This is a genomic window from Candidatus Melainabacteria bacterium (assembly GCA_003963305.1).
In the GTDB taxonomy this organism is placed as follows: domain Bacteria; phylum Cyanobacteriota; class Vampirovibrionia; order Obscuribacterales; family Obscuribacteraceae; genus PALSA-1081.
On sequence record RXJR01000010.1, the window covers coordinates 147,832 to 205,502 of the forward strand.

Annotated in this window: 48 protein-coding genes; 17 read left to right on the forward strand and 31 right to left on the reverse strand. The window is 56.9% G+C overall.

Annotated features, from left to right (window positions below):
- Nucleotides 1-171: 171 nt before the first annotated feature.
- The 3 genes from EKK48_13080 to EKK48_13090 all read right to left on the reverse strand — a co-directional run bounded on the left by EKK48_13080 (nt 172) and on the right by EKK48_13090 (nt 2,373).
- Nucleotides 172-534: a hypothetical protein gene (locus tag EKK48_13080; protein RTL41844.1), complete on the reverse strand. Its 363-nt coding sequence runs from the start codon at nt 532-534 to the stop codon at nt 172-174.
- A gap of 14 nt (nt 535-548) precedes the next feature.
- On the reverse strand, nt 549-1,319 hold the full coding sequence (locus tag EKK48_13085) for an adenylate kinase (GenBank protein RTL41845.1): 771 nt from the start codon (nt 1,317-1,319) through the stop codon (nt 549-551).
- A gap of 403 nt (nt 1,320-1,722) precedes the next feature.
- A complete protein-coding gene (locus tag EKK48_13090; protein RTL41846.1) occupies nt 1,723-2,373 on the reverse strand; it encodes a tetratricopeptide repeat protein in 651 nt (216 codons plus the stop codon).
- A gap of 395 nt (nt 2,374-2,768) precedes the next feature.
- Here EKK48_13090 and EKK48_13095 point away from each other — a divergent pair, with 395 nt between their 5' ends.
- A complete protein-coding gene (locus EKK48_13095) occupies nt 2,769-3,692 on the forward strand; it encodes a hypothetical protein (protein RTL41847.1) in 924 nt (307 codons plus the stop codon).
- Nucleotides 3,693-4,442 carry a tetratricopeptide repeat protein gene (locus EKK48_13100; GenBank protein ID RTL41848.1) on the forward strand — a complete coding sequence of 250 codons (750 nt, stop codon included), beginning with the start codon at nt 3,693-3,695 and terminating at the stop codon, nt 4,440-4,442.
- Nucleotides 4,443-4,572: 130 nt separating this feature from the next.
- Here the strand turns inward: EKK48_13100 and EKK48_13105 are convergent, their stop codons facing one another.
- The 4 genes from EKK48_13105 to EKK48_13120 all read right to left on the reverse strand — a co-directional run bounded on the left by EKK48_13105 (nt 4,573) and on the right by EKK48_13120 (nt 7,332).
- Nucleotides 4,573-5,646: a hypothetical protein gene (locus EKK48_13105; protein ID RTL41849.1), complete on the reverse strand. Its 1,074-nt coding sequence runs from the start codon at nt 5,644-5,646 to the stop codon at nt 4,573-4,575.
- A 108-nt stretch (nt 5,647-5,754) separates the two neighbouring features.
- Nucleotides 5,755-6,159 (reverse strand): hypothetical protein, encoded by a 405-nt coding sequence (locus tag EKK48_13110; GenBank protein ID RTL41850.1) that lies wholly within the window; start codon nt 6,157-6,159, stop codon nt 5,755-5,757.
- Between the two features lie 97 nt (nt 6,160-6,256).
- Complete coding sequence (locus tag EKK48_13115) at nt 6,257-6,520, reverse strand: hypothetical protein (GenBank protein ID RTL41851.1); 264 nt, start codon at nt 6,518-6,520, stop codon at nt 6,257-6,259.
- Nucleotides 6,521-6,858: 338 nt separating this feature from the next.
- Nucleotides 6,859-7,332 (reverse strand): hypothetical protein, encoded by a 474-nt coding sequence (locus EKK48_13120; protein RTL41852.1) that lies wholly within the window; start codon nt 7,330-7,332, stop codon nt 6,859-6,861.
- A gap of 192 nt (nt 7,333-7,524) precedes the next feature.
- On the opposite strand from EKK48_13120, the gene EKK48_13125 reads away from it, so the two are divergent.
- Nucleotides 7,525-8,892 carry a bifunctional folylpolyglutamate synthase/dihydrofolate synthase gene (locus tag EKK48_13125; GenBank protein RTL41853.1) on the forward strand — a complete coding sequence of 456 codons (1,368 nt, stop codon included), beginning with the start codon at nt 7,525-7,527 and terminating at the stop codon, nt 8,890-8,892.
- A 21-nt stretch (nt 8,893-8,913) separates the two neighbouring features.
- On the opposite strand, the gene EKK48_13130 is transcribed toward EKK48_13125, so the two are convergent.
- Together EKK48_13130 and EKK48_13135 are read right to left on the reverse strand one after the other, a co-directional pair.
- Complete coding sequence (locus tag EKK48_13130; protein RTL41854.1) at nt 8,914-10,689, reverse strand: serine/threonine protein kinase; 1,776 nt, start codon at nt 10,687-10,689, stop codon at nt 8,914-8,916.
- A 191-nt stretch (nt 10,690-10,880) separates the two neighbouring features.
- Nucleotides 10,881-11,534 carry a cytidine deaminase gene (locus EKK48_13135; protein ID RTL41855.1) on the reverse strand — a complete coding sequence of 218 codons (654 nt, stop codon included), beginning with the start codon at nt 11,532-11,534 and terminating at the stop codon, nt 10,881-10,883.
- Nucleotides 11,535-12,117: 583 nt separating this feature from the next.
- Between EKK48_13135 and EKK48_13140 the strand changes: the two genes are divergently transcribed.
- The 7 genes from EKK48_13140 to EKK48_13170 all read left to right on the forward strand — a co-directional run bounded on the left by EKK48_13140 (nt 12,118) and on the right by EKK48_13170 (nt 22,658).
- The gene (locus EKK48_13140) at nt 12,118-14,814 is read left to right on the forward strand and encodes an insulinase family protein (GenBank protein RTL41856.1); all 2,697 of its coding nucleotides are present in this window, start codon (nt 12,118-12,120) and stop codon (nt 14,812-14,814) included.
- 91 nt (nt 14,815-14,905) lie between these two features.
- Entirely contained in the window at nt 14,906-17,551 is a 2,646-nt protein-coding gene (locus EKK48_13145) for an insulinase family protein (protein ID RTL41857.1), read from the forward strand.
- Between the two features lie 169 nt (nt 17,552-17,720).
- Complete coding sequence (locus EKK48_13150) at nt 17,721-18,122, forward strand: hypothetical protein (protein ID RTL41858.1); 402 nt, start codon at nt 17,721-17,723, stop codon at nt 18,120-18,122.
- Between the two features lie 137 nt (nt 18,123-18,259).
- Nucleotides 18,260-19,654, forward strand: coding sequence for a M24 family metallopeptidase (locus tag EKK48_13155; GenBank protein ID RTL41859.1), 1,395 nt, complete (start codon nt 18,260-18,262; stop codon nt 19,652-19,654).
- Nucleotides 19,655-19,815: 161 nt separating this feature from the next.
- Entirely contained in the window at nt 19,816-20,274 is a 459-nt protein-coding gene (locus EKK48_13160) for a hypothetical protein (protein RTL41860.1), read from the forward strand.
- Nucleotides 20,275-20,394: 120 nt separating this feature from the next.
- Entirely contained in the window at nt 20,395-20,847 is a 453-nt protein-coding gene (locus tag EKK48_13165; GenBank protein ID RTL41861.1) for a hypothetical protein, read from the forward strand.
- 242 nt (nt 20,848-21,089) lie between these two features.
- Entirely contained in the window at nt 21,090-22,658 is a 1,569-nt protein-coding gene (locus EKK48_13170; GenBank protein ID RTL41862.1) for a DUF4388 domain-containing protein, read from the forward strand.
- Between the two features lie 30 nt (nt 22,659-22,688).
- Here EKK48_13170 and EKK48_13175 read toward each other — a convergent pair whose 3' ends face one another.
- Both EKK48_13175 and EKK48_13180 read right to left on the reverse strand, forming a co-directional pair.
- Complete coding sequence (locus tag EKK48_13175; GenBank protein ID RTL41863.1) at nt 22,689-24,188, reverse strand: N-acetylmuramoyl-L-alanine amidase; 1,500 nt, start codon at nt 24,186-24,188, stop codon at nt 22,689-22,691.
- 247 nt (nt 24,189-24,435) lie between these two features.
- The gene (locus EKK48_13180) at nt 24,436-25,188 is read right to left on the reverse strand and encodes a hypothetical protein (GenBank protein RTL41864.1); all 753 of its coding nucleotides are present in this window, start codon (nt 25,186-25,188) and stop codon (nt 24,436-24,438) included.
- A 31-nt stretch (nt 25,189-25,219) separates the two neighbouring features.
- Between EKK48_13180 and EKK48_13185 the strand changes: the two genes are divergently transcribed.
- On the forward strand, nt 25,220-25,957 hold the full coding sequence (locus EKK48_13185; protein RTL41865.1) for a hypothetical protein: 738 nt from the start codon (nt 25,220-25,222) through the stop codon (nt 25,955-25,957).
- Between the two features lie 495 nt (nt 25,958-26,452).
- Here the strand turns inward: EKK48_13185 and EKK48_13190 are convergent, their stop codons facing one another.
- Nucleotides 26,453-27,307: an RNA polymerase sigma factor RpoD/SigA gene (locus EKK48_13190; protein RTL41866.1), complete on the reverse strand. Its 855-nt coding sequence runs from the start codon at nt 27,305-27,307 to the stop codon at nt 26,453-26,455.
- A 1,109-nt stretch (nt 27,308-28,416) separates the two neighbouring features.
- Between EKK48_13190 and EKK48_13195 the strand changes: the two genes are divergently transcribed.
- Entirely contained in the window at nt 28,417-29,475 is a 1,059-nt protein-coding gene (locus EKK48_13195; protein RTL41867.1) for a hypothetical protein, read from the forward strand.
- Nucleotides 29,476-29,636: 161 nt separating this feature from the next.
- Nucleotides 29,637-30,035, forward strand: a complete 399-nt coding sequence (locus EKK48_13200) for a hypothetical protein (GenBank protein ID RTL41868.1) — start codon at nt 29,637-29,639, stop codon at nt 30,033-30,035.
- A gap of 320 nt (nt 30,036-30,355) precedes the next feature.
- Here EKK48_13200 and EKK48_13205 read toward each other — a convergent pair whose 3' ends face one another.
- The 11 genes from EKK48_13205 to EKK48_13255 form a co-directional block, all read right to left on the reverse strand.
- On the reverse strand, nt 30,356-30,658 hold the full coding sequence (locus EKK48_13205; GenBank protein RTL41869.1) for a hypothetical protein: 303 nt from the start codon (nt 30,656-30,658) through the stop codon (nt 30,356-30,358).
- Between the two features lie 69 nt (nt 30,659-30,727).
- Entirely contained in the window at nt 30,728-31,138 is a 411-nt protein-coding gene (locus EKK48_13210; protein RTL41870.1) for a hypothetical protein, read from the reverse strand.
- Nucleotides 31,089-32,345, reverse strand: a complete 1,257-nt coding sequence (locus tag EKK48_13215) for a hypothetical protein (protein RTL41871.1) — start codon at nt 32,343-32,345, stop codon at nt 31,089-31,091. The genes EKK48_13210 and EKK48_13215 overlap by 50 nt, the downstream gene beginning before the upstream one ends.
- Before the next feature lie 62 nt (nt 32,346-32,407).
- A complete protein-coding gene (locus EKK48_13220) occupies nt 32,408-33,655 on the reverse strand; it encodes a hypothetical protein (GenBank protein RTL41872.1) in 1,248 nt (415 codons plus the stop codon).
- A 70-nt stretch (nt 33,656-33,725) separates the two neighbouring features.
- Nucleotides 33,726-35,384, reverse strand: a complete 1,659-nt coding sequence (locus EKK48_13225) for a hypothetical protein (protein ID RTL41873.1) — start codon at nt 35,382-35,384, stop codon at nt 33,726-33,728.
- 130 nt (nt 35,385-35,514) lie between these two features.
- On the reverse strand, nt 35,515-36,606 hold the full coding sequence (locus tag EKK48_13230) for a hypothetical protein (GenBank protein RTL41874.1): 1,092 nt from the start codon (nt 36,604-36,606) through the stop codon (nt 35,515-35,517).
- A gap of 11 nt (nt 36,607-36,617) precedes the next feature.
- Nucleotides 36,618-37,694 (reverse strand): DUF58 domain-containing protein, encoded by a 1,077-nt coding sequence (locus EKK48_13235; protein ID RTL41875.1) that lies wholly within the window; start codon nt 37,692-37,694, stop codon nt 36,618-36,620.
- 107 nt (nt 37,695-37,801) lie between these two features.
- The gene (locus tag EKK48_13240) at nt 37,802-39,040 is read right to left on the reverse strand and encodes a MoxR family ATPase (GenBank protein ID RTL41876.1); all 1,239 of its coding nucleotides are present in this window, start codon (nt 39,038-39,040) and stop codon (nt 37,802-37,804) included.
- Nucleotides 39,041-39,045: 5 nt separating this feature from the next.
- A complete protein-coding gene (locus tag EKK48_13245) occupies nt 39,046-40,257 on the reverse strand; it encodes a VWA domain-containing protein (protein RTL41877.1) in 1,212 nt (403 codons plus the stop codon).
- A 14-nt stretch (nt 40,258-40,271) separates the two neighbouring features.
- The gene (locus EKK48_13250) at nt 40,272-40,847 is read right to left on the reverse strand and encodes a hypothetical protein (protein RTL41878.1); all 576 of its coding nucleotides are present in this window, start codon (nt 40,845-40,847) and stop codon (nt 40,272-40,274) included.
- A gap of 11 nt (nt 40,848-40,858) precedes the next feature.
- Nucleotides 40,859-42,013, reverse strand: coding sequence for a VWA domain-containing protein (locus tag EKK48_13255; GenBank protein RTL41879.1), 1,155 nt, complete (start codon nt 42,011-42,013; stop codon nt 40,859-40,861).
- Between the two features lie 1,326 nt (nt 42,014-43,339).
- On the opposite strand from EKK48_13255, the gene EKK48_13260 reads away from it, so the two are divergent.
- From EKK48_13260 to EKK48_13275, 4 genes are all read left to right on the forward strand, one after another.
- Entirely contained in the window at nt 43,340-43,690 is a 351-nt protein-coding gene (locus tag EKK48_13260) for a hypothetical protein (GenBank protein ID RTL41880.1), read from the forward strand.
- A gap of 124 nt (nt 43,691-43,814) precedes the next feature.
- Nucleotides 43,815-45,068 carry an acyl-CoA dehydrogenase gene (locus EKK48_13265; protein RTL41881.1) on the forward strand — a complete coding sequence of 418 codons (1,254 nt, stop codon included), beginning with the start codon at nt 43,815-43,817 and terminating at the stop codon, nt 45,066-45,068.
- Nucleotides 45,069-45,218: 150 nt separating this feature from the next.
- Nucleotides 45,219-45,539 (forward strand): hypothetical protein, encoded by a 321-nt coding sequence (locus EKK48_13270; protein RTL41882.1) that lies wholly within the window; start codon nt 45,219-45,221, stop codon nt 45,537-45,539.
- 131 nt (nt 45,540-45,670) lie between these two features.
- Complete coding sequence (locus tag EKK48_13275; GenBank protein RTL41883.1) at nt 45,671-46,291, forward strand: hypothetical protein; 621 nt, start codon at nt 45,671-45,673, stop codon at nt 46,289-46,291.
- A gap of 156 nt (nt 46,292-46,447) precedes the next feature.
- Here EKK48_13275 and EKK48_13280 read toward each other — a convergent pair whose 3' ends face one another.
- The 8 genes from EKK48_13280 to EKK48_13315 form a co-directional block, all read right to left on the reverse strand.
- Nucleotides 46,448-47,134 (reverse strand): response regulator transcription factor, encoded by a 687-nt coding sequence (locus EKK48_13280; GenBank protein RTL41884.1) that lies wholly within the window; start codon nt 47,132-47,134, stop codon nt 46,448-46,450.
- Nucleotides 47,135-47,376: 242 nt separating this feature from the next.
- Nucleotides 47,377-49,260 (reverse strand): PAS domain S-box protein, encoded by a 1,884-nt coding sequence (locus EKK48_13285; protein RTL41885.1) that lies wholly within the window; start codon nt 49,258-49,260, stop codon nt 47,377-47,379.
- Nucleotides 49,261-49,369: 109 nt separating this feature from the next.
- Nucleotides 49,370-49,864, reverse strand: coding sequence for a hypothetical protein (locus EKK48_13290; GenBank protein ID RTL41886.1), 495 nt, complete (start codon nt 49,862-49,864; stop codon nt 49,370-49,372).
- A 378-nt stretch (nt 49,865-50,242) separates the two neighbouring features.
- Nucleotides 50,243-53,086: a hypothetical protein gene (locus EKK48_13295; protein RTL41887.1), complete on the reverse strand. Its 2,844-nt coding sequence runs from the start codon at nt 53,084-53,086 to the stop codon at nt 50,243-50,245.
- Nucleotides 53,087-53,145: 59 nt separating this feature from the next.
- Nucleotides 53,146-54,123 (reverse strand): hypothetical protein, encoded by a 978-nt coding sequence (locus EKK48_13300; GenBank protein RTL41888.1) that lies wholly within the window; start codon nt 54,121-54,123, stop codon nt 53,146-53,148.
- Nucleotides 54,124-54,405: 282 nt separating this feature from the next.
- A complete protein-coding gene (locus EKK48_13305; GenBank protein ID RTL41889.1) occupies nt 54,406-55,101 on the reverse strand; it encodes a hypothetical protein in 696 nt (231 codons plus the stop codon).
- A 299-nt stretch (nt 55,102-55,400) separates the two neighbouring features.
- A complete protein-coding gene (locus EKK48_13310; protein RTL41890.1) occupies nt 55,401-57,047 on the reverse strand; it encodes a hypothetical protein in 1,647 nt (548 codons plus the stop codon).
- Nucleotides 57,048-57,167: 120 nt separating this feature from the next.
- On the reverse strand, nt 57,168-57,605 hold the full coding sequence (locus tag EKK48_13315) for a hypothetical protein (GenBank protein ID RTL41891.1): 438 nt from the start codon (nt 57,603-57,605) through the stop codon (nt 57,168-57,170).
- Between the last annotated feature and the right edge of the window lie 66 nt (nt 57,606-57,671).

Sequence of the window (57,671 nt, forward strand, 5' to 3'; positions counted from 1 at the left end):
GGGCGAAATGTCTAAAAGACGAGGTCTTCGTTGTGGCATTAACCCCAAGAAAACGACTGCAGACCCGGTCAAGCCAGAAGCGGGTGGTACCCGCTTCTGACCCGACTGGGTCACCAAAGGGGTCGCCCCCTCATGGTGCAGCGTCAACCCGCCGACAGCAGCCGAGTGCGCTTACGCGCGCCCGGCGACTTCGGCGAGATGCTCCAGCCCCTCGTTGTAGAGGGTGATGTCGAGTCCGGCACCCTGCGCCACAAGGGCGCGGTTGAACTCGGCGATGTCGAGGAGGCGGTACGCCTTCCCGAACAGCTCCGCGTTCAGACCGCCCTGCAGCGCCTTGGCCAGACCGACGATGTCGAAACCGAAAGCGCCGAGCTCGTCCGCAGACGGCATCAGCACATCGGCATCGCCCTCGTCCCACCGAGCCAGCACGCGGTCAGCATCGCTGCCGAACCGGTGCGAATCGATGGTCGACTCCGCCCACAGCTCGAGAACAGCGTCTCGTTCGGGGGCGATCGTTGCCAGTGACATGGTCATAACAGTTCTCCTTCTTAGCCCTGGAGGGCTGTTTTGACTAAGACAAAAACCTCCTGAGCGGTCATGTCTCCAGTCGGATGGAACGAAGCCAGTACCTTTCGGTCCTGGTAGTAATTACAGAGAGGTTTCGTCTCCACTCTGTAGGTGCGAAGCCGCGCCGCCACTACGTGCGGCACGTCATCGTCTCGCTGAGCAAGTGCGGCGCTGCAAACGTCGCAAATGCCAGCCTTAACGGGCGGACCATACTTCAGGTTGTAGGTTCGTCCGCAAGCTCTGTTGGTGCAAGTTCGGCGATTCGAGAGGCGATCGATCAAGTCGTCGTCATCGACATCCAGCAAAACCACAGTTTCAACCGAAGCACCCCAACTGGCGAGAAGCGCGTCGAACTGAGTCGCTTGCTCCTGCGTTCGCGGAAAACCATCTTCCATCGCTCCAAACCAGTAGCGAGGACGTGTCAATTCTCTGCGAACAATTGCCAGGGTGAGTGCGTCGGGAACGAGTGTTCCGTCTGCCAGATGTGCCGTCACCTGCTTACCGAAATTCGTTTGTTCAGCCTTCTCTCGTCGAAAGACATCACCGGTACTCATGGCACGAACGCGCAACGCAGGGGCTAACTTTGTTGCAAGCGTTCCTTTGCCGGAGCCGGGAGGTCCGAGAAGGATGAAGTATCGCGGTCGACGAAAGCGCCAAAGCAGCTTCCGGACCACAAGAAAACCGACCTCATTGAAGCAAGTCGCGACGAACCTGAGGCCGGCTTTCCAGGCTTTGAGAAGCGTGGTATTCATTGGCACTCCATTCAACCAAGACACTAAGTCGTCTCGGCAGGTCCACAGGTACAGCACTACGGATCACCGAAGTGAGCACGAGTAGACGAAAAGAAAGGTATTTATGAGTAAGGTTTTTAGACTGGTATTTGGTCTTGAAATAAGAGAAAGAGAATTTGAACCTAGTCTGATCTCATGGCTATAGACAAGATCATAAAGGCAACATTAAGACGAAGTTTGCAGGCGCGAGTACACCACTGTTCGTCATATGGATGAACGGAAAACGGCTACTGGTCAAAGGTTTCAGAACTTACGAGATCGAGATAGCGCAGCTGGAGCAGCTTTAAGAGCCAAAATCTACATAATCGTCAGCATTAGCGCACCTGAACGAGGAACCGGGTTGGCAAGAGAAATTGGTATGGAGCTAGCGACCATGATAGTCGGTGTGCCGACCGAGACCAAAACGAGATTTGGGCAAATGGCTTTCTTGCCAGCGAATCAACACGTCCTTGGATGTATTGACGAGTACAGAGTTTTCATTCTCTCCACCCAGATCAGGATGCAGAGAATCAGCGATAATGCGTCGTTTCCATGCTTTCAAGACATCTTCGACTGTGAAATCTTCTTCCACTGGAAGACCAAGCACCTGACAGGCTTTGCGAATTTCGGGCGGCAGGACGACTCGATTGATCGTGGTCAGGTCTTCTCTGGTGATTCTCTTTTTGCGCAGAAACCAGCTCTGCAGGTTGGTTGAGCCAACCGACTGGGGTGGCGCTCCTTCTCTGTCCATTTTCAGCAATTTCTGCTCGAGGGCACGGGCCTCGTGCTCGCGCCCGGTGTTGCGGTAAAAAACAGACATCAGGCTGAGCACACGCTTGTAATGGTCGCTCGTATCGCCAAAGGCTAGCTCAGCCTGACGCAGAGCCTGCTTGTAGCGCAGTTCGGCCTGTTCAATATCGCCTGAATGCCTGAAAGCATCTGCGGCAACGAGAAATTTTTTTATCGCCTCTACATAGAGATCGCGAGGTTCAAATTCGATTTCCGGAAGTTCGTTGTTGTTGTCAGTGGATTCCATTCTCACCATCTCTGCAGCTTATTAAGCTGCAGACAAACAAGCAGCTGATCAGATTCTCCAATTAATTGCCTTCTAAGAAAATACAGGAAAACCCAACATCAACTATAGGCTAATTTTCTCAGAAATCCCTGAAACACGACGTTGCCAAGACTTTGCAGAATTATAGGACCAGGTTAAACGAGCTTCTTTGCATCACTCCCCCATATATAAAGCACCATATGCAGCAGAAAACTCTACTGAGAACTAGAGCATCATAAATTCGTGGTCTCGGCGAACGCACCACATATGACACCAATCTGGCGTGAGTGACTGAGTAAAATTGAAAGCCTGTTTAAAATTTCTGTTGTGGTGGATGATGTTATAAAGACAAGCAGGCTTGCAATCGAGGATGGATCGTGGACAACAAAGATTCGTCAGGTCAAAACCCGGCCTCAAAAAAGACCGCAGACGATTTATCCAAGAAAATTCTTGGCTCAATGCAGAAGAAATACACAGGTGAAGCGACCGGCAAGTGGATGGCGGATATAAAAGCTGAGCCGCCGGCCACGAAGACAGTTTTGCAAGGCGATCCCCTGAGAGAGAGCAGCATTGTCTGTCTCGACAAGTTCTTTGATGATTTCGACCGCTACTCATATGAGCTGGCAACGCGCGAAAAAGATCCGATCAAGGTCATCTGCAACCGACCCAAGGCACCTGCAACTGCGACACAGCCACAGCTCAGCGATTCGCTAGTGATATTCCAGGGCTCGGTCATACACGCGCAGTGGGCGCTCGTCATGCAAGCAGAAGTGACCAAAATCAACGCATACATCGTGCCGGCAGAGTATCTCAGCGCTTTTCCCGGGCGAAAAGCATTCTTCACAACGTTTATGGAGATGGACGCCGGAACGGACAAAGGTCAAACCGTCTGGACTGTCGATGACCAGCTCGTGCTCGATTCGATGATGTCGTACATTTCCAAAAAGCTTTTCGGCAGTCTTATTCGAGTTGCAGGCGGGGCGGAATTGCGCAATGAGTATTTTTCACTCAACTCGCTCAATACTCTGCCCAGTGAAGCGGTACAAGACACCAGCAGTCTTCCTGAACGTTTAAAACAGAGCGAACACACGCTGAACATGGCATTCGAGGGTTTCATGAGTACCATCGACCACGAGGTCGATCGGCTTGGAGCTATCGGCATGAAAGGTTTGCAAACAAGTGACATGGAAACGACTCGAAAAAGTATGAAGCGAGGCGCCGAGCTCAAGACTATTCGCGAGAGACTGCTTTTGTTGCAGGAAGAACTGAGACACACCATGAACGAAACAGGGTCAGCTTGAATGCCCCATATCTCATTCACTAAAAGAGCAACAAGCTGGAGCCTAGGTTCACTCATAGTCATAGCAACTGTGGTGGCACCTCTGCCCGCTCACTCAGCAGCAGATGCCACCGCACAGAAACTGTTCGAGAGCGGCGTGCAGCTAAAAAACAAAAGACAGTTCAGACCGGCGATAAATCTCTTCACTCAAGCCATAGCCGTTAACCCGAATTTCGCTCAGGCCTACAGAAGCAGAGCATCTTGCCTGATAGAAATCGACAACTTCGATCAAGCCATGACCGATGCAAACAAAGCGATTTCACTGGATCCTAAGCTGGCATTTGCATATTCTGACCGAGCCAAAATCTACAATGAACGAGGCAAGCACAAAGAGGCAATTGCCGATCTGACGCGAGCGATCGAACTCTCGAAAGACAAGCCTATGTACACCTTTTATCAAGATCGTGGTTCGCTCCTTAAAGAGAGCGGTGACGATAAAGGTGCCCTGGCAGATTTCACAAGCGGTTTGAAACTGAATCCGAAAGACTGCTGGCTCCACTACTTCCGTGCTTGCATCTATTACAAACACGGCAACTACAAAGACGCCCTTGCCGATGCCTCTGAAGCGATCAGGACTCAAACCGCTGATGAAAAAGGTGCGTTCTATCAAATGAGAGCAAAATGTTACGACAAGCTTGGTCAGCCGGCTCTGGCCAAAAAAGACAGAGACACGGCCGATGCAGCAGTTGGTTTTGTGTGGGGCGAAAAGTAGAGGCGACACAATCTCTTGAATCGCCCAAACCGGCAACCTGACGAGAGTAGCACAAAGTATACTACACTTTATAATAACAAGAATAAAAATGAGAAGCGGAAGAACACCAGGTGTTCATCCACTCTCATTTTTACTTCGGATGCGAAAGCCGCAGCGCTGCCTTCACTTGCGCACAATCGAGATTGGCGTCGGAAGACAGAAGGCTGGCTACAGAGGCAGCAATCTCTGGAGTACGGAAGCTTATCTGATCGCCACCTTCAACAAGCACATCGGGCTTAGCATCAAGGTCCAACTGATCTGGCGCATAGCAACCAGAACGCAGCCCAACAGCGACTACATGCGGAAAGACTGCCGGTTCGGCAATCAAACGAGCATCGACGTAATTGAGAAAGCGTGACGATTGCTCACCACGCACCCAGCAATCGCACTTCAACATCGTTTGCGTTTCGGCAGCCAGTGAAAACTCGAAGGTAACGTCACCGCTGCCCTCGACATCGAACGTCAGTTGCTGACGCTGATTCCACATGTTGCCGTCAAGCCATGAGCCCTCATAACGACCCACGACCTGCTGGTCACGCCGCACTGTCAGCCACCACATCTGGTGAGCCGACCCGGCCCACAAGTTGTACGTAGTCGACTCAGTCTGCCGAGCCACAATCCACCTGGTCGCGCCTGGTTCGACGAACCATGAGGCGTGCACCGAGCGACCATCACCAGCTCCTGCCGCAGCCACCAGCACGTGCCCGGGGTGTCCCGGTCCAGTTACCCGAGCCAGTTGATGCGATTCCCAACCAGTTCCGTCGGCGGCGTGAATGATACCGCCAAAAGAGCAGTTAGCAACCGATGTCATTCCGAGCTGTTTGCACAACTCGACTGCCCAGAGATAAGCCTCGGTCCAGCCGTCGGTGACTATCTTGCCCCCGTGCCAGCCCGTGCGAATGATCTTGCCATCCTCACCAATCACTCGGATGAGGATAACGGGAGCATCCGGCGCAAATTTGCGCAGTTTGTTCAGCACAATCGACCCGTGGTTAAGCGGGTCACCGGCGAAGTTCTGCAGCTGCTGCTCGCTCACCAGCGGTGCACCAATGATGGTGACATCGGCGGCGAGGTCGCGCACTGCGAGCACTCTTGCACCGCGCAGCGACTCCAGAGAGAAGCCGCTGTCGATGACGATCAAACAGGTTTCGATAGCGTTATCCATACTCCTCCCTTCTGTCGCTGAGCGACTGTTGGGGCTCGGTGAATGCAGGAACATTCACCGAGCCGGTGAAACGATACCGCACTGCCGCTATGAGGAACAATCATGCAGCTACTCACGGTCACGGTGCTCGACGACGACCTCGGCCTCGATGCCGAGTTCGAGCGTCAGCTCCGCGAGCATCTCCGCACACTTGATGGCGAAGAAGCGAGACCGATGCTTACCTCCGGTGCAACCGAAGGCGATGATCAGGGTCTCGTGGTAGTTGCTGTGGCTGAATCCACGCAGACGGCGGCGCAGGTTGGTGCGCATGTCACTGAGGAATCCGACCACGTCGTCCTGGGCCAGGATGAACTCCTGCACCGGCGCGTCGGCTCCAGTCATGGCATGAAGAGAGGGCTCGTAAAACGGGTTCTTCACCCATCTCACGTCCTCGACGATGTGCGCAAACGGGGGCGGTCCGTACTTGAAGCCGAACGACAGCACCCGAATGTTCTTGATGTTGCTTGTGGTCATAACAGTGGTCCTTTCTCGAGCAAGTCTTCAAGCGCGGAACTTGAGTACCTGCAACGGATGAGATACCGCGTACGGTGGCAACGAAAGTCCACCGCGGTCACTTACCTTTGCCCTTAGCCTTGCTGCAACCGGGTGTTAAGATCGGTGACAGTGCCGGTATGAGCAAAGTGATGATGGTCAGCAAAGTGCGGGCGAACCACGCCAGTATGCTGACTGTGATGTTGAAGATGAGCACCAGCAGCGCCTTTGCCACTGGCAGTCCATCCATTCCTGCCAGAGCAAACAATATGACTATGAAAAAGCCGATCATAAGCAAAGGCGACAGAATGGTTTGTTGAAAGAGCAGAATCAGATTGGGCATGGCTGACTACCTCAGACGGGAACGACCGCCTTCAAGCCACCCCACGCAAGCAAGGAAAACCTCCCCGCATGGAGAAAAGTCCACGATCAGGGGAGGAAATAGTTAGCTAGAGAGCTTTACTGGGTTTTAGATGGGTGCTTTTTGTGAGATGAAAAGAAAGTACCCTCACCCTAATGTCTGAAAGGCAACATTAAGTAGGGGATACAGCTTCTTTGAATGACGAAAAAGGGCGGAAATCACCAGTGTAGTAGCAAATCTTACGCCTAGCGCAGCTATTAAACCGCGCTAATCTCCTTCAAAGCCAAACCGTATTCAGCTTCGGCTGGCAAATAATGAACTCAGCGGCGGGGCAGATCGACGACTTTGTCCTTGCAATATTGAACCAAAGGTCTGAAAGAGTCTGGCAAAGTGCCGTCGTCATAGGTGACATGGTGTTGTTTGGCACCATCTTTAAAAGTGAAATCGTACTGAAACATGTCACAGGCCCCAGAGGTTATGATCTCGCCTTTCCTGGCATCGCTTGCCAGGCCACTGTCAGCGATCAGTGTCTCGAGTTTGTGCCTATCTCCTGAGCTCAAATCGGCCAGGTTTTGCTCGTACTTTCGATTCACTCCGATAAAGCCGCCCGTCTGCTTGTAGATGAAGACTTTGGCGTTTGCATCAGGTTTCGTATCCACTGGTTTCGGCTCCGTTTTCCTGGGTTGAGTTTTAACACCGCCATCGCTGGCATAAGCATCAATCAATCCGATAAAACCGGCCGAAATTAATGCAGCTGATGCTAAGAAGACAAGAGTGGCAGGGATAATTCGCACAAAGTCATACCTCGTCGACGATCAAAAGTATCCGCTATTGGCAAGTCGGAATAGAGCAGCATTCAGGGTTCGGATAGAAAATCGCAACAAAAACGCTCTTCCCCTGACCTATATTCCAGAAAAAAACTGACGGTGCTGAGCCTACTTACTGTTATAAATGACGTGGTAACTCGTACTTTGGTCCTGGCGTTGATGAATTACTTAGAAGCTGTGCAATACATCCAGTCCTTTCCCGACTCGGAAAGAGACAGTCATGGCTCGCGCAGCTTGACGATGAGCGTCGAAACGATGCGAGCGCTGTTAAACAGGCTCGGCAACCCGCAAAATGGACGTCACACAATTCACATCACAGGCTCCAAAGGAAAGGGCAGCACCTGCATGATGGTGGGCTCAATCTTAAAAGAGGCAGGCATCAGAACAGCCTCATACACGAGCCCACACCTCCACTCCTACAACGAACGCATTGCCATTGATCTGGAACCTATTTCAGATGAGCTCTTCGTGCGCGGTCTGACCGAGATCAAACCTGCGATCGAGGCTGAGCTGGCTGCTAAAAGCGGCTACATTTCTACATTCGGTATACTGACCGCTCTCTTCTTTCACATCACCAGAAACATTCAACCTCCAATCGACTGGCAAATCGTCGAGGTCGGACTGGGTGGAAAGTATGATGCCACCAATGTTTTCGATACAAAAGATATGGTCATTGTTACTCCGATCAGCCTGGAACATACAGAAGTGCTCGGCGTCAGCCAGTCTGAGATCGCAGCCAATAAGGCGGGAATAATTACACCCGGTTGCACGACTGTTCTTTCCGCCCAAAAAGATGCATCGGTGCGAAACGTAATCGGGCGCCAGTGCCACATGGTAGATGCAACCCTGATCGACATAAACAGCAGGCCTTTCAAGCTCAAATCGCACAGTCACGAGCTTTCCGGGCAAACTTTTACCATAGAAAGTCCGCTTGGCAGTCTGGATTTAGAATTGTCACTGCTGGGCGCGCATCAAATCACCAATGCCGTTACCGCGGCCATGGCTTGTAAAGCCCTGGCACAAAAGGGTGTCTCCATCTCAGACGAGAATATTGCTGACGGTTTAGCTGATGCGACGATTAACGGCAGGTTCGAAGTCATGCCGGCATCATCCAGAAACGGAGCACCCCCTTCCCCAACAGTCGTTCTCGATGGAGCACATAATCACGAATCAGCTGCAGCACTAGCTTCTGCACTGAAGGCACTGTTCAAGACCAACAAATGCATTTTCGTCGTGGGCGTAAACAACGACAAAAATATCAATGCCATATGGCGAGAACTACGCCCACTCAGCAAAACCGTTATTTCGACTCGTTCACAGAGCATGAGAGCCATGGACCCCAAGCAGATAGCAGATGCTGTCAGCTTCCAATCAGATCCGCTTTCAGCTGCCACAAACTCAGTGCCTGAGGCAATCAAGCTCGCCTTCGATTCAGCAGAGCCCGACGACATTGTCTGCATCACCGGCTCACTGTATGTGGTGGCAGAAGCGAGAGAATATTTGCTCTCCGAACAAGCTAAACACTAAAGCTTAACCACTCAGGCCGGTTCACTTAGGCAAGCTATGCCAGATCTCTGAATCGTCGAGTTCACGCGCTGATTGCGAACGGGGTGTGTAGATAGTAGGAGGAGACCCATGATGCGCTTTTGCATGAGGTTTATGGGCAGGCTTGTGGGCGTTGAGAGAATTGCCGGCTTTGCCTGCTTCTTTCGTACCTGAAACAGGCTTTCCATCGAGCTTTGCCTGCAGAGCATGCAATGCTTCATCCGTGTTTTCAGGGTTGGTGCCTTTAGTGTTTGCCTTAACTTCCGGGTCAGCTCCGGAGTGGCCTGTAACGTCAGCAGGAAGGATCGGAGCCGAACCGGCATGAACTTCGGCAGGACTGACGGTGGAAGTCGCTGATGGTTGTCCGGCAGCGGCGGTTGTCGTCTGACTGGAAGCAGCTTGGGGTGAAGCAGATTGAGATGATTTAGCTTGTGGCGCACTCGGGGCTGATGTAACTGGTGATGGCGTGCCGGTAACCGTCGTCGGCGGCGCAACCGAAGGTGGTGTCACCGCCGGCGGAGTTTGACCGTTGATCAAGTTAACCACAACTACGGCACAGGCAGCGATCAACCCGCCCACGACACCAGCCATCAAGGTTGCTGACTTACCGTCTTTCTTATTGCCCTGTTGCGGTTTGCCTGTCATCGCCTTGGCAGGCATTCTCGGAGCGGGTTGAGCAGCCTGAGGCGTTTGAGCCGCGGCCGAAGCCATTTCTTCGATGTCTGATTTCTTCATGCGCTTTGTCGGAATGACCGATTGCGGATCGCGCTTCAACTCTTTAGTTGCTTCACCCGCCGCCGGGTCGACAACCACTTTCCCGGGTGGCAGCGTGCGAAACAGGGCCTCACTATCAGCAGGAAAAATTCTATCGATCGCATCTTTCAGCTCAGCCATCGACTGATATCGCTTGTCTGGATTTTTCTCCAGACAGCGCATCACCACAGCCTCCACCTCCGGGGAAATTTTCAAATCAGGAGCAGAATCAGCAAAAGAAGGGGGTTCCAGACTGACAACCTTCTGAATCGTATCGAGAAAACTTTTCCCCACGATCGGAACGCGCCCGGTTAGCGATTCGTAGAGGACCGATCCCAGCGAGTAGATGTCAGAACGAGCGTCCATGTCATGTCCATTGCATTGCTCAGGACTCATATAGAGCGGACTGCCCCAGATCTCGCCTGATTGGGTCAGACGTTGAGCCTCTTCGCCAATCTGGGCTAAGCCAAAATCAACAACTTTGACGAACTCCTGACCACTGATGTCCATCAACATGATGTTGGCCGGCTTCAAATCACGATGCACGATGCCGTTACGATGAGCGTGTTCAACGGCGGCACAGACCTGCCCAAAAATGTTTTTACAACGTCCCGGAGAAAGCCGCTTTTCTGCATTGATCAAATCTTGCAAACTGCAGCCCTGCAGGAAATCCATGACGAAGTAAGGTTGTCCATTTTCAATAATGCAATCGAAAACGGTGACGATGTTAGGGTGATTCAAGCGACTGAGAGTTTTAATTTCGCGTTCAAAACGCTTGAGCAGCATCGGTTCGGCCATCATCTTTACTTTCAGCGTCTTGATGGCAACGATACGATCGACCAGTTCCTGCTTGGCTTTATAAACAACGCTCATGCCGCCTTCGCCAAGAGCATCCAGTATTTCGTAGCGTCCGCCCGCTAACTTAGTGCCAATCAGAGGATCTCGCATAGATTTAGCGAGTCTGGCATTGATTTCCTCGACCGACGGAACGGGCGTTTTTACTGTTTTTTCTTCTTCGTTTGCCACAACATTGTCTCGACAGAACTACAGTCTACAAACTTCAGACCTAATGGTACCCGAACTACCTGACCAAAAGCCCATCGTAACATCCAAAAGCGACTCGAGCTTATCTTGAATTCTCAACGCTGCGGTTGAAAAAATTACGAGTAAGATCTCGAAACGCCGGCAAGATCGAACCGATACCGCATATGGTGCAATCAACGCTGACCGCGAACGCTCTCGAGCACCTCGGCGATCGGGAAAGGGAACGGAATCAGCTGCCCAAGCGTCAGGCAAAGGATTTGGCCATTCTTACCCTCGCCGATCACGTGCGTTTCGAAGCCGAACTCGCTCAGTGACTGTCGGCAGTTGCAGCACGGCCAGGGGTCCGAGCCTTTGGGAGCATGCACGGCGATAGCCAGGAAAGCCTGAAACTGCGTCAGTCCAGCCGCTTCAGCCCGCTGCAAGACGCCGTCTGCGATGGCTGCCTGAATGGCCCCTTCTTCCGCGTGCTTTGTCTGCGTGTAGCCGCAGTTCTCGACATTGCAGCCGGTGTAGATCGTGCCGTCGAAAGTGAGCGCCGCCGCTCCAACGTTGTAGTTGGAATAAGGCCGATAAGCCCTTTCAGCCGCCGCTTTAGCAGCATCGATGAGACGACGATAAAGCGGTTCGTCGGCTTTCGACACCTCGATCAGCTCCGGTGCTTGAAGCAAAGGCTTGCGTGTAGTGCTGGTTCGAATCAACCCATCCTGCATATTTTTCGTGCTCATGTCCGTGTGCCTGTATCTGCCACAATTGTGACAGCGATAAGAGTTCTCTTCAAGAACCGCAAGCAACACCAGATACGGTTGCAACCTGCTGGTTGAACGCATCGGGAATTGCCTGAAACTCAGTCAGTCTCAGGGTCGAGCTCAGGGGTCTCTGCTTATGGGCCAAAATGCCTTTAAAACTGGCAAAACAGTTAGCGCAGTTGTTTAGCTAGCGATGTGAAAGCTCTCATGACGCGCTTTACAAATAAACGAGCCCTATCTGTGAGTAGCTGCGCTATGCGCAAAAGCCGCTTGACATCACCGGCCGAGCATGAAAGCACCACCTGACAACCGACTCGATCCTATCGCAACTGAGAGGGCTGCTAAACATTCAACTGTTCCTGAAGCGGTTCTCTATGCCCTGATTGGCTCTCTTTGCAGGCTGGACCACTTCAGACTGAGGAAAACTTGCAGTCGCTACTCCTGTCGACCACTTGACAAGCCTGGCTCCCTGTCGGCTTTTCATAGATCTAGTTAACTTGGATACTTCCGAGTCTTTTAACTAAGTTCTGTACGTACAGTTACTTCACTTCTCCTCTCACCAAGCTTACTTCTACTAGCTATTTTTTCTCTCTAGGCGTCTCTCTTACTGGTTCCTGCCGGGACTGGTATAGACACACGCTCTGACGAACGGCAGGCAAAGACAATGAAAGTCACTTCAGAAGCTCTGAAGAGGCTGGGCGTGAGCTTTGTCCGTGAAACTTCGGGCATCGCTGAGTACACGCTCACGAGCAACGGCCTCAAGATTCTCCTTCTTGAACATCACCTCGCTCCTGTTGTGACCACGACGATCATGTATCGCGTCGGTTCTCGCAACGAAGCAGTGGGTTTTACTGGCTCGACGCATTTTCTCGAGCACATGATGTTCAAGTCAACAAATGACCACGACAGCGCCAGAGGCAACGGCTTCGTGGACATGCTCAAACCGACCGGTGCTGATTACAACGCCTACACGGGCGCCGACAGCACAAGCTATGTCATCTGCCTGCCCAGGGAAAAGCTCGGTCTGGCCCTCGCTCTCGAGGCCGACCGCATGCGCAACCTGAAGCTGAAAGATGACGAGCGCGAGTCGGAGATGACTGTTGTGCGTAACGAATTCGAGATCGGCGAAAACGATATCGATGACGTGATGTACAAGCAGCTCATGGCGATCGCTTACGCAGAACACCCGTACCACCACCCGATCATCGGCTGGCGAGATGATGTCGAGCAGGTCCCACTGTCTCGCATGCAGGAGTTCTACGACACTTTCTACCACCCCAACAACGCCACGCTGGTTATAGCGGGCGACTTCGACGCGGAGCAGGCGCTGAGCCTGGTGCGAGACAGCTTCGGCAAGATTCCGAGAGCTACGCATCCGTTCCCGACCGTCTATACGCGAGAGCCGAAGCAAACGGGCGCTCGCAGCTTCGAGCTGAAGCGCGAAGGCATGGACAATCCAAAGCTCGTGATCGGGTTCCCGACACCGGCTGCAAGTCATCCAGACCATCATGCTCTTGCTCTCGTCGCCGACTTGCTGGGTAGCGATTCGCAGACGACCAGCCGTCTCCACGCAGCACTGATTGAGCCACAGCTGGCTCTCGAGTGCAGTTCTCACGTTGCGGCATCGCGCGACCCAGACCTGTTCATGCTGAGCGTGACGGTGAACGGGTACGACAAGATCAAGCTTGTCGAGAAAGCCATTTACGCTGAACTCGAGCGCCTCAAGCGCAGAGGTGTCGGGCAGCGCGAGATGGCACGGGTCAAGCAAGCCAACCGCAACGGCACGACCCTCCTGAGAAGCGACCCGATGAGGCACGCAGAGCAAATCTGCGAGGCCGAAGCGATCGCAGATTGGACCTGGGCTGTCGAGTACGACGACAAGTACGACGCAGTCACGAACCAGGACATCATGCGGGTGGTGCGGCAGTATCTCACCATCGACAACAGCACGACCGGCAGAAGCGCACAGCCGGACAAGAAACGCCACAAGAAGACCGCTGTCGACACCGCCAGCGATACCGGTGACAGCAACAGCAGCGAAGAGATCGAGCTGCCGGTGCCGCTTCAGCCTGAAGCCGCGTCAACCTCAGCTGTCGTCAAACCGACGGCTCTGGCGGCGAAGGTGGAGCGTTTTGTGCTCGCAAACGGTCTCAAAGTTTTGATTCTCCCCGTTCCAGATAGCGGGGTCGTCTCGGTCAGCGGAGCCATCCGCGCCGGAACAAGCCTGGCCGGCACGAACTGCATGGCGCCTGAAATAACTGCGAAGATGCTCAAAGCTGGTGCATGGGGGCTGAATAAGCGAGAAATCGCCACTCGGCTCGACAGCATCGGCTGCGATCTCAGTTTCAGCATCGACGAATTCGCCGTTACTTTCGACTCCACGTTCGCCGCCGCAGCGGTTACTGACTACTTGACTCTGCTTGGCACCGTTTTGCGGCAGCCGAGATTCGCGCCCTCTGAACTGCGCCGGGTGAAGAGCGATACGGAGGCGGAGGCTCGCGCCAACATTGGCGAGTCTTCGACAACTGCAGGGATCAAGATCGCGCAGGCGCTCTACCCGCGCAACCACGTTTATTACCGCCAGTCCCTCAAGACTGAGCAGAAGCACGCCAAGTCCACCTCAATCAAGGAGGTGCGCCAGTTCCACGCCGAGCACTATGTGCCACGCGGCACTGTGCTGTCGATCGTCGGAGACGTCGACCCCGCTTCGGTAAAGGAGACTCTAAACTCTGTGTTCGGTGACTGGACAGGCGGCAAGCCCGCTCCGGTCGTCGTACCACCCGGGGAGCTCCCTGCGCAGAAGCGGCGTATCAACGTGCCGCTTTCGGGCAAGTCGAGTGTGGAGATCATCATCGGCGTTCCAGTCAGCCTGAAGAAGGCTGACGCCGACTTCAGCGCTGCCGAGATAGCCAATGCGGCGCTCGGCATCGACACACTTTCATCCCGTCTCGGTGTGGCTGTACGCACCAAGTACGGTCTCACTTACGGGATCATGTCGTCCTTCGAAGACGTCAGGTTCGGTCATGCTCCATGGCTGATCCAGTTTTCCGTCAATCCTGCCAATGTCGAAAAGGCTCTCCGCGTGGTCGATGCAGTTGTCGAGAACTTCCTCGCCGAAGGCATCACCGAGCGTGAGCTGAAAGACGAAGCAGGTCGTTTGTACGGTCAGTACGTGGTCGCACTGCGCACCACCGCTGGCCTGGCCGCTACTCTCTGCGCTCGCGAATTCAGAGGCGCGCCTCTGCGTGACCTCGATCGTGAGTGGAAGAGGCTTCACTCGGTGACAAAAGCACAGGTCGACGAAGCGATGCGCAAGCATCTTCGATACGACAGGGCTGTCACCGTGGTCGTCGGTAAGTAACGCAACGAGCCCGCGCGTGCTGATATCATCAACGGTCAGCACGCCGGGCTCTCATCTGAGCAAGGGGACTTCTCCCCGAAAGGAAACTATTATGTCTGACAAAATCAAAGCTCTCGGTTTCAGCAAGGTGCAGGAAGCAAAGGGCATCGTCGAGTACCGACTCGACAGCAACGGCCTCAAGGTTCTGCTCTCGGAGAACCACGCCAAGCCCGTGGTCACCTTCATGGCGCTCTTCCACGTCGGCTCGCGCAACGAGGCGGTGGGCTTCACCGGCTCCACGCACTTCCTCGAGCACCTGATGTTCAAGGGCACGCCGGCTCACAACCCGCAGGATGGCAACGGCGTCTTCGAGATGATGAAGCCGCTCGGCAACCTGCTCAACGCGACGACCTGGTTCGATCGCACCAACTACTTCGAGTGCGTGCCGGCCGAGCATCTGCCTCTGTGCATCGAGCTCGAGGCCGACCGCATGCGCAACCTGATGCTGCGCGTCGATGACCGCAACAGCGAGATGACCGTCGTGCGCAACGAGATGGAGCGCGGCGAGAACGAGCCCGACCGGGTGATGATGGGCGAGATGTTCGCGGTCGCTTTCCGCGAGCACCCGTACCACCACCCCACCATCGGCTGGCGCTCGGACGTCGAGGGCGTGTCGCTGGAGCGCATGAAGGAGTTCTACGATGTCTTCTACTGGCCGAACAACTGCACGGTGATGGTGCGCGGCGACTTCGACACCGTCGAGGCGCTCGAGCTCATCGCCAAGCACTACGGCAAGATTCCGGCGTCGCCGCATCCGATCCCGACCGTCTACACGGTGGAGCCGCCGCAGGAAGGCGAGCGCCGCTTCGAGATCAACCGCCCCGGTGACCTGCCCCGCGTCTGGGCCGGCTTCCATATCCCCCAGGCTGCTCACGAAGACACGTATGCGCTCGCTGCCATGCGTGCCGTGCTGGGCGGCAGCGGCTCCAAGTCGAGCCGTCTCTACAAGCGCCTGATCGACTCCGGTCTGTGCGCCAGTGCGTCTGCCAGCCACATGGAGCTGCGTGACCCGGGTCTGTTCATGGTCAGCGGCACCGTCTCGGCCGAGCACAGCGTCGACGAGGTCGAGGCTGCCATGTTCGACGAGGTGGCCAAGCTGGCGGCTGAGCCGGTCACGCTCGACGAGCTCAACCGCGCCAAGAACGCCAATCGCAAGAGCACCATCCTCGGTGCGCTCGACCCGATGGGCTGGGCCAACATGATCGCCGAAGGCGAGGCTTCGGTCGACTGGAAGTGGGTGATCGAGTACGACGACAACTTCGACAAGGTCACTCCGGCTGACGTGCAGCGCGTGGCGGCCAAGTACTTCGGTCGCAACAACCGCACGGTCGGTCACTTCATCCCCAAGAGCGAGGCGCCCGACGAGTCCGCTCCCGAGGCGGCTGAGTCGGTTCCCGCTGCCGCGGCTGAACCGGTGCAGGCCAAGACTTCGATGGCCGACTCGGTCGTCACCCGCACGCTCGCCAATGGCATCAAGGTGCAGGTGCAGTCGAACCGTGGTTCGGGCGCTGTCTCGATCAACGGCAAGCTGCGTGCCGGTGGCGTCTTCGGCGGCGGCGTCGAGCTGCTGCCCGAGCTGACGGCATTCCTGCTCACCCGGGGCTCGTCCAAGTACAGCAAGACCCAGGTGGCCGAGCTGCTTGAGGACATGGGTCCGGGGGCTTCCCGCCTCTCCTTCAGCCCCGACACCTTCGCCGTCAGCTTCGGCGGCACGGTCGTTGCGACTGACTTCAAGCAGTACGTCGACATCGTCGGCGACCTGCTTCGCAACCCGCTCTTCCTCGACGAGGAAGTGGCTCGCGCCAAGCAGCAGTTCGCGTCGTTCCTGACCAAGAACGCCAACAACACGGGACGTGTCGGACAGAACGCGCTCATGCGCGCCCTCTACGACAGCACCAGCCCATACTTCGGCAAGACTTACGCCGAGCTGGGTGACGAACTGGCCGGCATCACTGTCGACCGGATCCGTCAGTTCCACAGCGAGCACTACAGCCCCAAGAGCCTGATCATCTCCATCGTCGGTGACATCGATGCGGCCGAGGCGTTCGCCCTGGTCGAGTCGGTGTTCGGCGACTGGGATGGTGCAGAGCCCAAGCAGTGGGACGTCAGCCAGGGCATTCTGCCTGGCGGCAAGCGCAACCGCATCGACGTGAAGATGCCGGGCAAGAAGAACACCGACATCATCATCGGCGCTCCGGTGCCGGTGGCACGCACGGCGGCCGACTTCTGCGCGGCTCGCATCGCCGACCTGGCGCTCGGTGGCGACACCATCGGCTCGCGCCTGGGCAAGGTGGTGCGCGTCAAGCACGGTCTCACCTACGGCATCAACAGCCACTACGACGACATCAGCTTCGGCAACGCGCCCTGGCTGATCACGCTCACCGTCAACCCCGAGAACATCGACAAGGCCCTCGGTCTGGTCGACGAGGTGGTGGAGGAGTTCCTGACCGAGGGCATCTCGGATCGCGAGATGTCTGACCTGACCGAGCAGGCCGCGGCCGGCTTCCAGGTCGGGCTGCGCACCGATGCCGCCGTGGCCGGTGTGCTCAGCCAGTTCACCTTCCTCGGGCTGCCGCTCAGCGAGCTGGACAACTACCCCCAGCGCGTCAAGTCGGTGACCAAAGAAGAGGTCAACGAGGCGATCCGCAAGTACCTGCGCCTCGACGGGGCGACGACGGTGGTTTGCGGCACTTTCTGATCCGCCGATTCAAGCACAAGTAGACCAGCGGCGCCATATTGCGGCGGTGCAGGTCTGCAATGACATAAGTTCGCTGGACTTAAGCGAGGGGCTCGTGCAGAAATGCACGGGCCTTTCGTTTAGCAGAAGACATCGCACCAGATCTGGTGCAGGAAAGAGGAATTTCGCAATGCTGAAAAGCACAATCATTCGCGTACTCGCCTTCGCGGCGCTGTTCGCCTACGTCGTACCGGCAGGCTTCGCCCTGACAGGGTTCGGCGCAAGCTTCGCCTTCACGGGCGGTGTCATCGCCGCTCTCGCAGTCGGTGCCGCTTACATGGCTGCCATGTTCGTGGTGCTGGCTGCGATCGGCATCGCCAGCTCGCCCTTCAAGCTCACCGACGACAAGAAGAACAAGCTCGCTCCGCTCTGGGGCACGATCTTCTTCGTCGCCACCATGCTCTGCCTGCTCGGCGCAGGCACTATCGCTCCCTGGCTCGGGCTGACCGTCACCGGCCTCCTGCCGTCCATGATCGGCAGCGCACTGGCCATCGCCGTCATGAGCTTCACCAAGCCGAAGCTCTCCACCTAGGCTCAGTCAGCATTTGAGCTGACGACACCGCTGCAAAAGCGGTGATTGTTCCATTCATTCTGGCATACGGAGTCGCAAGATTCCCATAAGACTGGGAGACGCAGCCTCACAACCGCGTCTCCCGAAAGGTGAATATCATGTGTACACACGCAACTCATGCGGATACTCGCAATCCGCATCTCGAATCTGCTGTCTACGCCGGTCGCACCGCTGAGTTCGTGAGCAAGATGGCTCGCAACAGCGTCGCGATCATCGTCAGCAACCCGGAGCACACGCGCAGCAACGACACCCAGTTCCAGTACAGGCAGTCGTCGGATGTGCTCTACGTCAACGGCTTCCCCGAAGCCGACAGCGCCATCGTGCTCACCAACATCGGTGGCAAGGCCAAGCTGATTCTCTTCGTGCGTCCGAAGGACCGCGCTCAGGAGGTCTGGACCGGCATCCGTGTCGGTGTGGACGGGGCCAAGAAGCAGTACCTGGCCAACGAGGCTTACACGTTCGACAAGTTCGCCGCAGTCGTCGGCAAGCTGCTCGAGCGCGCCGACAGCGTCTACTACAAGTTCGGTCACAACGAACAGTTCGACAAGCAGTTCATCTCGGTCTGGCAGGAAGACCAGAAGACGCTCTTCAACCCGGAGACGGTGTTGCACGAGATGCGGCTCTTCAAGAGCGAAGCGGAGCTTGCGATCATGCGTCGCGCCGCCGAGATCTCGGCAGAGGCGCATGTGCTGGCTGCTCGTCGTCTCACGCCCGGTCTCAAGGAGTACCAGATCCGCGCCACCATGGAAGGTCACTTCCTCGAGTGCGGCGCCAGCGGCCCTGCTTACGGCAGCATCGTCGCCTCCGGCAACAACGCGGTGATTCTGCACTACACAAGCAACCGCGATACGATCCAGGACGGCGACCTGGTGCTCATCGACGCCGCGTGTGAGTATGAAGGCTACGCAGCCGACATCACTCGCACGTTCCCGGCCAACGGCAAGTTCACCGAGGCGCAGCGCGAGATCTACCAGCTCGTGCTCGACGCTCAGGAAGCGGGCATCCGTATGGCCAAGACCGGCAAGACGCTCTTTCAGGTGCATGGCGCCACGAGCAAGGTGCTGCGTCGCGGCCTGGTCAAGCTCGGCATCATCGCTCCCGAGATGGGCACCCGCAAGGGCGCCATCCGCGCCATGAAGGCCGCCAGGGCACGTGGTGACGGCTCGGAGAAGAACCTGGTCACGCTGGGCAGCTTCTTCATGCACGGCACCTCGCACTGGATGGGGCTCGACGTCCACGACGTGGGCAAGGGCAAGCGCAACCGCTCCGGCAAGGATCGCAAGATGCAGCCGGGCATGGTCTTCACGGTCGAGCCTGGCATCTACATCGACAAGGACGACACGCGCGTGCCCGAGAAGTATCGCGGCATCGGCGTGCGTATCGAAGATGACGTCGTCATCACCGCCGATGGCTGCGAGGTGCTCACCACCGGTGTGCCCAAGACCATCGACGCAATCGAGCAGCTGATGAGCGAAGCGGCAGCGCAACGCTAACTCGGCTGCAATCTCAAGGGGGCGGTCGGACTCGAGAGAGCCGACCGCCTCTTACGAGACTGAGCCCCCGGGTCACTATCAGCACCACGGGAATCTAAACTTAACCACTTCACTCGCTGCGCTCTGCGTCTAAGAGTGGCTGATTCTCAGGATTTCCGCCTATGACCAAAATCGTTAAACAACTCGGGCATCACCCCGTTGTTGTCACTGGTTTGTTCGCTACCTTCCTCGTGACGGTGGCAAGCATGCTGCTCTGCTTCGTAGAACCGACTGCCTTCCCCACTTTCTGGGACGGCACCTGGTACAGCATCACGACGATCACGACAATCGGCTACGGCGACATCGTGCCGCATACTGCCGCAGGGCGCGTGATCAGCGTTTTCTTGATTCTGAGCGGCATCAGCCTGGCCGGCGTGCTGATCGGACTGGTATCGGAAATGGTGCGGGAGTGGGTGCTCAAATCCAATCACGTCAGCATGCGAGACCTGTCCGAAGGGCTGGAAGAGAACAAGCGGCTGCTCACCGAGTTGCTCGCCGAACGCAAGCTGCAAAACGAGCTTTTGCGGAAGCTGCTTACGGAGCGCGACGAAAAACGGCGCGAACCACCGACAAGCGACTGACGACCTGCAGGTTGCACCAATGGTGGTGCACTGCTCAACCCAGAGAACCTGTGCAGCCATGCTGACCAGGCTTTTTCACTAACTATAAATCGCGAATCCAATCGCGAGAGGAGATGATTTATGTTCGACTCAAATCCCAAGGATCCGAAGGATCCGACTGACCCCACGCCCAATTTGAACACACCCTGGAACCTGGTCAAGGTTGCCATCGCGGTCGTGCTCTACAGCATGGTGCAGTGTGCATACAGCCAGTTCAACGCCATCGTCGACTGGACCAAGTCACCTGACTCGAGCACCATTCACACTGTGATCGAGTCGCTCAAGCCGTCACTGACACTGGGCGCCATCCGCGGCTGCATGCTCGCGGTCATGGCCGTGATCATGGTGTGGCTGGGACCAGCACTGTGGGCCATCGTCGGTCCCGTGCTGGCAGCTGCCATGCGTGGTCTGATTCGCTACGTCGCGGCGTTCTCGCGTGCGATCCGGGCAGTCACCAATGAGAAGTGCGCCGGCGGTGAAAAGGGTGACCCGAGCAAGGGTGACCCCACCAAGGGCGGACCGACCAAGTCGTGACAGCCATGATTACTACTCGTCGACTTTGAAACGCCCGGGCGCGTTTCAGGTCGACGAGCTTTTAAAGCACTGGCGCTTCGGCGCCACTGCTTTTTGGATCTACTTACTAATGCATACAGTATTACAACGGCAGTTATCAGACGCCCGAAGCAAGAAAAACTCGTCTAAAATGGCATTTTGCTCCGGGCGCATACGTCGGCGCCAAGCGGGGCATAATGACGTGGACTGAACAGGGGTTATAGATGCTAAACCAGGGCGCACTTTCACTGCAGCCGAATCGCGGCAACGGGCTGCCCGATATGGCCGAACTGCATAGATTGCTCTCCCAGGCATTGGGACGCAGAGGGCAACACATTCAGACTTCCTGGCGATCACCGGATAAGTCGTCAGACTTCATTCTCGACGTAATCAGCAACACCAATGGCGGTGACCCGAAGTGGCGGCTATTCAAAGAGCAACACGGCAATCGTGTGCTCCTTTTTGATTATCCAAGTGTCGATGTTCTTCTGGTGCACAACTTCATGGTCTCTTCTTGCGCCGACGCACAGGCGAAAAAGCCAGCAGCCAAGCCGACCTCACAGGTAATAGTTCCAGACACGCCGCCACCATTCATGGGCACTGCGGAACCGGCAGAAGGTCAGAAGAAAGCCAGTCCGTCGAATGCACCCGGCATTCCCAGCAGCGGCACAATCGAGGAACATCCCCTCGACCATCTGCTGCAAATCATCAAAACTCACAACCTCACGGGCAAGCTGGAAGTTCGCAACAACCAATCTACTGCCATGCTCTTCGTAAAAGAGGGACTGCCAGTTGATGCCACCGCCTCTGATGCCGAGGGTGACGATGCGATCGTCGAGCTTCTAACCTGGAAAACAGGTCAGTTCACCTTTGAGCCCCGCGTACTGCGCAACAGCCACACTGTTCATCAACCGATGGAGTCTCTTTTGGCCCAGAGCAAAACTCTGGCAGAACGAACTCTCTACTTGACCAATGCCGGACTGAAACAGACTTCCACGCTGACGCAGAAAGACGCCACACTGACGGAAGAACAGTTCAATCAGCGAGCCAAGCCAGGTGCGCCGGCACCAGTGGGCGAAATGTTTCTTTTTTACCGAGCCTTGAACGGCAAAGAAACGATCGAGCAAATGCTGCATTCGCAGCGAATACCGCGCGTGCAGCTAATTCACATCACTTACCACCTGGTCATCAACGGTCTGATTAAAATCAACAATCAGATTGTGCTGGAAAAAGCGACGCCTTTCCAACCTCGCGCCATTGAAACATCAGCCATCCAGAGCGTGATGATGAGCCTGCGCCGCATGGAAACAGGCATGTTCATTTACCCGGCTTTTCTCTACTTCCTCGAGCAGGAATATTTCAGATGTTACCGCTCTAAGACACCTCTGTCTGTGATTGTTTTTGAGATGCGGGTGCAGAGCGGTCAGTCAGTGCGGCAGATGTTGCCGGCGGCAGCCATGCTCGACGCTGTCTTGAGAATCAGTCAGTTAAAACGTCATGTCGACTTGTTGGCGCACTATGACTCTTTTGACTACGCCTTGCTGCTCCCCAACACAAAAGCCAACGGTGCACAAATTTTTGCCAAGCGCATTGTTCGAGCGCTGACAGAGACACCACTGGCGGGCGAAGTGGACGCCAGTCATCTATCTCTGGCGCTGGGTTGCGCCTCGATGCCTGAAGATTTCACCGATCTAAGCGAGCTTCTGGGTGCTGCCGACATGGCAATGGCTCAATCTCGCGACAATAAACGCCCGGTCGTGATGTTCCGCGACATCAAGCCGATCTCGCTTTAGCCTGACGATGCCGGTCCCTTTGGCTTGCAATCAGTCTCTCAGCACGAGTTCTCGATTGCGTCGCTTGAACTCGGGAGCGGCCTTGGGCATTGTAGAGACGTATTGCAGCGGCTCGGAACGATTCTGGTCTTTACCCCTGAATGCCACGGCGGCTGCCTGAAGAGCAGACTTCTCCGACTCGAAGGCAACCATGTTGAAATTAACAGGGTCAGAGCGGTCGCTTGGTTGAACGTGCTGGTGAGTCGTGACGTTTGCGTCAGGAACGGCATAGTGACTCTGCAAGTAAGCGACCAGGCGATTGACGGAATCAAGCTGCACTCTCGTGTACTCCTGCTTGCCCGAGCGTACAATCTCGATGCCGATGCTGTTATCGTTAGAATATCCGGACAGAGCGCGGCTCGGCTCGATGTGCACAACGACGAGATCAGGATTTGTGGTACTGCATATAGTTCCATCACGGTCGACTACGAACTGTGCACCGGGATGTTTTAAACCACGATTGTTCCAACTGAGAATGACTCGTCTGGCATCAGCCGGCGATGCGGTTTCAGTAGAATGGAGAATAATGTATTTAACACGTCCCTGCCGTTTGTAGATGCTCCCCCTGAGAGGATCGTTCTCGAACACTCCGGCGGCAACAAGATCATCCCAGGTGTAATCGCCGGCGGTGCCTCTTTCAAAAGAGCGCGATATCGCAGAAGGTGGCACAGGCAGACGCGGTTTGACAACCACGGGATCGGGACGTGGCGGCAGGGCAGTGTTGATTTTAGGCGGAGTGACCCCGGTGAGAGCGCTTTCCACATCGCCGTCAACCGCCAGATAGTCGAGAGCCGGACGCGGACTCCAGTGGTAAGTGAGGGGGTCCATGGCGACAGGGGCGCTGGCGAGAAGATCACCAGGTGGGAGGTTGGTCCGTCCCGACGAGGCGCCATAAGTAACCGCACCCGGCCCAGGTGCTGGCGCTACCTGCGGTGGTCGAGCCTGGGCAAGAGTCGCACGCGCCGTCATATCGCTGCTGCGGTTCACACCCGCACTGGCCGATGTCAGGCTGACCGTCTGCAGCGCCGATGGAGCCACTACAGGGGATACCGCGCGAGCGGCTAATAAATTTGCAGAAGATGACCGAGGCAGAAATTGCGGCGCGGCAACTGGAGCCGACACCGGTGTCGAGGCTCTTACGGCTCCTGAAGCGCTTATCATTGTCGCAGTTCTGGCAGTTCTGGCAGTCGGCACCATTACTACTGCCGGCGCCCGCGGTGGCATTGTTTGCCGCTCCAGACTTTGACCAACAGCCGGTTGCGGCCCGGTCATCGCCCCTGAATCCTGAGCCGCAGCACTATCATGACGCCGACCGAGACCCGGTATCACGGCATGCATGAGCTTTCGTCCCCACCCCGCATGCGCGGGGGCGGCGCAGGTCAAGGAGACAGTGGCAGATAAAATTGCCGCAACAGGCACCAGAGACGATGGCGCACAAAACAGCACGGAACAGTCTGTCAGCTGATTGGGCCGACGGTCATTTTTTCGCATACAAGCCCTTCAAGCGAGCAAACGAGTAATAATGCTGCTCACAAAAAGAGCAACCACTTCTGTCGACGACCATTAAATTCCAGTGCTCCCCAGTGCCACCACATGCGCAGCCATATTTAGAAAGGCAAGAGTTATTATAAAGGCGAAAAGTCGCGTGTCAAGCCTGATACAGCAAAAGCGTCCTGGTTATAATTTCGTCTACAGAAGGTCCGATAATGATTTATTCCGCATGCGTTCAGGATAAGGACTAATACGGCAAAAACATCTTGGTCATGTTTTCGTCGACTGAAGGAGCGAAAAGCTGATTGGTGAACGGTACTTTCCGAAAACTCTTATCAGCGTAGAAGAAATTGATCGGTCTACTGAAATTGCGCTCGAATCTAAAAGTGTTCAAAGTAGCACTGCGCGAGGTCAGGCTTCGAACTGACCAGGGGAAACCAGGCACTGCAGGCGTGTCATAAACTTTCTGCATAATTGATGAAGCTACTTTTGATGGCAAGTCGACAGTCTCGTATTCTACATCTTCCAGCCCTACAGATTTATCGGCATGTCCTATGTCTGAGCTCCAATAGCTTGGATTCAGCGTGCTGACACGATAGCGAAATGTGTGAAAAGAGAGGTTCTCTCTCACTCCTTTTGTGACGCTGACCGGCTTCACCATCTCAGCGTACCAACCGACAGCAGCAAAGAGATTTCGGAATTTGATGGTCCACTGATCATATGGCAGGCAATAATAAATGTGATTCTTCAGAGACCAGACTGTGACCATTCTGTCGGACTCTTTGTACTGAAAACAAAGCTCCATCTTTGTCGCTTCGATTTTCACGCCTTCGTCACTGATTTGAATCTTGTAGGGGCCGGTCGGAGACTTCTGCTCGATGAAGTAGTTGTATCTGCTGGACTGCGCATGAGCCCATGGTGTAAAAACGTTGGAGAAGCAGGATAATATCCAGCTGACGGCGACAGCAACGACTTTAATTTTCGGCGATTGCGTCGTCATCTACCAACCTCAGCAAACTCTGCAGTTCCAAGTGGCACCCCATTCAATCTCCATCCTAGCAGCGCTTTCACTGACAGTTTTGAGCCTCAGTCTCTCAACAGCGTGCAGAGCGGCAGAACCCGACAGTTGCAACACTAAAAGTGCACCGAAGCATTACGCTTCTACTGATGCCGTCTTAAAAGCAGTGGGAACGCCCATTCGCAAAAAACTAGCGACAATATTTGCCGCTCAGTCGGTTAGCTATCCGCCCCCGAAGATGACCTGGATTTGCCTGAAAGAAGAACGGCAGCTCAGGCTTTTTGCCGTGGACCGAACTAAAATGTACCGTCAAGTCCTCCAATATCCAATCATCGGGGCAAGCGGAAAAGCCGGACCCAAGCTGAAAGAAGGAGATATGCAAGTACCCGAAGGCTTCTATCGAATCTCCGGTTTTCGACCCAACTTGATTGCTCACATGGGTCTGGACGTAAACTATCCAAACGAAGAAGATCGAGTGCACGCACGACGTGAACATCGCACCAATTTAGGCACAGACATTCTCATTCACGGCAGCCGCTGGTCGACCGGCTGTCTTGCTATGGGCAATGAACCAATCGAGGAGATGTTTGTGCTGGCGCACGATGTTGGACTGAAGAACATCGCACTTATTTTTGCACCATGCAACCTGACAGTAAAAGAGCCTGACATAAACATAGACAAGGAACCGAAGTGGCTGCCTCAACTTTATGGTCGACTGAAAAAATCGCTCTCGCCTTTCCTCAACAAATAGCAGTGCACTCCAAACTAAAAGCCCCACTAATTGGCAGAATTCGCAAGTAATAGACCGGTCAACTACTTGTACTCAATTTTTTTTGCCCGACGGTGCTCCCTCAAGAGCACCGCCAGGTAGAACCGCGAGTCACGGTCGGAACAGATCCAGATAGATCAAAGTGCACCAACCAGTCGACTTCTTGCGCTGACCAAGAACGCGCATACGCCTTTGCCAGCTGTTATCGAATGCCACTACCATCTCATTCATTCCCCATTGGAGCTGAGCTGCTAGAGCCAGCCGTTCATCTTAAGCAGAAGGCAAGCGATGAGAAAGAGAATGCCACCACCGGCGAGGGCGGACCTCTCGCTTTTCGTGACATTGAAGAGAAGCGAAGTCCCCATCACGAAGACGAGGAGCGCCAGCACAAGCCCGATTAACCAGTTTCTATTATCCATCTGTTGCTCCTCCTCCGCCTCAGCCTCCAGGCAGGAGACTGAGGCGAGATCACGCTCATCAAGCTTGCAAGATAGAGCGCAAAAGCTGTGCGTGCGGACCAGCTGCCAGCTTAGCGAGAGCGCGAATCTCGATCTGACGCACACGCTCACAGCTGATGCCGTAACGATCAGCCAGGTCTTGCAGCGTCACTTCTTGATCGTCAACCAGCCCGAATCGCATAGAGAGAACCACTCTCTGCCGTTCGTCCAAGCTCGAAAGAGCCAGACTGAGAGCGCGCTTCATCTGATTGTGCTGCACCGAAGCATCAGGGTCGACACTGTTCTCATCGGCGATCAGTTCGCCAAGAGTAGTGTCACCGTCGCCGACAATCTCATCGAGAGAGGCGGTCGGCAGCATCGCATTCGGTGCGACGGCTCGCAGGCGCTGCACGGTCACTTCAGACAACTTGAGAGCGCGGGCGATGGCGGCGTCTGATACTTCCTGGCCGGACTCAAGCAGAGCGCGCTCGGCCTGCTGAATACGGTAGAGCTTACGCTTAGCGGAAGGCGGCATGTCAGCGCAGTCGTCGGCACCGAGGGCAGAATTCTGAATGGCAGCCCTGATCCACCAGGTGGCGACGGTTGAGAAGCTGGTACCCCGACTCGCGTCATACTTATTGGCGGCCTGAACGAGTCCGACCTTGCCGTCAGAGATAAGCTCAGAAAGCGGCTTGCCGCTTTTCGAGAATTGTCTGGCGATGGAGATGACCAGACGCTCGTGAGACGCAATCAAGCGCTCCCGAGCCTTGTCGCCTGCCTTGCCACCAGAAAGCATCGTCAAACCAAGCTCGCGGTCCTCACCCTTTGCCAGGTACGGAGCGTTGCGAGCCTGCTCAAAAAGCCGTTGAGCCTCTTCGTCGTAGGCTGTTGCCATTTTGCGATTCCTTCAACAACAGAAACGCCAGACTCGCAAGAACAAGCCAGAACCAGCAGAAACCGCCGTACCGACGGCGCAGAAAGCGCAGTGGAACAGTCAGTTGCTGGATTGGGAGGGCTTCGGAAAGCTGTGCCGCTTGTGCTCGAGAGATCTGGAAACTAAGGACTGAATAATCAACTCTTCTTGATCTTGATATCAATTACCAAGATGTAACAGTTGATTTAGATCAGCGATCACGATCTTAAGCTTAGTAACAGGGAGCGCTAGGAACTACTTGCGCTAACTTTCGCAAGGGCGCCAGGCAGCACGACATCAGGATGATTGGCTCGGCTTAAGCCTGTGCTTCGCGCTAACTTAAGTTTAGCCATTTCAATCAACGCTGATCAGTGAGGAGCGTCATTCACTACTTTAGACAGAAGAAATACTGGTTCTGTTTCGGACAACTTCACGGTAGTCTCCTGGCATGGAGCTATCAGTGACAACGAACACCAATCGCTCTGACAAATGACAATAGACCGCTCAAGAATGACAGGAAGACTATCGGTGCGTTCTTGTTTTACTGCGCCACCATATACAATGGCACAACCGACAGGACATACGCAAGCGATGACAGCTGGTGTCTACCAGTCGGCGGTCCAGCCTTGATGCATCTCCCCATACCAGAACTACCTTTGCCACTTCAACTTTTTGACAGACCAGTTCAACGAGAGGCATGTAATTGGCGTCGAAGTTAGGCTGGCAGGAGCTAACGAGAGTTCAGAAGATCGGCTGGAGGCACAGTACTTTTCTAACTGTTATTGCATCCATACCTCCAACTGTGCAGCATGAAATTGACAACCACCAACACCACTGATAAACCGAACCCACTTCGCATCACATATTTAATTCGCTCACAACAGAACTGTCATTTGACCAAACGTCAAATAGTGACGCCCGGATCTGTTCAAGTTGGTGGTTGAACATTGAAGGTTGGCATCAAAAGCTTACGTGCCCCTGCATGCCAGCGTTGAAACAGCCGCTGCCAGACTCGTAGTCTGCAGAAAGATACAGATGAAATTCAGGCCACGGTGACAATTGCGCCTGCAAAGCCAAAGAAGGAAACTGCCATGAAAAGGCTCATCAAGACTCTACTCGCGGGTATCATCTTCAGTCTCCTCGGCGCCCATGCTGATGCCGCAAACGCGCCGCACACGATCGCCGAGCTGCGCCAGGACTATCCAGAGCTGCCAGCCGGATTCGACGATAAGAGCTTGTACGAGGTCGTCCGCGCGGCCACTGCTCTGAAATTCGAGCGAGACTTCAATCTGCATGCGGGCTGGTCGGGAGACGAATACGCGCAAGCGTACGCAAGACAGCAGCTCAGATTAGTACGCCTGTATTTCGACATGGATACTGGCTTCACTCGCGACCAGCTGATCGAAAGCAGTGTCGCGAAAATGATGGGGCGTTTTCTCACCAACCACCACCTGCCAAAAGACTTCTCGCAAGCAGAGCTGATTTATTCGGAAGGTCTCAAAGGCGCTGTGTCCGAGGGATACAAGGGTCAGAAAGAACCCTTGCCGGCGAAGGAATTCGAAAAACAAGCGGCCCAGGCTATCGACGAGGACTATAAAACCAACTGGCACCTCTCAGATCACTGGGACCTCGAAGAGCTGCGCACGACGGTCGGACCAGAAAGAGCCGCGACGCTGTCACGACTTCACAACATCAGAGCCGGCATGACCCATGCAGAAATTGTCGAGCAGCTTGGCAAGAGTGAAAAGGCTCGATATGCCAAGCGCTTCCATATATCAGCCGATTTCACTGCGGACGAGGCAGTGCAAGCAGCAGGCTGGGAGGAAGTCGATTTCCTGCGCTCCGGCTTTGACGCTCCAACCGAGGGCGAATTCAATGCAGACTGGCTCATCACGCACTTTCGAGCCGAAGTGCTGGCCAATATGCAGAGAAGTTATCCCGGGCTTGAAGGCAATTTCACCGAGAATCAACTGTGCGACCATCTGGCAAAACAAGCAGACGCGGTCATGCGCTGGAACTACGGATTCGAGGGTCATTACGAGGAGTACGACGTGGCCACGGCAGCGGCACAGTCACTGGTGGCAGAAATTCGCATCAAATACAAGCTGCCGCTCCACTTCACAGAGGAGCAACTGAACGCGGCAATGTAGTTCCGGTGCCACCAACTATTAATTCGCAAACGCCTGCCGATGGCACCGCATGCGATGCCATCGGATAGAGACAAGACTGGCTCCACTCCACTACAGGCAGGCTAGCGCAAGTGGGAAAAACGCTGCGTAGCCTTCACACAGGAATCAGGAAAGGATATTAAATGGTCAAGAACCACCGAATCCGCACATGCAAAACCGATTCGGCCGAGGTCTGCCGTTTCGGTTTAACCAAGTGCCTCTACAGCAGCAACGGTGACGTCAGGTCAATTCGTTATTTCCCGGAGGATGCCGAGGACGTGCTGTTAGACTCCGACAGACTGCTATTGGAATCCCGGCCGATTCAAGCTGCTGTTGCAGAAATCCTGAAACTGGACGGCGTCGTTTCTGTCGCGGTCAAACACTATGAAGTGGAAGTCGAGATCGGACTCGCCTTCGATTGGTCCGAAATCAGCGCGGCGACAATCTCCATTTTGAAGAAGCTCTTCAAGGATGAAGAGGTCGACATTCAGGACAACGTATTTTCGGGCGTCTGGGCGGAATCCGAAAAGAGCCGCCCGTGATTTTCTGAGACTACTAAAGGGAGTTTGGAAGCGCTACCGGCTGGCACGACGCTGGGTCACCGGTAGCGGCCCTGATCGGGCCGTACCGTAGATCAAGCCCGGTCCGCCATCGCTATTAACAATGAAGGCGTGAAGTAGCACGGTAAGCCGGCGCACAGTGGCTCAAACAGGATACAACCAGCTAAAACCTTACAACGTTGACGGATTTGCTCCACTGCGAAAAAAAGTATTTTTACTATAAGAATTAGTATTTCCAGTCTTTTTTCCCAGAGAATGGAGAAAGGCCCAGCTTCGCCGGACCTTTCTATGCCGAGAGTACTTCAACCAGCCAGACCAGCCAGACCGATGCGTTGAGCATAGCCATCCTCAAGAGCCACCGTCTGGGTCTGTAAATATTCGGAGACCTCTGATGTGGCGCGCTGGAAGCCCAGCAACTGCTTGCGCCTGGCACGCAAAAGGACCAATTCGGGCAGGTGTGGAGCGTGCTCCTCCGCCATGGCGATAGCGTGATCGACGATTCGCAGAATCCTTGTCAGGTCTGCATGCACGTCGCTCACGGTCTGGTCAATCCCGAAGAGATGCGGATAAAGGAAAGAGAGGTCAGGCGATTCGGTGGAAGCCATGACTTGAGCTCCTGGCAGAAGTTGCAAGAGCACAAGGCGCTTTCGCGCCTTGTGCCGTGAGGGCTCGGCTCATCCGAAGATGGCGACGAACAGCTTGCCCACGCCGATGATGACGAGGAAAACGGCGGCCACCCAGAGCACCGCCAGCGGTGGTCCGTAGACGCCGGCGACATAGTTGCCGGTCTGCACCGCAGCGGCACCGCTGGCCAGTCCGAGGACACCACCGAGGGTGCGGAGGATGGACTTCTCGGAACCGACTTCGGCGTTGAAGAGCTTGTAGCTCCACTTAGAGGCGAGATCGGCGGAGACGACGCCGAGGCAGACAGCCAGGGCGATGACGAGGAGCGCGAAAAGGACTGCACTCATGTTGTTGAATCCTGTAGTTGGTAAGCCGCAGCCAGTCTCATGACTGGCTGAAAAGAGCGTCTTGTTACCGATCGGACATCGTCGACGACGGCTCCGGAATCGGAATCTCTTCATGCAACTCCGGCATGACAAGCTCGTCTGCCGGAATCTGTACGCGAATGTTGTCGGCTGCCGTGTAGTCGACCGAACGACTCGGCACCTTGCGCCCGAGCATGTCGACGTGCTTGAGGGTGCCGTCTTCTTCGCGGTAAGTGCGAATCACCTTCTCATACAAGACACCGTCGACGGTGACATTGTAGAGGGTCTCGGTGTTGAACTTACCGTGCGACCAGACCAGCTCACGCTTGATCATGCCGCGATCGTCGACTTCAGTCACCTTCCACAGCGATCGGCCGACCGACACATCGTTGGTCCAGATCACCTGCTCATAGAGCGGCTTGCCGGAAGCATCGAAGTAAGTCGTCGACTGCTGGTAGGAAAGCAGCTGTTGCTTGTAGAGCACTGAGCCGTCTTTCCGATATGCCGTGACCAGGGTGGCAGCGGCACTGGTTTCGCTCTCCAGGCTGACCTGAGTCGTGCCCGGGAAGTAGAACTTGACCGTGGTGCCGACCTTGCCCCAGCGCCCGATGTGCTTGACCTTGAGCGGCACCTCGTTTTCGTCGTAGGTGACCTGATCGCGCGTGCCGTCGTCCTGAAGCTGGTCTTGATAGACGAGCGAATGCCTGGCGTTGTCGAGCCAGCGCTTCTCGATGATCAGCTTGGGCTCGAAATTGTTGGCATAGGGATTGGGCTCCGTGATGCGCGACGACTGAGCCGTGTTGCCGTCGGGAAAGAGCACCATCTCCTCATAACGCCCGCTGCGAGGATCGAGCAAGTGCCCGAGCTTCTCGCGCGTGCCGTCGAGACGCCACCAGATTTCGCTGCGTTTGGTCTTGCCGTCGGCGGAGAAAGTAATCAGCGCCTTGATGCGACGACCGGCATCGCTGGCTGAAAGCGGATAGTACTCCCTGATGAAGGTGAGCCCTTCTCCATTTTCCTGGTAGAAGACATCCTGCGTGGTGCCGTCTTTCCTTTGCAGGAAAGTTGCCGTCTTGCGACCGTCTACCATGATGTCATAGCCGCGGTCGTTAGGATCGGCAGGCGCTCCAGTCTTGGGGTCGATCGCTCCGGAATAGAGACGCATCGGCATGCGCGACTGAGAGACCTGCAAAGCCTCCTCGAGGCTGGGAGCCTGAGGTTGCGAAGCAGGCAGCCACAGGCAAGCGACCGACAGCAAAACAAGGGCCGCACAAGCGGCCAGGAATTTCTGCAATGGTGTCATCGTCCACTCCATGTGTTGGTTGCAATCATTCACAGACGCAGCCAACACGATGTGGCTGCGTCTCAGTGCGGACTCTGGGGCGGCGGCGCCGGCAGATCAGAGTCGATCTGAATCTGCAAACGCAAATTCTCCGCACTCACAGGCGACGCGGTGATCTGCTCGGAGAGCTCGTGAGTCTCGAGCTTGTAGGGCGGGTACTTGACCTCATCTTTCCAGTAGCGCACTTCTTTCAGGGCGCCCCTGTCATAGTTGTAGTCCAGTTCCAGGTAATGCACACCGTCTATGGTGACATCGTACGCCTCGATCCGGCTGATCGACGACCCGTCCGAGAAGGTGACCTGCCTGACCTTGTTGCCCTGCGCGTCGAATTCGGTGACGTAGTACATCTTGTAGGTCGACGAAGTGACAACGCCATTTTGCTTGACGTCGGAGCGGAACCAGAACTGCTCCAGTCGCTCCTTCGTGCCGGTGGCGTCGAAGTAGTGGATCTCAGTGGAGCCCGTGCTGATCTTGACGAGCGCCTCCAGCGTTCCATCTTTGCGAAAGAACTTGACGGTGTCGTTGTAGTAATCGCCGACCGCATCCAGACGCAGGGTGAGCGTGTCCGGATAGTACTTCTGGATCTTCATGCCGCTTATCGACTCGTACTTCGGCCAGAAGATCATCGTCAGCACATTCATGTGCTCGTCAAAGCGCGTGATGGTGCGCGTGTCGTCGGGGTGGTAGATGTTGCGGTAAGCAAGTGAATGCTCCACATCATCGCGCCACTGCTCGTCGCGCATCAACACTTCACCGGAGCAGCAGCCCGGGTCGGTGAACACCTGCTCGCGCAGATGCGTGCTGCCGTCGAGCGCGAAGTCGGTGATCAAGCGGGTCTTCGTAGCCGGGACATACTCAGTCGACTTGAGGAGCAACCCATTGAGTTGCAAGACCTTCTCGTCGATAAGCAGATCCTGGGCGCCGTAGAGCCGCTTAATATGGGGGCGACGCCCCGACTCGCCAGGCTGTTCAGGGTAGTAAGACAGGCTCGACAGCTTGTCAGAGCCGCCCGGCACCATGACCACGTCCTCGGTGGACCGGTCTTTGTAGGTGATGAAAAGCTTGTGCTCGGGCGACTGCAGCTCAACTGCGCTCGATCTGGCGTCGGCAGCCGGATAAAGCCGTTGCACAAGAGGCGTCGAGTAAGCGCCGAGAGCCTCCTCAACAGAGCCTGGAGCGGAGCTTCTAAAATCGAAGATGAGAAAACCGACTAGAGACATGGTGGCTAAAACAGCCACCAGAAGCAGGCCCGCAATTCGATCGCGTTCCATTTGAACCTCCTGATGGTTTGAGTTGAAGCCAAGGTGTGGTGGATTGCTCCACCACCCTCGCTCCTCAGAACTAGCTCTTGCTGCGCCTCGTCAGCCAGACAAAGCCACCGAGAATGCTCAGCAACAGCAAACCAACCGCACCGCGGGTGATTTCACTGCGATACTGGAGCACACGGTCTTGCCAGGTGACGACCTTCACGACTTCCAGCGGACGCGGCGCCGGCGTGCCGAGGATGGACGTGTCGCCCGGGGGCAGCACGGCTACGTTGGCACCGTTGGTGCGCGTCTTGTCGACAAGCAGCTTGATTGCGTAGGCGAGCTGCGCATCGTCGGACGAACCGCGCGGCTGGTGCACGACGACATCGGGTACGACGCCGACGTTGTGCAGCCACTTGCCGCTCGGGGTGGTGTAGGCAGCGGCGGTGATGGCCAGCTCACCGCAGGTGGGCAGCGGTCGCACAGCCATCTCAACGCCCTTGCCGAAGCTGCGCTCGCCCACCAGAGTGGTGTCGGGGCGCACTTCCTGCAGGGTGCCACTGACGATCTCGGAGGCAGACGCCGACGAGCCGTTGATGAGCACCACCATGGGCAGGTGCTTGAGCGCGTCGAGCGTGGGCAGAAGCTCGGCCGGCAGCTTGGCCTTTTCGATATCGGAGAGCGGCGGAATCGACGTTTTCGAGTCGACGACGAAGCCCTGCTCATCGCGGCTGCGTTCGTTGAGAATGACACCGCGCTCCACCAGAGCCCGAATCAGCACCTTGGCCATGGGCACAAGCCCACCGCCGTTGTAGCGAAGGTCGAGCACGATGCCCTGCAACCCGCCCGGCGTCTTGACGTTCATGCCCACCAGGATCTGGATGAGCTTGTTGAAGCCCTGCACATCCATGAAGGACGGCAGCTTGATGTAAGCGATGTTGTTGCTGACCAGGTCGGCCTTGGCCTGATTGGCGTCATCGGGAGGCGAATGCAGAGTGTAGGTGTTCTCCACCTGCACACCGTCTTGCAAGCTGACGATGCGAAGCTGCGCATTGTCAGCGCCTTTGAGCAGCTTCTCGGCATCCTGCTTGGACAGCCCCTTGAGGAGCGTGCCGTTGACAGAGATGATGCCGTCACCCTCGCGGATGCCCACCGACTGAGCAGTCGAGCCGGGCTGGATGGCCTCGACTTCGTAGCTGCCGTCTGTGTCGAGGCGCAGAGCGACGCCGAAATAGACAGACTTCTCGGCGACACTGATCTGAGCCGCGAGGATGGCCGCCGGGTCTTTGTAGTAAGTCCAGCGGTCGCCGACGGCAGAGGTCATGTCGGCAATGGCCGAGTTGAGGTCGCCCCAGGAGTTGATCTTGCCCTTGTACTTGGTCTTGTACGTCGCCGCCCAGGCGGTCAGCCGGGAGGGTTCGATGTAGTCGCGCGAGATCAACTGAAAGACCGAGTCGTACATGGACTCCAGCTCCTCAGGCTTGAGGGGCGCAGCCTGAGTGAGAATCTGGTTGACGATCGCCTTCGCGTCGGTGGTCTGCTTGAGCAGCTCGAAGATCGTGGGCGGGCGCGGAGAGTTGTCGACAGCGCTCTGCGGACCGGTGACGGCGGGAGCCGCAACCAGCGCCGAGGGGTCGAGAGAGAGAAGCTTGCAGTACGGGAACGGGCTGTCCATCGCCAGCACCTGACCCCCGCTGATAGACATGCCGGTGAGCACCATGGCGCCGAGCATGAGTTTCTGTACGAGTTTCATGATGAGAATCCTTCTTCCTGAAAGAGGTGGAATTGCAGGCACTAAAAGAGAAGCGGCGCCTTTCGACACCGCCTCTTCAGACAGGAACGCAAGCGTTCCTCTGCGCAACCACCTCCAGGGCAGGGAGTGGTTACCGACGGGGAATCAGTTTCCCGATTGACTGCATCAGCTTGTCGTGCTGAGCAGAGGTGATCGACTTGTTCGGATCGAAGAACAGAGTCTCGCGATTGAACACGTCTTGCACCGCCGCCAAATCAAGGCCGGCACGCCTGCTAAGCGACGCTAGGGTCTGGGTCGTGTCTTTACCCAGGACATCGAGGTTGTCGCGAAGCGCGTAGAAGATGCGCCGGTAATGTTCGAGCGTGAACTTGTCGCCGGCCGACTGGATCACTTCATCCAGAACCTGCCAGGTGCGCTCATTCTTCGTGAGCAGACGCTTGCGCGTCAGGCGAAGGAAGGCCAGCCACCCCAGCGCCACCACCATCGGTATCGCGAAGGGAATGCTGCCGTAAACGGCCAGCCGAGCAGCAGGCGCTTTGGGACTGAGCTTGGCGCTCAAGTCTCCCTCGAGAATCTGCGTCTGGTTCTGCGTGGCGGCGCGAGTGATGCCGACAATCATCTCCTTCGTGCTGGCGGTGCGCCAGTCGGGCTGACCATCGGGCAAAGTGGAGACGGCATAGTTGAAGTCGGCCGAGATGCCCACCTGGGTCTTGGTGGTGGTCACGTAGGTGGTGACGAAGAACTCCACCACCACCATCTTCTTGCCGTCGGCGCGGATGTACTCCTTGACCGAAGCCGGCACGAGCGGCTCGACATCGGAGGGCTTATCGGTGAGCACGTTCATCTTCAGGCCAGACAGCTCGAGCTGCGGCCATTCGAGACGAGCGGGCGGCACAGGCATGGCCTTGTCACCGCTTGCCACAGGCGCAGTCGGCACCACAGACGGTGTGGTGTCGAGAGGTCCCTTGTCGTGCTCGGCCTTGTACTGGGTCTCAGACTCCAGGATGAAAACGATGCGCACCGGAATGCTGTCGCCGATCTGGTAGGCGGCGACGAGCGGTGTGCCGATATTGATGTCGATGCGACCATCTTCGATGGTCGAGTGCACCGGAGCACCGGGCTCCGGGAGGTTGGCGGCTGCCTCGTCGGCGTGTGCAGGCACAGCCGAAAGCGAGAGCATGGTCGCCAACAGAAGCGCCGGGTAGTTCAGATAGTGTTTCATGAGAACTCTCCTCAGGAGCGCAGTTTGCTGGCGAGCATGGCGAGCAAGTCCTGGACAGCTCTGTCCGACTCGTCCGTGCTCACGATGACCGGGTTGACCCCGCATTCTTGCAGGCGTTCGAGGATGTGCTCCTCGTGACGCTGCCAGTTTTCAGCGTATTCTCTGGCTGTGGTGACGGAACCGAAAAGCCGCCGCAACTGCTTCAGATACCAGCGCGGCGAGTTGTCCGGAGCGACCCAGAATGACCTGGTCTCGCCGCGGAAATCTTCGAGCGTGTAACTCATGCCGGGCCAGGGAGCCTTCGGCAACTCACGCTCACGCCTGTCTTGAACGAAGACGCAGATGGTGTCGTGGCGGATGCCCGCGAGGCGCAGGGCTTCCCAATCGTCTTCGTTCATGTTGGCGAAGTCGGTGACAACCAGAAGCACGCTGTGGGTGCGCGAAGGCACCGTCTGCAGTGCAAGAGCGAGCCCACCTTCCTGAGAGGCAGCCTCGGAAACTTCCTGCTCGCGACCGAGCAGCCTGGCAGACCAGGAGCCGGAAGACTCAACTTCGATGAAGTCGCGGTCTTCGACGGCGCGCACAAGGGCCGGGGTGAGCAAACGAGCGGCGTTCTGCAGCTTGAACAGAGAGACCGGCTTGTGGGTGTAAGTGACGAACGACGCCTGGTCGTTGAACTTCCTGGCAGAGAAGATGCCGCTGCCGGCGCAGGCCGCAGCCAGAATGCTTTTCAGCGTGCCCTTGGTGCCCATGTTCATCGACTTATTGACGTCGAGAAGCACGTGCATGCGGATGATGCGCGGACTCTTGTAAGTCTGCACGATCATCTGCTGGTCACCCGACTCGTCTTCCGGCTCAGCCGCAGTGGCGTTGTAGTCGATGCGACGCGGGTCGTCACCATCGGCGGGGTCATAGATCTTCTGCCCAAAGTATTGGATACCAACACCCTTGCGCTTGCTCTTGCGCAGACTCGGTGAGGTGAACACATCGCCGGAGGGCCAGCGAACATTGACGCCTTTGCCGTCAAGCATGCGCTTGATCTGCAAGACGACTTCCATGGAATCTTCTGGTAGCATAGCGCTCTCCATCAGTTCAGCGGGTTGAAGTCAAACATTCGAATGCCAACTCCAACGCCGCTAACGGCTATGGAGGCGCGGTTCAAAATACAGGCGAACAGCGCCTCACATTGGAGGGCTCACCCCTGGTACGCGGACCAGTCGGTGGTGTGATCCAGGTGAGTCAGAATCGCGTCGATGAAGTGGTCGACGGTGATCGGATTCTTGCCCGGCTTGTTGAGGCGCTCGACCACCTGCTCACGGGTGATCGAACCGTCGGTCGGGTAGGGGTTGATCTCCCACATGTTGTCGTCGGGCTTGCCGCCCTTGACCACACGCAGAGCCGCCTCGTCCTTCATGCGGATGCGATGACGGAAGACGGAGTGAGCAATCGCCTTGAGGTCTTCGGGCATGACGAAGTCACGCGACGAGACGCCGTCTTCGTCTTTGCCGAAGAGGAAAGCGCGCACCCGGCAGGCGTCCTGCAGGGACATGTTGGCGCGGGGCGAGATGCCCGACTCGACTGCATCGAGAATCGGGCGGATGGCCGGATTCTTGCGATAGAGGTCGATGAACTCGGGTGAGCCGGGGCGGGTGGCCCGCACCACCGACGCCGCGTACTCGATGAACGGTTCGGCGACGCGCATGTTCTCGCGCACATACTGCCGCGTCTCGAGAATCTCGTCGAGCGTGATCACGGGCTTGATCTCGTCGAGAATCTCGCGCCGAGCCAGATGCGGGTTGCGCATCAGGTGCAGCTCGTCCTTGCGCGACGGATAGTCGTAGATGACCTTGTAGAGGAACCGGTCATGCTGCGCTTCCGGCAACGGGTTGGTGCCCTCCTGCTCGATCGGATTCTGCGTGCACATGAAGACGTTGACCTTGGGCAGGTAGCGGGTCGACTCTTCGGCGCTGAGGCTGGAGGCGGGCAGCTTGACGCGCCCTTCCGACATCGGCGAGAGCATCGCCGACTGGGTGTGCGTGGCGGCCCGGTTGATCTCGTCGCCGAGAATCCAGTTGGAATCGGCCATGTCGCCGAAGGCCGCCTTCCAGGAGCCGACCATCTGTCCCGTTGCCGGGTCGAGCTCCTTGTGGAAGTAGGCACTGCCGGTGATGTCCTTCGGCATCATATCGGAGGTGAACTGAATGACGGTGGACTTGCCGCGCATCAGGCGCGAAATCACTTCCACCGAGCGCGTCTTGGCAGTGCCGGGCACGCCTTCGGCGAGGAAGTGGCAGATGCCGCCCTGAATCGCCGACGAGATCATGAGCTTGCCCACATAGGACATGCCGACCACGTACTTGTCGAACTCGGCGGTGACGGCGAGGCACTTGGCGCGGAGTTCCGCGGCACGATCTTTGTTAGACATGATAGTCATCCTTCCTAATTTGTCCGACCATCGGACTTGCGGTTAAGGGAATCGATCGCGGTCCGAGCCGAGGCGGACCTGCCAAGCAGGTTGCCCAGGCTAAGATTCGAGACGCGGATCTTGGGCAGCAAAAGCTTCCAGCGGGGCAGTCCGCCACCGCCTGTAGTGATGAAGATGAGCAACAGAATGTCGCCCAGAAGCAGCCAGGCACGCAGGTTCGAGTGAGCCGGCAAAGCATGCAGGTCACCGGCATGCTGCGGGAAGCTGTAGTCGATGCTAACCGTGCCCGGCGGAGCGTAGATGAGCTGCGCCCCGGGAACGGCTGCCTGCATCTGCACGAGCACCTGCGGCTCGAGCTTGGTGGTGCCTTCATAGTACTTGCCGGTGCGACGTTTCGTCGTCTCGTCATAGAGAGGCACAGTCACGGGCGTGTTGCCGCCGAGCGCGACGATAAGCAGATGAATCCGCCTTTTGCCAAGCTCGCCGAGCATCTTCTTGAGCTCAGCCGGGTCGCCTGTGAAGCCGCCATCGGTAAAGAGGACGATGAAGCGCTCCTTGTCGGTGGGCTGACCCAGCCGCCTGTGCACTTCACTCATCAAGTCGAACTGGGCAAGAGCGGCCTTGAAACCAGCCGTGTAGTCAGACCCGCCACCAGGCGCGGCCTTTATCTGCACGAACTTCTGGCGCATGACGTTGAAGGCGCCTTTGGGACTGAGATCGGTTGTGATGTCCCACATGTTGAAGCCTTCGCCCATGAGGGTCGTCAGTCCAGCCGCGTTGTCTTTGAGCTGAACCAGAAGCTGCGTCGTGTAGTACTTGGCGGCATCAAGTCGCGTGCCGTACTGAAACGACTTGTCGGGCATCGACTGCCCTTCGGGCGCCGGCAGGAACGGACGATAGTCTTCCGCCCCCATCGAGGGAGAGACGTCGTAGACAAACTCGACCTCGGTCGACCCGGCTGGCACCATATCTGGTGCAGTCGAGACTTGAGGTCCAGCCAGAGCGATGACGAGAACGACCACGAAGCAGAGCCACTGCAGCCAGAGCGACTTTGTCTGGGCTGCGTTGCGAGGCGAGAACTGCTTGAGGAAGATGTGGTCGCCCCAGAGCTGGCGCGCCCCTTCCAGGGTGCGCAGGTTGTACCAGGCGAAAGCTCCGCCCAGCACAAGCACGATAGGAACCCACACCCAGAGCACGGTGGGGTCCATGAAACGGACGTTGAGCATGGCTGCCCCCGTGGTTAGAGTGCGTTGCGGTCCGCCTTGCCGGCCTGATTGCCTTTGGACGGATCTTGAGACTGCTTGTCGCCAGGCTGGCCGGGCTTACCTTTGCCCTTGCCCTCTTGCTGGGCCTGGTCCTGCTTCTGGTTGAAGAGGATCTCGAAGTCGATCTGGGTCACCTTGCGGTCGGCGCGCAGCTTAGCGAGCTGAGCAGGCGAGAGATCGACTTGCGAAAGGGCATATTCGGTGGTCAGCTTGAGCGCATCTTTGTATGCGATGATGGCCAGCTTGGCGTTGCCCATCTTGACGAAAGAGAGCGCTTTGAAGTGCTGAGCAAGCTCAGCCACTTCCAGAGACGCCGGCGGCGAGAAGCTGTCGGCGGTGCTCTTCTGGTCGACATAGCTGGCGAACGACTTGTCGAAGTAGTCGGCAGCGATGTCGTACTGAGTGGTCATGTAGGCAGCTCGACCGAGCATGTAGTACTGAACCTGGGTGGACTGCTTGTCCCACCAGGTCCAGCCGCACATGATGCCGATCGAGAAGACGATGAAACTCGTTATCACCCAGACACGGTGACTCGGTAGATACTTTCTCATGGTCAACTCCATCAGGGTACCCGCCCGGCTACGGTGACGCAGCCGAAGAACAGGAGTGCGAAGCCGATGGCGCCCAAGATGAAGGCGTAGTCGACATCGCGGTTGAGGTCGAGAGTCTCGTAGACTTCTTGAGCCTGTTCGAGCTCGTTGATCTTCTCCATCGCCGCCTTCATCTGACCAGGGTTGCTGGCTCTGAAGACGATGCCTGAAGTGGGGTCGGCTGCGTGCAGCTCGTCTGCGAACTTCTGCAAGTCGAGCTGGTTGCCTTCCTTCCATCCATCACCCAGTCCGATCACGTAGAACTTGATGTGCGCATCTTTGTAGCGCTGGATGAAGTCGGCTCGCTTTTGCGGGTCGATGGCGTCGAAGCCGTCGGTGTTCATGATCAGCACACGCGTCGAGTTGTCGGACGTGTTCTGCACGAAGTACTCGTAGGCTTTCTGCAAAGCGACGACGAAGTTGGTGCCGCCGCTCGTGTTGGCTATCTGCGCGGTGCGCAAAGTGAGCACGATCTTGTCGTCGGTGAGAGGCGCCATCAGGTAGAGGTCATCGTCGAACCGCATCATGCAGAAACGGTCCGTATTGGACGGATCGTCAGTCATGCGGTTACGGATGAAGTAGCGAGTCGCCATCTGAGCCGCCTGCAGCCGGTTCATCGGCTTATTGGGGTCGACGGCAGTGGCGCCGGCTGGAGCCAGGAGCTTGTCGTTGGTGCCGCTGTCGATGATCAGCGAGGCCGGGTCTTTCGCCGCCCGTTGCTGATCTTCGGCGAGTTCTTTGGCACCGTCGTTGAGAATGGCGTCCATCGAGCCCGAGAAATCGTTGGCGACGCAGACGTTGCGCGTCTGCTTCAGATGTTGCACCGAGGCCTGAGGCACGACCGGACTCATCATAGCGAAGTCGATGTGAACGACGCAGAGGATGAGTGACGCATAGGCCGCAAGCGACAGTGTCGACCAGCTGCGCAAGCCTTTGTGCGGCGCGAGCGTCGAGTGTCGAATCGTCACCTGGCGATTTCCCCACAAAAGTGCGAGGTAAATCAGCACAGGAAGAAGAAAACCGAAGCCGGGGTGAAGCAGGTGCGGTTGCAGAAGCGCAGTCCAGTAGTCGTGGTACGCGTTTGCAACCAGCGTCCATGCACCACCCAGATAGTGGGTAATGTTCATGTCCACTCCTATCCGCAGTCAAAAGCGTCGAGCCTGACCGCGTTTAGTTAGAGTTCATCAGAGTATGCCGGGCAGCGAAGCGGCCTGGCAGTGCGGATGCAAGCCAGCGTAGACGTCTGTTGAAGATGGGCCGACGACGTCTCGTACTGGGAAGTACTGTCAGGTTTGGCTTGTTATCTGGTCTTATTGCGCCGAAGCGAGGTTTTGTTCCTGAGCAGAAAAAGAAGTTGATTTATAAACTAATAGTGAAGACTTCCAGTCCATAGATGCAATCAAATGCGTGTAACGGATGTAAACAAGCGAGCAGATCAGCTTTTGAAGCTTTCACGAGCGAACGCGAGCTGTGCCATAGATAACCGTTAATGCCACCACATTTGATACCAACCAATTTTTGCAAAAAAGATCGGACCAACCGATCAAGAGTCCTTAAAGCCCTGAAATACGTACACATTCAGCGATTCAGGGCAGTACAGTGCTAACCTCGCGTCAATCTAACGAAAACATTAAGAAAGGGAAGCCGAAGATCCTGTGCCTGACAACAACACAGGACACACCAGGCAACAGTTCATCATTCTTTACAACGTAACGAGATTGTCATGATGCCTTAGAAGTGGCGCCAGGACATGTTTTCGGGAGCTGCGAATGCTCGCGCGAAGGACACTGATCAGACCTCACGATTTTGTCTTGTTGGGACAAACCACGAAAGCCATTTAGTGCTGATATGTATGCTGAATTTGAACAGGGGTGCATTGATTATGGCTGAAATCGGATGATTTTCAAGAGGCAGATTAACGGCAACTCACTGCAGGTAGCTGCGTAAAAAAGACTGGAAGAGCAGAAGCTGAAAGGTTTCGCGCTAGTTTGCGCTGGTCTGCTTGAATAATTAAAATTCCCAGAATTAATAAATCCAGTTCAAGGGAAGCCCAAGTCAGCCGGGCAAAGTCGGTTCTTCAGGTGGCCCCCTGCATCTGGTCTGATCTGGTTTTTCGCACAGGAATGAATAACCAGATCCAAATTTATTTCTACTTTTTAGGCAAAACAGGGCAGTTTTACTTGCGGAAGCTGTCAAGAGATTGATAGAAATAGGAGCCCTATTCAAACAACACCTCGAGAAACCAAAGCAGCTTCCACGCTTCTTTTGCGCCACCTCAATTCTCAAGTTTCAGCAGAGTCAACTGCTGGGTGGCTTCTCGGGTCGACAAGGGACAGGCAATCCAAGCCGAGTCAAAACGCTCGGTGCAATCGACCACGAAGTGAGCGGTTCCATTGCCTGGGGAACGCAACGCTTGCTTCGCGCAATCGCTTTTTGATTGCGGAAAGGTAATTATGTTCATCGATCTGCAGGACATCCGCGATGCACATCGGGCAGCCGACCCGGCTGCCTACGAGAAGGCCTACGACGAAGGGTACGTGAAGGCTTACAACCTGATCTTCCCGCTCTTCCTCGAGGCTGTTCGCAGCGGCATCAGGAGCGGAAAGTACGACGTGTCGAAGCTCGACGCGAAGACCTACCCGACGCTCGAGATCAAGAGCGCCGTCCTGCCGACGATCACGCTTCCGCAGGTGACCGGTCTGGCAGAAGCGATCATGGTTGCACACGACCACGGTCGCGACGAAGCATGTGATGACGCCTTCGTGGACGCTGTTTCCACGGCAGTGTCAGAGCTCGACCGCTAGTTTCAACGAAGAAACCAGCCAAGTTTTTTCCGGAGAGGCACATCCTCAGATGGTGCCTCTCCGCTGCAATTCCGCACCAGATACGGTGCAACCATCTGTTCCGACGAGTACAACTGGAGTAAAAATGACGATCTCATCCAAGTGGCACGGTGTCGACCTGACCGACGATCAGCTCACCCTGCTCGACTGGCTGCGAGAGTTCTGCGAGAACGAGATTCGCCCCAACGCCGCCCGCTACGACAAGTCGCAGGCGACGCCCTGGGAGATCATCCACAAGGCAGCGGCAGCCGGCATCTACTCGCTCGAGTTCTTCGGGCAGCTCTTCTTCGGCGACCCGACGGGCAAGACGGCGGCGCTGGCCATCGAGGAGCTCTTCTTCGCCGACCCGGGCATCGCGCTGGCGCTCTTCGGCACGGGGCTTCCGGCGGCGGCGATCATGGCCAACGGCACCGACGAGCAGAAGATGAAGTGGCTGCCGCTGTGCTTCGCCGACAGCAAGGGCAAGCCGGCTCTGGCAGCGTTCTGCTCATCGGAGTCGGGAGCCGGTTCGGACGTGAGCGGCATGCGCACGCGAGCCGTCTACAACGCCAGGAAGAAGACCTGGACGGTGAACGGCACGAAGGACTGGATCACCAACGGTGCCATCGCCAACGAGGACGGCGAGATCACGGGCGTGCACGTGGTCGTAGCGGTGGTCGACCCCAAGCTGGGGGCGCGCGGTCAGGCCAGCTTCATCGTGCCGCCCGGCACGAAGGGGCTGTCGCAGGGCACCAAGCACCACAAGCTCGGCTTCCGTGCTTCGCACACGGCTGAGGTCGTCTTCGACAACGTCGAGGTGCCGGCCGACTGCCTGCTGGGAGGCAAGGAGGCGCTGGACGCGCGACTGGCCAAGGTGCGCGCCGGGCAGAAGTCGGGCGGGCAGGCGGCCATGGCCACCTTCGAGGGCACCCGCTGGATGGTGGCTGCGATGGGCGTCGGTCTGGCCCGGGCGGCGTTCGAGTACGCAGTGCAGTACGCCACCGAGCGTGAGGCGTTCGGCAAGCCGATCGCCGAGCACCAGCAGGTGGCGCAGATGATCGCCGAGCTCGACGTCAACATCGATGCGGCGCGGCTGCTCGTCATGGACGCGGCGAGCAAGTACCTGACCACGGGCAAGCTCTCCCGTGCCGAGGGTTCCAAGGCGAAGCTCTTCGCCACGGAGCTCGCGGTCAAGGCGACACGCTACGCCGTGCAGATTCTCGGCGGCGCCGGCTACGTGGAGGACCACCCCGTCGAGCGCTGGTTCCGAGACGCGCCTCTGCTGACGATCTTCGAGGGCACCTCGCAGATCCAGAACCTGATGATCGCCAGCACCGCGACGGGGCTGCGCATCCGCTGAGGTAGAGCCACAGCTCGACCAACAGCAAGGCACAACTCAAGAGGGCAGTCGTTTCCAGTTGCGATTGCAGGCGACTGCCCTCGACAAGTGCCACCACATACGGCACTGCACTGAAGCATTCAATCTCACCTCCAGAAAGGAAGTTGCTTCATGTTCTACTTCACCAGTGAGCCCACGGGCGCCTTTCCCACCCAGGGCGAGGGCATCATCGAGGAGACCGGACAGGCCTTCTACTTCCGCTACCGGGGTGGCCGAGCCAGCCTGACCATCTCCGAGGACGACCGCGTCGTCGTCGGCAAGGAAGGCAGCGAGGGCGTGGCACGTTGCTACGAGCAGCGTGTGGTCAGCGAGGACGCCATGCCGATCGAGCAGTCGACGGCGCTGACGACGGCCTGGCTCACCCTCTACCTGGCCGAGCCCCGGCAGCACCCGGCTCTTACCGCCATCCAGCGCTCGTCGCGCTGGAGCTGAGCAGAGAGCAAGTCCCAGTTCCATCCACCCAGGGTGTGGCGTCGAGTCATCGTTGCCACACCCGCTCACTGATTTTCAAGCATCCATCTCTGAGCCAGGTCGGCTCAGGATTCTCCGAAAGGAAGTACATCATGTCCGCAGACAACGGTTCCTATGTGGTGAAGACGCCGGCTCGCAACGGGCTCGCCTTCGAGTACCGGGCCGGGCACGCGCAGGCGATCGAGAACGCCGAGTGGCCCGTCATCGGTGTGCGCAACCAGTACCTGGCCAACGCCTTCGGGGCAAGCTGGGTGTTCGCGCGCGAGCGTCGGGCGGTGGCCTTCGCCAACGTCATCGAAGACGAGGTGGAGGCACTCTGCAACGGCTGGGGCACCGAGTATGGTGTGGCGGTGATCCCCGTCGACACTCCCTTCCCGGGCGCCGCAGACGTCAAGCCGAGCTTCGGCGCCGACGACGGTGTCTACGTGCTGAAGACGCTCTCGCCCTGGGGTGAGGGCTACATCTGGCGCGTCGCCTACGGGCAGGGCATCGGTGCCGACGTGCAGCAGCTGCTCTCCGGTGGGGGGCGGCTGCTGGAGCTGCACGCGAGTGTCGACAACCTGCTTTCCACCTTCGGGCAGCGGCGCTCGATGATCTTCTCCAGCCGGGGTCGGGCCATGCGCGCAGCGCACCTGATCAACGACGACATCGTCTCGCGCGGCGGTGCCACCGCCCACGGTGTGGTCAGGCTGGAGTTGCCCTTCGAGCTCTAGGCAAGCTCGACCACCAGTCGGGCCCGGCGCTGTGCCGGGCCCGACTGAGCGGTACGTGGACTAGTTGAGGGAAACCTTCTCGTGCTCTCAAATTTATTGCTTTTTTCGGTCAATACACTACCCAATATAGTTAATATTTCAGCACCAGATATAGTATCAGCCAATCGATCTTCCCGAATCGATTCGATAACCCAAACCTTTAGTGGTGCGAATAAAGGCTTCGCGGCCGGGTCTATCGAGCTTGCTACGAAGCCTGGATATACACTGCCTGACTGCATGTTCTGAAGACTCGGAAGCCGACTGCCATACACCACTGAGCAAGTCATCGACAGTAAAATATTGATCCGGTCTGCGCATCAAGTATTCCAAAACGGCTATTTCCATAGCGCTGAGTGAGACTTCAACGCCGTCTACAAGAACATTTTTAGTTTTAATACTGAGTTCGACGCCTTTGAAAGACAGAACATCATCTTTGAAAGTACGAGCTCTGCGCAGCAATCCATCGACTCTGGCAATAAGCTCTCTCATGTCGAATGGCTTAGTGAGGTAATCATCTGCACCCGTTTCAAATCCAATTTCCTTGTCACGGATATCGCTTTTTCCGGTCAACATCAAAATGACGGCGTTACCGTTTTTTTGCCTGTACTTCTGCAAAACTTCCAGTCCGTTGAGTTGGGGTATGCCCCAATCCAGGATCACGACTTCATAGTCAAAGTTTCGCAAAAACTCCAGGGCATCAATTCCATTGCTGACCAACTCGACAACATGCTTGCGCGATTCCAGAGCTGTTAGTACAGAAAGTCCCAGCATTTCGTCGTCTTCGACTATGAGGATCTTGGCCACGCAAATTTACCAATCTTTCACTGAAACGCACCGGCGAATCATACTGATGGCCGGGTGGGAAAATTATAGCGTCCCGGCATCATCAAAAGTAAAGAACAACCTTGCAGAACAAGGTTGCTCTTATCCCCTGAAAAATTGAAATCCGGCAATGCCGAGCAATGAATCGATTGCAAATTGACCATACCGGGGCTACATAACTCTTTTATGACAAGAAGGCAGCAAAGTATTTTTTTCGCGTCAAATCAAACCGAAGAAATTTCTCTGGGCAATTGAAACCAGAAGCGGCTACCCACGCCCAACTCACTTTCCACACCAATGGTGCCACCATGAGCTGCCACCAGAGATTTACAGATCGCCAGTCCGAGCCCGGAGCCACCTTGAACGACTGCGTCAGAACGCTCAACTTGACTGTAACGGTCAAACAGAGAAAGACACTTTTCTTTGGGAATGCCACGTCCCTGATCCGAAACAAAAAATTCGAATGTAGTATCTGATTCTAGTACGCCCAAAGTGATGGCACTATTGGACGGGGCAAATTTGAGACTATTGCCGATCAAATTCACGAGCACCTGTACGATTCTGTCAGCATCGACATTGATGAGAGTATCGCCGGAACACTCCAACTTCAGATCAATCGATTTCTTTTCGGCGCTGGATTGTACTGAGTCAAGGGCGCGTGCAAACAGCGTGCTTATGCTGATTGGCTGCAACTCAATGGTGAGCATACCGGAATCAATGCGCTCCATATCGAGCAAATCGCTGATCAGACGGATCAATCGCTCTGTTGACTGCAGCCCTTTTTCGCTGAGATTCTTGCCACGATCATTCAATTCACCCAAGACACCCTCAGTCAAAAGTTCAAACATAATCGTCAGAGATGATAGGGGAGTGCGAATGTCATGCGTAACCATGGTCATAAACTCAGTACGCATCTGCTCGACTTTCTTGCGATCGCTGATATCGTGTGCGATACAAAAGATAGTCTCCTCCGACTCGACACGAATAGTCGACCATAGCGTAAACAGAGTGGTTCCATCATTGCGAACAATGAGACGTTCCATCGAATTGACGGAGACTTCATCAGATAATGAAAGAAGCTGAGAGCGAGCAGATTCGCGCTCGGCCGCAGGGAGAATTTGATCAATACTCTTGCCAACCAAATCGTCGGGAGTGTATCCCCAGAGTTTCTCGGAAGCCCTGCTAACGAAGTTAAATTGCAAATCCAGATTGACAGAAAAAATGACATCGGCAGAATGGCTAATAATGGCAGTCTCACGGCGATGTGCTTCACTCAGTTGACGCGCCATATCATGAAAGGAATGATCAAGGCGGGCAATTTCATCTCGCCCGGAGACTTCAGGAAGGAGAGTGATGCCTTCAGACAATCTGCTCAAATTTTTCATCAAGCTATCCAACCGGCTCAGAGTGGACTTATTGAAATAGATAGCTAAACCGGTGACGAGAATAATGTTCAGGATCACGCCCGTCCATACAATATAGTCCAACAGCTCGCGCAACTGTTGTTGCTTCTCTGCATCTCTGGCCTGCACCTGATCTTGCTGATCAATAATTCGGTCTGCGATAGGCATCAATCCTGCCAGTTTTTTATAAATCTTGACGACAAGAAACTGCTGTTCAAGGACCGAGCCCCTCCGGTACTCCAGAGTTTCAAAATCAGCACCGAGATCAGTAATGAGACGAGTCAGAGTTTCGACATCGGGTTTAACCACATTTTCGTCGTCAACGAGAGCGAGGACGTTCTTCCATTGCGCAACCGCGTCGGACATGCCGGCCGCTCTCTGATGAGTCCAAAAGCGACGTTCTTTTCGCAACTGTGGTGCCACCACTTGCCAGATGTCCTTATCCTCATTGACTTGATGTATTTTTCTCATGGAGATTACCTTCTCCATCATGGCGAAGCTGCCAGCTCGCAGCAATGTACTTTCGGCTTTGTTAATCGCTACGGCTAGAGTCTTCTCTTTCAACTCAGTTTTGTACAGCTTTTCCAGTTGACTCTGTGTACCACACAGCAGAGAAACGAAGAGGACCTCGAATGCCAGAGGTATGCCAACCAGCAAGAAAGACTTTTGCGAAAGCGACAAATTAGCAGAGAAAGGACTGTTCAAAGCGCAGGTTCCAGCGAGTAGCCTAATGGCGACAAATCTACAGCAAATAGCAACTTCCGTCAGCCGAAAGTTGCCATTTGTCTGGCGAAACTGAGAAATTTAGAGAACACTAGAATTTCAACAAGGGCTCCTGGTCAAGACTGCCTCCTGCAAGGCCATTTCCGCCTCTGCTTTTAAGTCCTCGTTCCATACCATCTCTTGTGCTGTCAAAATCAGACTGCGGACCAACAGAGTCGAGTAATGGTCCATGCCCCTTATCCTGCGCTCCGTCGCCCGTACCGCTCTTAGCAACGGGGTCCTTTTTGTCTGGAGCAGCTACGGAGTCACTGCTCGAGCCGACAACCGTTCGTCCCGATTTATGAGAATTTTGTGCATGGTCAGGCTCTTGCTCTTGTCTATCTTTCGGAGCACCACCCCTATCTGGCGCACCAAATACGATACCTTGATCAGAAACTACAGCTTCGGGCACAACACCGGTTGCCGAACCAGAATCGGCAACCGACTTAGCAAATGCCTTATCGCCATACGCGTCTTGATGGAGGTAGGCACCGGCGTTCGACTTTCCTGAATCAACTGCGTCTCTAACGTTAACTGAATCTTTCATGGTTCATGCTCTCCATCAAGTATGTGATTGCTACCCAAGCACTGGTAATGGCGGACTTGTGCTTGTGAACAATCTAAATCGCGTTGTTAACTTATTCTTGACAATAAGCATCGGTGAACAGAATGTGCGAAAACAGCCTGCGCGGGCTACGTACAGAGGTCTCTGCCGCAGCTTACGGTTTAATTTGATCGTTTGCTTTATATGTACTATACTATATACAAGAACAACAAAAAAAAGGGAAAACGGCAAGGATGCCGCTTTCCAGGTTGTTCGCGAGCATCGGCGGAATTGGCAGGAGCCAGTTCCACCGATGTCGTTGCTCTTTTCGCCGTGAACTGAGAGAGCTTCCGGTCCGAAGGAATCGGGCCGGAGCGCCGCTCAGCCCTGTTCGCGCACCAGATCGTAGTGAGCCAACCCCTGGTAAGCACGCAGCAGGGTGGCCTTGCTAATCGCCGGCACGAGATTGCGATCTTCCTCGCAGACGTGATCGGCGTAGAGCCTGAGCAGCCGGTCCGAGCGCCGCCGGGCCGAAGCCTTGCTGAAAGCCCGGGTGAGCCAGTTGCCCTTGCCCGCACGTGCTGCTGCCACGGCATCGCCTTCATGCATGCGGGCGAAGTCGTAGGCAGTCATGTAGTCACGTCCGGGCGCGTAGGTGCGGAAGCTGCGCTCGAACGCCTCCTTATCGACATCCACTGCCGCTCCGGCAGGGATGTCCTGCACCGTCGTGAGCGGCTGCCCTTCACGCATGCGGTTGCGCAGGCTGATCTTCAGCACCTGCGCATCGACCACGAACGTGTTGGAGAGCCGGCGCGTGGCAAAGCCGCTCACCGCCACGATGCCGCACAGAAGCGCCACCACGGGGTGAGACGAGTGCAGGAGCCAGGCCAGAGCGGCGCCACCGCCTGTGATGGCGAAAGCACCGAGCCGCCCGAAGCAAGCAGCGCGGTTGATCCACCTTTCAGCACGAGCGAGCGTGCCGAACATGAGGGTGCGCTTGTCGGTGTAGCACTTCTGCCACACCTGTTGCATGAAGCGCATGGCGAGCATGCGAGTCACAACGAGAGCGAGCGAGCCTGCCGCGAAGAGTGCGAGCAGAACGAGCGCCGTGGTCAGCGTGAAAGCGCCCGTGTACACGCCGATACCGGCAGCGAGAGCGGCCAGAACGAAGGTGCGCAGGTCGGTCTTGAACAGCGTGGCTGTGTCCTCGTGCGTCTCCGTCAGCATGCGATAGGGGAAAGTCTCGGTCTCCTTCCAGGGCGCGAAGGCGCGCGTCACGCCTTCCATTTGAGGGCGCAAACCCGGCACATGGCGAGCCATGGCACCGAGCATGCCACCACCGTGCTCGACCCAATCCATGCCGACGCCGTATTCGGCATAGGTGAAGCCTTCCGTCAGATGACGGTTGGACTTGACCCGGCGCGGGGCGTTGAGCACGAACTGGTAGAACTGGCAGAAGCCGAGCGCGAAGCCGGCCGGCTTCGGTTCGACGAGAATGCCGATGCCGGCATCGACCGCATCGACATCACCCTCATAGAGCACTTCCAGCTCGCGCGCCATCTCGACATCGCCGCCGGTCAACTCCAGGAAAGAAGTAACAGGAGGCTCGCCCAGCGACTGTCGGAAGTCGTTGTAGGTGCCCGTTCCGTCGGTGCGCTCGCGGAAGACGTCACGCTCGGCCAGGTCGGTCCAGGTGCCGTCCTGCTGGTTCTTGAACTGGGTCAGGGCGCGCGGGAAGTTGTGCAGAGTCAGTGCCCCTGCCGATTTCTTCACGAACGACCAGGCCAGGGTCTCGTAGCCGAAGCGCTCGACCAGAGAGCGTGTGTTGCCGTGAATGAAGTCGACGAGCGAGACGCGGTCGAGCGTGCGGTCGCTGCCGGGCTCGATGATTTCCTGCTCGCTCAAGATCATCTCGTGCAGGCGATAGACCATGCGGAACTGCTTGGGCACCTGGAAGGGTCCGTCGTGGTGCTCCCACTTCGAACCGGGCATGCCCCAGATCAGCTCATAGTGCCGGAACCAGGTCATCAGCCGGGCGATGGTCGGGTGACGATCGAAGAAGCGCATCATGAACATCTTGGCGCGCTGCCCGAGGAAGCCGTACCAGTCGGCGTGCATGCCCATCTGCAAGGTTGGGTGCTGGAGCAGATCTTCGGTCCACATGACGGTGTGGATGCGAGCGATCTGAGCCACGTTCACCTTGCGCGCCATCTGGAAGAGACGCTCGTCGTCCCAGTCGGGATGGAAGTAAGCGTAGTGCCGAGCGATGGCGTTGTGCTCGGAGACGAACAGCCAGTGCAGGAAGCTCAGCAACGGGCTGTAGTTGTTGTTGAAGCCGGTCTTGTCGATGCCCGGCTTGGCAGGGTCTTCGGGCAGGCGCTGGCTCTCGTCGACGGCCATCTCGCCACCACTGAAGGTGCGCAGCGAGTGGAGCTCATCGTCATTGGTGCCGTAGATCTGCCCCTGGATCCAGGCCATCTCGCGTTCGGAGATGACGGTCGGCCTGCCATTGTCGGTGGTGCGGGTCCAGTCTTTGCTGGTGCGATCGACAACGGCCGCCTCGCCGTCAGGCCAGTTCTCTTCCGGGCGGCGCGCAAGCAGGTGCGGGCACTGACTGACCGGGTCGTGCCTGGTGTTGCCGCCGAAGTTGTGGAACTGGAACTGAATCCAGCCACCCGCCAGGTTGTTCAGAATCAGCGCCGGCTTGACGATTTCTCGTCCGTGCTCGTCCAGCCTGCGCCAGCGAACCTTGCCGACATCGCGAGCGCTGGGAGTGATCGCCTCGGGGTCGGGGCGCACCTTCCTGGGCGGAATGTTCGACCCGAGCCTGGTGTTGACGGCTCCCATCTGCGGGTCATCGTTGTCGGAGACCCAGGTGCCGTCGGCGGTGTAGAAGTGCTTGACGGCGTCAGGCTCCGGTCCGAACTGCTTCGTGTCGTTCGTCGCGTAGTCGTAGGGGTCGGTGAGTGCGTTGCTGCGGTTGAAGCGAATCTTGGCGAGCAGGTAGAGCAGCCCGAGGAAGGGCGGCCACTTGTCCCACGTCACCTTGCGATTGGGGTCGCGCGAGAGCCCGCGGTTGAGCGTCTCGAGAATCCAGTAGAAGCAGTTCCAGTAGACATAGCGAATCGGACCGATGCCGACGCGCGAAGACTGGGGTCGAAAGCCACCTGTGACGCGATGGAAAGGGCAGCGCTTCTGTTGCTGCCCGTCTTGATCTTCTGTCATATGGTTTTTCCTATTCAGTTCTTGCCAGCATTACTGCCGGTGTGAAAGAGAGCGAGCCTTCAAGAAGCAGTGCCACCCGCGTTCTTGTTGGTTCGCCATGTGAAGTCGGCGCGATAGACGGCCTCGCGCACACGGTTCACCCAGCCCAGCGGACGATGCTCGGGCAGGGTGCGCCAGGGGTTGAAGGAGAGCGCTTCTCCCGACGATTCCAGAAGCGGATTGTCGTCACGCCGGCGCGGAATTTCCAGCACCGCCACCGGTATCAGACGCCCGCGCCACTGGACGGAAGGATCTTCGATCGGTTCGCCTTCCTGCTGGAACTGCACGCAGAGCGTGAAGCGCACCGCCTGCTTGCGCAGGAGCTTTTCGGCGGCATGGCGAAGGTAGGCGCCGTCGAAGATATTGGGCAGCGAAAAGAAGCTGCTGCGCTGTTGCGCGATCAGCGCATACTTGACGGCACGGTCACCGAACATGTAGGGCGTCTGCGAGTAGTAGTCGATGGTGAGCGGGTTCTTGACCAGCTTGAGCACCGCCTTGAGCAGAAGCCGTCCTTCGGGCTTGAAGCGCCGCAGTACCTGGCCGACCTTGCCGCGCGCCATCAGGTCGCGGATGGGCGGGTAGTCTTCCAGATGGCGATGGAAAGAAACGGGGTGATTGGCGAGCAGGAAGTCGCAACAATCAGCCTGTTCATCGCCGACGAGCAGCTTGTCGCCAAGAACGCCATGCACCTTGATGGCGATGCCTCGCACGTTGGGAAGGATGTCGGGGCCGGTCCCGGGCGCACCGTTGGAAAGGCGCACACTGGCACCAAAGTAGTAGCCGGACTTGCCGAAAAGACCGATGTTTCCAGGCGCCACCCGGTCGAGAATGCGCACTCGGGCATCGGTAAAGCTGCCGTGCGATTTGCTGTGCACGTCACGGCGAGCCAGGCTGCCTGGCTTGTAATCGCGCTCCTGGTCGGCGATTGTGCCGTCGACGATCTCAGCGATGATGCTCGCTTCGTTGACGCCGACTTCTTCTTGTGGTCTGTTGTGCATGCATAATTCCTCTTGAAGGAAATGCGGCGAAACTGGTTGAGCATCGCCGCAAGCTGGTGAATGAACGGACAGAGAGCCGGCAACTCCCGATAGAAAGCGGGTGTTGCCAGCTACCTGAGTGAACGGGTCAGCTCAGCGCCGCGCCAAGCAGGACCACAATGAGCAGCCCGACCAGAATCGACACGACCACGATGTTGCGCTCCATGAAGCGGTCAAAGGCAGACCTGGACTGAGACCGAGGCGTGGGTGATTGACGAGGCATTGAAGTTCTCCGTTTGCCTGTTACGAGGAAGCAGCCGCGTCAGACATCGCCTTCCAGACGGGAAGATCTTGCGTGTTGACGTAACTGTAGGCGAACTGCTCTTCCGTTGTGCCGGTGAGCGCATGGGCAGCATCGGCAACAGCGCGCTCGAGCCCGAAGAGTCCGAGCGATGCGGGGTGGCAGGCACTCTGTTGAGCACTGAAGAGCGCCTCGCCGGCAGCGCTATTGGCAGACCTGGCCTTGTTCAAGGCGGCAGCGCAAGAGTCCACGTGCTGCACACCACTGGCGATGCCCTCTTCGGCCTGGTCGAGCGCCGCGCGAGCCGCAGCCAGTTCCTGGTGAATCAGCCAGAAGCTGTGCGTGCGGTCGCCGTATGTTACGGCAGCCGCGACGATAAACTCTTCGTCGTCCGACGAACAGACAGACCAGAGGTGCTGACGCGCCTGCGCAAGACTGCCGGCGACCTGCTGCAACTGCAGTTGTACCGTCGACAGACGCCGCTGAGCGACCAACTTGTTGAGCCTTGCCGATGCCAGAGCGGCTTCGGCGGAGGTGAACGCCAGCTCCGCTTCGGCCACCTGCTCCGAGGTCGTGAGCTGCAGCTGTTCGGCTGCAACGATGGCGCAGTGGGAATTGAATTCATCACGCTGGTGCGCAGCGAGCGCACGAGCAGCGATGATGAGAGTTTGGATGTTGCCAGAATTTTCCGTAGTCATGATATTTACCGTAAATGTGTTTTGCTGGAGAGACTTGAAAGCGCCCCCGCGCAAAATTTAGAAAGCACGCACCGAGTTTTGGTTCGATACGCTCCGTGAAGCAGCACTGCAGATGCACGCATCACCAGCGCCGATCTGGCGCCGGAGATGCTGGCACAAGCAGCGCCCCTGAAAGGGACGCCGGTGATGTTGCCACCACCAGCGCCACTAAACACAACGCCCGTGTTGTTGCCATCACGAACGCCACTAAACACAACGCCCGTGTTGTTGCCATCACGAGCAGTGCTACAGCAGACGACTCAGGAGCCGCTGCTGCCGCTCATCTTGGGGAAGTAGCCGTAGACGAGCGAGCCACCGCCGACCGGGACGTTGATCTTGTCTTTGGGATCGGCCTTGTAGTCGCCGTTGCTGCCCGGCTCGGTCACCATCTCGAGCAAGCCCTTGTCGAGGTGCCCGTAGATGAAGGCGATCGGGTCGGTGACGACCAGGCCCTTGTCCTCGAGAGCCTTGAACATCTTCGCCATCTTGATGCCGATAGCCGGCGCCGCATGGCTCGTGCCGCCGACCTTGGACGAACGGTTCTGGTAGCGCACATTGGGTCCGCACTCGGGCGCCGCCACGTCAGCCACGAGCGAAGCGCTGTGCCCGGCTTTGCCGGTGCTGGCCGAGACCGGCAGCCCCAGCCCGACCTCCTCCTTCATGGGCGGGAAGAGATCAGAGATGCCACCGCCGGTGTCGCTCCAGACGTAGCGGCTCGTCACCGTCTTGCCGTCACGGGAGCGGATGCCGATGCCGGCGGCGCCGATGATGTTCGGCACCGAGGACGGTGCGTCGGCAACGGCCTTGGGCGTGTTGTCGCGCGAGCCATTGTCGCCCGTGGCGGCAGTGACGATCATGCCCTTGAGACGAGCCGCCGCGGCCGCTTTCTCCCAGCGCAGCAGCGACTGCTGCGTGAAGTTGGACTCGGCCATGCCCCAGCTGATCGTGTAAGCGCGCAGCTTGAGCAGGCGCCCGTCCCTGGTCTGAACGCCCTTGAAGGCGACTGCCGCTTCGATCGCCTGGATGAAGGCGTCGTCGGAATTGTCGGCGCGGAAGATGACGCAGTAGCCGTTGGGATTGAGCAGCACGTGCGCCTGCAGATCGAGAGCATTCTCGACCGTGGCGCCGTCGGCGTAGCCCGAAGCGCCACCATCGAGCGGCGTGCCGTCGACCGAGTTGCCGATCACAGGAGCGGCGGCGATGCCTTCCTGTTTGGCGACGTAGGCCGCATCGGCGAGAAGCCGCGGACCGTTGTCACCGCCGAGGCTGACGAAGCCGGTGACGACATCTTCCACCTTGTCCATGGCGGCGACATCGAAGCCTTGCAGCCGGGCCAGCCCGCGCGACGTCAGACCAGACGGGATGGCGCTGGGCTCGACCGCCGAGCCGGCGAAGCGCAGGTTGACATGCGCGATGTCGCGCGTGTCGAGACCGTAGACGCCGATGATCGGCAGCCCGGGCTTGACGGTGATGTGGCCTTCGCGTCCGACGAACTTGCCGCCCTTCGCATCGACGAAGTGGGAGAGCTCGATGCCGGGCAGGAAGCGCCGGGCTGCGGCGTAGGTGCCCTGCACACGCTGGATGCCGAACATCTTGTCGGCGTCGGTGCGGGGCAGGAGCGTCAGACCGTGCTCGCGAGCAGCCTTGCGAACGCGGCGCAGATGCGACTTGCGCTCGCCGAAGAGAGCGGTCAGCTCGTCGTTGGTGAGGTGCGGGCGGGCGCCGCGCGAGACCTTCTCCTGCAGCCGGGCGATGTCATCGCGGCTCGCAAGAGACGACATCTCGAGCGAGAAGCGCACCTGCTTGTTGCCGGCCAGCTCACGCACACGGGTGCCCGACGGTGCCGGCTTGAAGCTTGAGGTGAGAGCGACCACGGCAGCGGCGGTGGCCTTGTTGGACTTGGACATTGGTGATATCTCCACGTTGTTAACCTGGCAGCGTGATTGCCACCAGGTCTCGAAGGAAAACTGCGAAATTGAGGACAAGCGGCGGGGCGCTAACCTTTCAGAAAGCGCCAGACTGCCCGGTCAGACTGCCCGGGCATGGAAGTTGGGGTTGGCGGCGCGGAAGCCGTCGGCGAGAACCGACATCATGGCGATGGCGTCGAGCTTCTGCATGAGCCCTTCCGCCATTTCGATCATGTCCTCGGCCGAATCGAGCAGAGCATCGCGCTCTTCTTCGGTCTGGCACAGCGCCACGTCGGCGAAAGTGCCCTTCACACGAACGAAGGGATAGCGCTTGATGCCTGCGCTGATTGAACCGAGCGCCGAGCTGGCGAACATGTTCGCCGAGAACGGATCGGCGTCAGCCTCGTATCCCGTCTGCACGATATGGTCGGTGAGAAAGATGACAGACAAGGCTCGTTGCGCGAGCTGATCCACATCGTCAGTCTTGCGTCCACGGAAGTGGTTGACGACGTCAGCGAGTTCGGTGAGCAGGATCGAGTCGCGGTTGGTCTTGGTCATTTACTTATTCTCCTCACATGCACCAGATGCGGTGCACAATGCAACGACAGATGCCAGGCATCTGTA

What these genes read in the sequence shown, in the direction of transcription:
- EKK48_13260 (RTL41880.1), top strand. Translation starts at nt 43,340, where the DNA reads ATGTTCATCGATCTGCAGGACATCCGCGATGCACATCGGGCAGCCGAC.
- EKK48_13305 (RTL41889.1), bottom strand. Translation starts at nt 55,101, where the DNA reads ATGACTACGGAAAATTCTGGCAACATCCAAACTCTCATCATCGCTGCT.
- EKK48_13295 (RTL41887.1), bottom strand. Translation starts at nt 53,086, where the DNA reads ATGACAGAAGATCAAGACGGGCAGCAACAGAAGCGCTGCCCTTTCCAT.
- EKK48_13255 (RTL41879.1), bottom strand. Translation starts at nt 42,013, where the DNA reads ATGAACATTACCCACTATCTGGGTGGTGCATGGACGCTGGTTGCAAAC.
- EKK48_13190 (RTL41866.1), bottom strand. Translation starts at nt 27,307, where the DNA reads ATGGCAACAGCCTACGACGAAGAGGCTCAACGGCTTTTTGAGCAGGCT.
- EKK48_13140 (RTL41856.1), top strand. Translation starts at nt 12,118, where the DNA reads ATGAAAGTCACTTCAGAAGCTCTGAAGAGGCTGGGCGTGAGCTTTGTC.
- EKK48_13205 (RTL41869.1), bottom strand. Translation starts at nt 30,658, where the DNA reads ATGGCTTCCACCGAATCGCCTGACCTCTCTTTCCTTTATCCGCATCTC.
- EKK48_13115 (RTL41851.1), bottom strand. Translation starts at nt 6,520, where the DNA reads ATGCCCAATCTGATTCTGCTCTTTCAACAAACCATTCTGTCGCCTTTG.
- EKK48_13225 (RTL41873.1), bottom strand. Translation starts at nt 35,384, where the DNA reads ATGAAACTCGTACAGAAACTCATGCTCGGCGCCATGGTGCTCACCGGC.
- EKK48_13085 (RTL41845.1), bottom strand. Translation starts at nt 1,319, where the DNA reads ATGAATACCACGCTTCTCAAAGCCTGGAAAGCCGGCCTCAGGTTCGTC.
- EKK48_13275 (RTL41883.1), top strand. Translation starts at nt 45,671, where the DNA reads ATGTCCGCAGACAACGGTTCCTATGTGGTGAAGACGCCGGCTCGCAAC.
- EKK48_13215 (RTL41871.1), bottom strand. Translation starts at nt 32,345, where the DNA reads ATGACACCATTGCAGAAATTCCTGGCCGCTTGTGCGGCCCTTGTTTTG.
- EKK48_13220 (RTL41872.1), bottom strand. Translation starts at nt 33,655, where the DNA reads ATGGAACGCGATCGAATTGCGGGCCTGCTTCTGGTGGCTGTTTTAGCC.
- EKK48_13090 (RTL41846.1), bottom strand. Translation starts at nt 2,373, where the DNA reads ATGGAATCCACTGACAACAACAACGAACTTCCGGAAATCGAATTTGAA.
- EKK48_13240 (RTL41876.1), bottom strand. Translation starts at nt 39,040, where the DNA reads ATGACTATCATGTCTAACAAAGATCGTGCCGCGGAACTCCGCGCCAAG.
- EKK48_13290 (RTL41886.1), bottom strand. Translation starts at nt 49,864, where the DNA reads ATGAAAGATTCAGTTAACGTTAGAGACGCAGTTGATTCAGGAAAGTCG.
- EKK48_13080 (RTL41844.1), bottom strand. Translation starts at nt 534, where the DNA reads ATGACCATGTCACTGGCAACGATCGCCCCCGAACGAGACGCTGTTCTC.
- EKK48_13170 (RTL41862.1), top strand. Translation starts at nt 21,090, where the DNA reads ATGCTAAACCAGGGCGCACTTTCACTGCAGCCGAATCGCGGCAACGGG.
- EKK48_13315 (RTL41891.1), bottom strand. Translation starts at nt 57,605, where the DNA reads ATGACCAAGACCAACCGCGACTCGATCCTGCTCACCGAACTCGCTGAC.
- EKK48_13165 (RTL41861.1), top strand. Translation starts at nt 20,395, where the DNA reads ATGTTCGACTCAAATCCCAAGGATCCGAAGGATCCGACTGACCCCACG.
- EKK48_13155 (RTL41859.1), top strand. Translation starts at nt 18,260, where the DNA reads ATGTGTACACACGCAACTCATGCGGATACTCGCAATCCGCATCTCGAA.
- EKK48_13300 (RTL41888.1), bottom strand. Translation starts at nt 54,123, where the DNA reads ATGCACAACAGACCACAAGAAGAAGTCGGCGTCAACGAAGCGAGCATC.
- EKK48_13195 (RTL41867.1), top strand. Translation starts at nt 28,417, where the DNA reads ATGAAAAGGCTCATCAAGACTCTACTCGCGGGTATCATCTTCAGTCTC.
- EKK48_13310 (RTL41890.1), bottom strand. Translation starts at nt 57,047, where the DNA reads ATGTCCAAGTCCAACAAGGCCACCGCCGCTGCCGTGGTCGCTCTCACC.
- EKK48_13125 (RTL41853.1), top strand. Translation starts at nt 7,525, where the DNA reads ATGAATTACTTAGAAGCTGTGCAATACATCCAGTCCTTTCCCGACTCG.
- EKK48_13270 (RTL41882.1), top strand. Translation starts at nt 45,219, where the DNA reads ATGTTCTACTTCACCAGTGAGCCCACGGGCGCCTTTCCCACCCAGGGC.
- EKK48_13250 (RTL41878.1), bottom strand. Translation starts at nt 40,847, where the DNA reads ATGAGAAAGTATCTACCGAGTCACCGTGTCTGGGTGATAACGAGTTTC.
- EKK48_13175 (RTL41863.1), bottom strand. Translation starts at nt 24,188, where the DNA reads ATGCGAAAAAATGACCGTCGGCCCAATCAGCTGACAGACTGTTCCGTG.
- EKK48_13265 (RTL41881.1), top strand. Translation starts at nt 43,815, where the DNA reads ATGACGATCTCATCCAAGTGGCACGGTGTCGACCTGACCGACGATCAG.
- EKK48_13145 (RTL41857.1), top strand. Translation starts at nt 14,906, where the DNA reads ATGTCTGACAAAATCAAAGCTCTCGGTTTCAGCAAGGTGCAGGAAGCA.
- EKK48_13160 (RTL41860.1), top strand. Translation starts at nt 19,816, where the DNA reads ATGACCAAAATCGTTAAACAACTCGGGCATCACCCCGTTGTTGTCACT.
- EKK48_13210 (RTL41870.1), bottom strand. Translation starts at nt 31,138, where the DNA reads ATGAAGAGATTCCGATTCCGGAGCCGTCGTCGACGATGTCCGATCGGT.
- EKK48_13150 (RTL41858.1), top strand. Translation starts at nt 17,721, where the DNA reads ATGCTGAAAAGCACAATCATTCGCGTACTCGCCTTCGCGGCGCTGTTC.
- EKK48_13100 (RTL41848.1), top strand. Translation starts at nt 3,693, where the DNA reads ATGCCCCATATCTCATTCACTAAAAGAGCAACAAGCTGGAGCCTAGGT.
- EKK48_13245 (RTL41877.1), bottom strand. Translation starts at nt 40,257, where the DNA reads ATGCTCAACGTCCGTTTCATGGACCCCACCGTGCTCTGGGTGTGGGTT.
- EKK48_13200 (RTL41868.1), top strand. Translation starts at nt 29,637, where the DNA reads ATGGTCAAGAACCACCGAATCCGCACATGCAAAACCGATTCGGCCGAG.
- EKK48_13230 (RTL41874.1), bottom strand. Translation starts at nt 36,606, where the DNA reads ATGAAACACTATCTGAACTACCCGGCGCTTCTGTTGGCGACCATGCTC.
- EKK48_13105 (RTL41849.1), bottom strand. Translation starts at nt 5,646, where the DNA reads ATGGATAACGCTATCGAAACCTGTTTGATCGTCATCGACAGCGGCTTC.
- EKK48_13235 (RTL41875.1), bottom strand. Translation starts at nt 37,694, where the DNA reads ATGGAGAGCGCTATGCTACCAGAAGATTCCATGGAAGTCGTCTTGCAG.
- EKK48_13135 (RTL41855.1), bottom strand. Translation starts at nt 11,534, where the DNA reads ATGCGTTCAACCAGCAGGTTGCAACCGTATCTGGTGTTGCTTGCGGTT.
- EKK48_13110 (RTL41850.1), bottom strand. Translation starts at nt 6,159, where the DNA reads ATGACCACAAGCAACATCAAGAACATTCGGGTGCTGTCGTTCGGCTTC.
- EKK48_13180 (RTL41864.1), bottom strand. Translation starts at nt 25,188, where the DNA reads ATGACGACGCAATCGCCGAAAATTAAAGTCGTTGCTGTCGCCGTCAGC.